Source organism: Exiguobacterium sp. SH3S3, assembly GCF_004337115.1.
GTDB lineage: Bacteria > Bacillota > Bacilli > Exiguobacteriales > Exiguobacteriaceae > Exiguobacterium > Exiguobacterium aurantiacum_A.
In genome coordinates, this window is the sequence record NZ_SJUU01000006.1 from 1 (window position 1) to 56876 (window position 56876).

At 53.8% G+C, this 56876-nt stretch carries 60 protein-coding genes and 1 pseudogene (1 of these 61 running past the window's edge); 48 read left to right on the top strand and 13 right to left on the bottom strand.

What is annotated here, in order from left to right; all coding sequences use genetic code 11:
* Positions 1-234: zinc ribbon domain-containing protein (locus EVJ28_RS06995; RefSeq protein WP_131488489.1), on the top strand; the 234-nt coding region annotated here is incomplete at its 5' end.
* A gap of 246 nt (positions 235-480) precedes the next feature.
* Here EVJ28_RS06995 and hisJ read toward each other — a convergent pair.
* Positions 481-1296, bottom strand: a complete 816-nt coding sequence (gene hisJ / locus EVJ28_RS07000; protein WP_131488491.1) for a histidinol-phosphatase HisJ — start codon at positions 1294-1296, stop codon at positions 481-483.
* A 109-nt stretch (positions 1297-1405) separates the two neighbouring features.
* Here hisJ and EVJ28_RS07005 point away from each other — a divergent pair, with 109 nt between their 5' ends.
* From EVJ28_RS07005 to hisE, 10 genes are read left to right on the top strand one after another with little or no spacing between them, the layout of a single operon-like run.
* A complete protein-coding gene (locus EVJ28_RS07005; RefSeq protein WP_070327390.1) occupies positions 1406-2329 on the top strand; it encodes an ATP phosphoribosyltransferase regulatory subunit in 924 nt (307 codons plus the stop codon).
* Complete coding sequence (hisG, locus tag EVJ28_RS07010) at positions 2326-2934, top strand: ATP phosphoribosyltransferase (protein ID WP_070327389.1); 609 nt, start codon at positions 2326-2328, stop codon at positions 2932-2934. The genes EVJ28_RS07005 and hisG overlap by 4 nt, the downstream gene beginning before the upstream one ends.
* Positions 2931-4148 (top strand): histidinol dehydrogenase, encoded by a 1218-nt coding sequence (hisD, locus tag EVJ28_RS07015; protein ID WP_131488493.1) that lies wholly within the window; start codon positions 2931-2933, stop codon positions 4146-4148. Before hisG ends, hisD begins: the two co-directional genes overlap by 4 nt.
* Positions 4145-5161 (top strand): pyridoxal phosphate-dependent aminotransferase, encoded by a 1017-nt coding sequence (locus EVJ28_RS07020; RefSeq protein WP_131488495.1) that lies wholly within the window; start codon positions 4145-4147, stop codon positions 5159-5161. Before hisD ends, EVJ28_RS07020 begins: the two co-directional genes overlap by 4 nt.
* Complete coding sequence (hisB, locus tag EVJ28_RS07025) at positions 5148-5735, top strand: imidazoleglycerol-phosphate dehydratase HisB (RefSeq protein ID WP_070327386.1); 588 nt, start codon at positions 5148-5150, stop codon at positions 5733-5735. Before EVJ28_RS07020 ends, hisB begins: the two co-directional genes overlap by 14 nt.
* Positions 5732-6319 carry an imidazole glycerol phosphate synthase subunit HisH gene (gene hisH, locus EVJ28_RS07030; protein WP_131488497.1) on the top strand — a complete coding sequence of 196 codons (588 nt, stop codon included), beginning with the start codon at positions 5732-5734 and terminating at the stop codon, positions 6317-6319. Before hisB ends, hisH begins: the two co-directional genes overlap by 4 nt.
* Positions 6297-7016, top strand: a complete 720-nt coding sequence (locus EVJ28_RS07035) for a 1-(5-phosphoribosyl)-5-[(5-phosphoribosylamino)methylideneamino]imidazole-4-carboxamide isomerase (protein ID WP_131488499.1) — start codon at positions 6297-6299, stop codon at positions 7014-7016. Before hisH ends, EVJ28_RS07035 begins: the two co-directional genes overlap by 23 nt.
* Complete coding sequence (gene hisF / locus EVJ28_RS07040; RefSeq protein ID WP_070327383.1) at positions 7003-7770, top strand: imidazole glycerol phosphate synthase subunit HisF; 768 nt, start codon at positions 7003-7005, stop codon at positions 7768-7770. Before EVJ28_RS07035 ends, hisF begins: the two co-directional genes overlap by 14 nt.
* Positions 7719-8051, top strand: coding sequence for a phosphoribosyl-AMP cyclohydrolase (gene hisI / locus EVJ28_RS07045; RefSeq protein WP_131488501.1), 333 nt, complete (start codon positions 7719-7721; stop codon positions 8049-8051). The genes hisF and hisI overlap by 52 nt, the downstream gene beginning before the upstream one ends.
* Positions 8048-8356, top strand: coding sequence for a phosphoribosyl-ATP diphosphatase (gene hisE / locus EVJ28_RS07050; RefSeq protein ID WP_070327382.1), 309 nt, complete (start codon positions 8048-8050; stop codon positions 8354-8356). Before hisI ends, hisE begins: the two co-directional genes overlap by 4 nt.
* Positions 8357-8397: 41 nt before the next feature.
* Here hisE and EVJ28_RS07055 read toward each other — a convergent pair whose 3' ends face one another.
* Positions 8398-9321 carry a DUF7916 family protein gene (locus EVJ28_RS07055; RefSeq protein WP_131458609.1) on the bottom strand — a complete coding sequence of 308 codons (924 nt, stop codon included), beginning with the start codon at positions 9319-9321 and terminating at the stop codon, positions 8398-8400.
* An 88-nt stretch (positions 9322-9409) separates the two neighbouring features.
* Here EVJ28_RS07055 and EVJ28_RS07060 point away from each other — a divergent pair, with 88 nt between their 5' ends.
* A complete protein-coding gene (locus EVJ28_RS07060; RefSeq protein ID WP_131458610.1) occupies positions 9410-9964 on the top strand; it encodes a maltose acetyltransferase domain-containing protein in 555 nt (184 codons plus the stop codon).
* A 43-nt stretch (positions 9965-10007) separates the two neighbouring features.
* Here EVJ28_RS07060 and EVJ28_RS07065 read toward each other — a convergent pair whose 3' ends face one another.
* The 5 genes from EVJ28_RS07065 to EVJ28_RS07090 all read right to left on the bottom strand — a co-directional run bounded on the left by EVJ28_RS07065 (position 10008) and on the right by EVJ28_RS07090 (position 14596).
* On the bottom strand, positions 10008-11366 hold the full coding sequence (locus tag EVJ28_RS07065; RefSeq protein WP_131488503.1) for a glycosyltransferase family 2 protein: 1359 nt from the start codon (positions 11364-11366) through the stop codon (positions 10008-10010).
* Between the two features lie 191 nt (positions 11367-11557).
* Positions 11558-12568 (bottom strand): pyridoxal phosphate-dependent aminotransferase, encoded by a 1011-nt coding sequence (locus EVJ28_RS07070; protein ID WP_131488505.1) that lies wholly within the window; start codon positions 12566-12568, stop codon positions 11558-11560.
* Positions 12565-13323: a transporter substrate-binding domain-containing protein gene (locus EVJ28_RS07075; RefSeq protein WP_131458613.1), complete on the bottom strand. Its 759-nt coding sequence runs from the start codon at positions 13321-13323 to the stop codon at positions 12565-12567. Before EVJ28_RS07075 ends, EVJ28_RS07070 begins: the two co-directional genes overlap by 4 nt.
* 470 nt (positions 13324-13793) lie before the next feature.
* Positions 13794-13979 (bottom strand): P-loop nucleotide/nucleoside kinase family protein, encoded by a 186-nt coding sequence (locus tag EVJ28_RS14280; RefSeq protein WP_236634079.1) that lies wholly within the window; start codon positions 13977-13979, stop codon positions 13794-13796.
* Between the two features lie 110 nt (positions 13980-14089).
* The gene (locus EVJ28_RS07090; protein ID WP_131468039.1) at positions 14090-14596 is read right to left on the bottom strand and encodes a hypothetical protein; all 507 of its coding nucleotides are present in this window, start codon (positions 14594-14596) and stop codon (positions 14090-14092) included.
* Between the two features lie 142 nt (positions 14597-14738).
* On the opposite strand from EVJ28_RS07090, the gene EVJ28_RS07095 reads away from it, so the two are divergent.
* From EVJ28_RS07095 to nhaC, 14 genes are all read left to right on the top strand, one after another.
* Entirely contained in the window at positions 14739-16202 is a 1464-nt protein-coding gene (locus tag EVJ28_RS07095; protein WP_131488507.1) for a phytoene desaturase family protein, read from the top strand.
* Positions 16203-16218: 16 nt separating this feature from the next.
* The gene (locus EVJ28_RS07100; RefSeq protein WP_201738300.1) at positions 16219-16647 is read left to right on the top strand and encodes a GNAT family N-acetyltransferase; all 429 of its coding nucleotides are present in this window, start codon (positions 16219-16221) and stop codon (positions 16645-16647) included.
* A gap of 102 nt (positions 16648-16749) precedes the next feature.
* Positions 16750-17181, top strand: a complete 432-nt coding sequence (locus EVJ28_RS07105) for a YlbF/YmcA family competence regulator (protein ID WP_070327373.1) — start codon at positions 16750-16752, stop codon at positions 17179-17181.
* A gap of 53 nt (positions 17182-17234) precedes the next feature.
* Complete coding sequence (gene mutS / locus EVJ28_RS07110) at positions 17235-19757, top strand: DNA mismatch repair protein MutS (protein ID WP_131488509.1); 2523 nt, start codon at positions 17235-17237, stop codon at positions 19755-19757.
* Between the two features lie 4 nt (positions 19758-19761).
* Complete coding sequence (mutL, locus tag EVJ28_RS07115) at positions 19762-21558, top strand: DNA mismatch repair endonuclease MutL (RefSeq protein WP_131458619.1); 1797 nt, start codon at positions 19762-19764, stop codon at positions 21556-21558.
* Positions 21559-21722: 164 nt separating this feature from the next.
* The gene (locus EVJ28_RS07120) at positions 21723-22370 is read left to right on the top strand and encodes a 50S ribosomal protein L25/general stress protein Ctc (protein WP_131458620.1); all 648 of its coding nucleotides are present in this window, start codon (positions 21723-21725) and stop codon (positions 22368-22370) included.
* A gap of 208 nt (positions 22371-22578) precedes the next feature.
* Positions 22579-23418 carry a formate/nitrite transporter family protein gene (locus EVJ28_RS07125; protein WP_070327936.1) on the top strand — a complete coding sequence of 280 codons (840 nt, stop codon included), beginning with the start codon at positions 22579-22581 and terminating at the stop codon, positions 23416-23418.
* Between the two features lie 191 nt (positions 23419-23609).
* On the top strand, positions 23610-25454 hold the full coding sequence (locus tag EVJ28_RS07130; RefSeq protein WP_131458621.1) for an anaerobic ribonucleoside triphosphate reductase: 1845 nt from the start codon (positions 23610-23612) through the stop codon (positions 25452-25454).
* Complete coding sequence (gene nrdG / locus EVJ28_RS07135; RefSeq protein WP_131458622.1) at positions 25432-25887, top strand: anaerobic ribonucleoside-triphosphate reductase activating protein; 456 nt, start codon at positions 25432-25434, stop codon at positions 25885-25887. Before EVJ28_RS07130 ends, nrdG begins: the two co-directional genes overlap by 23 nt.
* 55 nt (positions 25888-25942) lie before the next feature.
* Positions 25943-26761, top strand: coding sequence for a fumarylacetoacetate hydrolase family protein (locus tag EVJ28_RS07140; protein ID WP_131458623.1), 819 nt, complete (start codon positions 25943-25945; stop codon positions 26759-26761).
* 121 nt (positions 26762-26882) lie between these two features.
* Positions 26883-28136 (top strand): S1C family serine protease, encoded by a 1254-nt coding sequence (locus EVJ28_RS07145; RefSeq protein ID WP_131488511.1) that lies wholly within the window; start codon positions 26883-26885, stop codon positions 28134-28136.
* 54 nt (positions 28137-28190) lie between these two features.
* Entirely contained in the window at positions 28191-28535 is a 345-nt protein-coding gene (locus tag EVJ28_RS07150; RefSeq protein WP_201738407.1) for a DoxX family protein, read from the top strand.
* Positions 28536-28557: 22 nt separating this feature from the next.
* The gene (locus EVJ28_RS07155) at positions 28558-29655 is read left to right on the top strand and encodes an amidohydrolase (RefSeq protein ID WP_131488513.1); all 1098 of its coding nucleotides are present in this window, start codon (positions 28558-28560) and stop codon (positions 29653-29655) included.
* 162 nt (positions 29656-29817) lie between these two features.
* A complete protein-coding gene (gene nhaC, locus EVJ28_RS07160; protein WP_370246370.1) occupies positions 29818-31218 on the top strand; it encodes a Na+/H+ antiporter NhaC in 1401 nt (466 codons plus the stop codon).
* A 15-nt stretch (positions 31219-31233) separates the two neighbouring features.
* Here the strand turns inward: nhaC and EVJ28_RS07165 are convergent, their stop codons facing one another.
* Positions 31234-32430, bottom strand: a complete 1197-nt coding sequence (locus tag EVJ28_RS07165) for an HTH domain-containing protein (protein WP_131458626.1) — start codon at positions 32428-32430, stop codon at positions 31234-31236.
* Between the two features lie 81 nt (positions 32431-32511).
* On the opposite strand from EVJ28_RS07165, the gene EVJ28_RS07170 reads away from it, so the two are divergent.
* Together EVJ28_RS07170 and EVJ28_RS07175 are read left to right on the top strand one after the other, a co-directional pair.
* The gene (locus EVJ28_RS07170) at positions 32512-33642 is read left to right on the top strand and encodes a mandelate racemase/muconate lactonizing enzyme family protein (RefSeq protein WP_131458627.1); all 1131 of its coding nucleotides are present in this window, start codon (positions 32512-32514) and stop codon (positions 33640-33642) included.
* Positions 33629-34300: a hypothetical protein gene (locus tag EVJ28_RS07175; RefSeq protein WP_131488515.1), complete on the top strand. Its 672-nt coding sequence runs from the start codon at positions 33629-33631 to the stop codon at positions 34298-34300. The genes EVJ28_RS07170 and EVJ28_RS07175 overlap by 14 nt, the downstream gene beginning before the upstream one ends.
* Positions 34301-34335: 35 nt before the next feature.
* On the opposite strand, the gene EVJ28_RS07180 is transcribed toward EVJ28_RS07175, so the two are convergent.
* Positions 34336-35085, bottom strand: a complete 750-nt coding sequence (locus EVJ28_RS07180; protein WP_131458629.1) for a GDSL-type esterase/lipase family protein — start codon at positions 35083-35085, stop codon at positions 34336-34338.
* 117 nt (positions 35086-35202) lie between these two features.
* On the opposite strand from EVJ28_RS07180, the gene EVJ28_RS07185 reads away from it, so the two are divergent.
* The 6 genes from EVJ28_RS07185 to hfq all read left to right on the top strand — a co-directional run bounded on the left by EVJ28_RS07185 (position 35203) and on the right by hfq (position 41025).
* Positions 35203-36123 carry an ABC transporter ATP-binding protein gene (locus tag EVJ28_RS07185; protein ID WP_131458630.1) on the top strand — a complete coding sequence of 307 codons (921 nt, stop codon included), beginning with the start codon at positions 35203-35205 and terminating at the stop codon, positions 36121-36123.
* Complete coding sequence (locus EVJ28_RS07190) at positions 36116-37114, top strand: ABC transporter permease (RefSeq protein WP_131458631.1); 999 nt, start codon at positions 36116-36118, stop codon at positions 37112-37114. Before EVJ28_RS07185 ends, EVJ28_RS07190 begins: the two co-directional genes overlap by 8 nt.
* 179 nt (positions 37115-37293) lie before the next feature.
* On the top strand, positions 37294-38823 hold the full coding sequence (locus EVJ28_RS07195; RefSeq protein ID WP_131488517.1) for a M4 family metallopeptidase: 1530 nt from the start codon (positions 37294-37296) through the stop codon (positions 38821-38823).
* A gap of 159 nt (positions 38824-38982) precedes the next feature.
* Positions 38983-39576, top strand: a complete 594-nt coding sequence (locus EVJ28_RS07200) for an AmiS/UreI family transporter (protein WP_131459062.1) — start codon at positions 38983-38985, stop codon at positions 39574-39576.
* Positions 39577-39813: 237 nt separating this feature from the next.
* Positions 39814-40764: a tRNA (adenosine(37)-N6)-dimethylallyltransferase MiaA gene (gene miaA / locus EVJ28_RS07205; protein WP_070327357.1), complete on the top strand. Its 951-nt coding sequence runs from the start codon at positions 39814-39816 to the stop codon at positions 40762-40764.
* Between the two features lie 12 nt (positions 40765-40776).
* Positions 40777-41025 carry an RNA chaperone Hfq gene (hfq, locus tag EVJ28_RS07210; RefSeq protein WP_016509830.1) on the top strand — a complete coding sequence of 83 codons (249 nt, stop codon included), beginning with the start codon at positions 40777-40779 and terminating at the stop codon, positions 41023-41025.
* A 41-nt stretch (positions 41026-41066) separates the two neighbouring features.
* Here hfq and EVJ28_RS07215 read toward each other — a convergent pair whose 3' ends face one another.
* On the bottom strand, positions 41067-41579 hold the full coding sequence (locus EVJ28_RS07215; RefSeq protein ID WP_236633493.1) for a hypothetical protein: 513 nt from the start codon (positions 41577-41579) through the stop codon (positions 41067-41069).
* 157 nt (positions 41580-41736) lie between these two features.
* On the opposite strand from EVJ28_RS07215, the gene EVJ28_RS07220 reads away from it, so the two are divergent.
* From EVJ28_RS07220 to EVJ28_RS07245, 6 genes are all read left to right on the top strand, one after another.
* Complete coding sequence (locus EVJ28_RS07220) at positions 41737-42918, top strand: DNA-binding protein (protein ID WP_236634080.1); 1182 nt, start codon at positions 41737-41739, stop codon at positions 42916-42918.
* Between the two features lie 15 nt (positions 42919-42933).
* On the top strand, positions 42934-43869 hold the full coding sequence (locus EVJ28_RS07225) for a CobW family GTP-binding protein (protein WP_131488521.1): 936 nt from the start codon (positions 42934-42936) through the stop codon (positions 43867-43869).
* Complete coding sequence (locus EVJ28_RS07230) at positions 43866-44648, top strand: 5'-3' exonuclease (RefSeq protein ID WP_131459067.1); 783 nt, start codon at positions 43866-43868, stop codon at positions 44646-44648. The genes EVJ28_RS07225 and EVJ28_RS07230 overlap by 4 nt, the downstream gene beginning before the upstream one ends.
* Complete coding sequence (locus EVJ28_RS07235; protein ID WP_131470756.1) at positions 44629-45018, top strand: reverse transcriptase-like protein; 390 nt, start codon at positions 44629-44631, stop codon at positions 45016-45018. The genes EVJ28_RS07230 and EVJ28_RS07235 overlap by 20 nt, the downstream gene beginning before the upstream one ends.
* Before the next feature lie 110 nt (positions 45019-45128).
* Positions 45129-46529: a class II fumarate hydratase gene (gene fumC / locus EVJ28_RS07240; protein ID WP_131459069.1), complete on the top strand. Its 1401-nt coding sequence runs from the start codon at positions 45129-45131 to the stop codon at positions 46527-46529.
* A gap of 170 nt (positions 46530-46699) precedes the next feature.
* Positions 46700-48190 carry a GGDEF domain-containing protein gene (locus EVJ28_RS07245; protein WP_131470758.1) on the top strand — a complete coding sequence of 497 codons (1491 nt, stop codon included), beginning with the start codon at positions 46700-46702 and terminating at the stop codon, positions 48188-48190.
* A 14-nt stretch (positions 48191-48204) separates the two neighbouring features.
* On the opposite strand, the gene EVJ28_RS07250 is transcribed toward EVJ28_RS07245, so the two are convergent.
* Together EVJ28_RS07250 and EVJ28_RS07255 are read right to left on the bottom strand one after the other, a co-directional pair.
* The gene (locus EVJ28_RS07250) at positions 48205-48690 is read right to left on the bottom strand and encodes a dihydrofolate reductase (protein WP_131459071.1); all 486 of its coding nucleotides are present in this window, start codon (positions 48688-48690) and stop codon (positions 48205-48207) included.
* Positions 48687-49481: a thymidylate synthase gene (locus EVJ28_RS07255; protein WP_131459072.1), complete on the bottom strand. Its 795-nt coding sequence runs from the start codon at positions 49479-49481 to the stop codon at positions 48687-48689. Before EVJ28_RS07255 ends, EVJ28_RS07250 begins: the two co-directional genes overlap by 4 nt.
* Positions 49482-49654: 173 nt before the next feature.
* Here EVJ28_RS07255 and EVJ28_RS07260 point away from each other — a divergent pair, with 173 nt between their 5' ends.
* From EVJ28_RS07260 to EVJ28_RS07270, 3 genes are all read left to right on the top strand, one after another.
* A complete protein-coding gene (locus EVJ28_RS07260; protein ID WP_131459073.1) occupies positions 49655-50179 on the top strand; it encodes a type 1 glutamine amidotransferase domain-containing protein in 525 nt (174 codons plus the stop codon).
* 26 nt (positions 50180-50205) lie between these two features.
* Positions 50206-50940, top strand: coding sequence for a Bax inhibitor-1/YccA family protein (locus EVJ28_RS07265; RefSeq protein ID WP_084812878.1), 735 nt, complete (start codon positions 50206-50208; stop codon positions 50938-50940).
* Between the two features lie 80 nt (positions 50941-51020).
* Positions 51021-52136 carry an NAD(P)/FAD-dependent oxidoreductase gene (locus EVJ28_RS07270; protein ID WP_131488523.1) on the top strand — a complete coding sequence of 372 codons (1116 nt, stop codon included), beginning with the start codon at positions 51021-51023 and terminating at the stop codon, positions 52134-52136.
* 37 nt (positions 52137-52173) lie between these two features.
* On the opposite strand, the gene EVJ28_RS07275 is transcribed toward EVJ28_RS07270, so the two are convergent.
* Positions 52174-52749: a TetR/AcrR family transcriptional regulator gene (locus EVJ28_RS07275; protein WP_236634081.1), complete on the bottom strand. Its 576-nt coding sequence runs from the start codon at positions 52747-52749 to the stop codon at positions 52174-52176.
* A gap of 111 nt (positions 52750-52860) precedes the next feature.
* Between EVJ28_RS07275 and EVJ28_RS07280 the strand changes: the two genes are divergently transcribed.
* The 5 genes and pseudogenes from EVJ28_RS07280 to EVJ28_RS07300 all read left to right on the top strand — a co-directional run.
* A complete protein-coding gene (locus tag EVJ28_RS07280) occupies positions 52861-53733 on the top strand; it encodes an ABC transporter ATP-binding protein (protein WP_236634082.1) in 873 nt (290 codons plus the stop codon).
* Entirely contained in the window at positions 53734-54531 is a 798-nt protein-coding gene (locus EVJ28_RS07285) for an ABC transporter permease subunit (RefSeq protein ID WP_071397415.1), read from the top strand. It begins immediately after the preceding gene.
* 64 nt (positions 54532-54595) lie between these two features.
* Positions 54596-55408, top strand: a complete 813-nt coding sequence (locus EVJ28_RS07290; RefSeq protein ID WP_131470766.1) for an aldo/keto reductase — start codon at positions 54596-54598, stop codon at positions 55406-55408.
* A 213-nt stretch (positions 55409-55621) separates the two neighbouring features.
* Positions 55622-56447 (top strand): annotated as a pseudogene (locus EVJ28_RS07295) (RNA-guided endonuclease TnpB family protein).
* A 242-nt stretch (positions 56448-56689) separates the two neighbouring features.
* Positions 56690-56876: the 5' portion of a TspO/MBR family protein gene (locus EVJ28_RS07300; protein ID WP_070327341.1), read on the top strand. The gene runs 560 nt beyond the window's last position; the window shows 187 of its 747 coding nt (coding positions 1-187); it begins with the start codon at positions 56690-56692; its stop codon lies beyond the right edge, outside the window.

Here is a 56876-nt window from a genome sequence, read left to right on the forward strand (position 1 = left end):
GGGGACGCCGGATGGGGCGAGTTCGTCCGCCAGCTCGCCTACAAATGCAGGTTCCACGGCCGCACACTGATCCAGGCCGACCCGTGGTTCGCCTCGACCCAGGTTTGTTCGGCCTGTGGCGAGAACGATGGCAAGAAGGACCTGCACGTCCGCGAGTGGACATGCGCCGTATGCGGCACGCACCATGACCGCGACGTCAACGCGAGCCTCAACCTGTTGGGTCTCGCCGACTGAAACACTCCAGGGCAGGGACTGCCCGACGAGCTTGGTCCACAACCGTGGCTGGTCAAAGCACGGTCTTCCCAAGAAGCTCCCACTTCAAGTTGCGAAGCAAATAAGTGGTGAGTAGTTCACTTTTGTCTTGTAACTCGTGACGAGTATGGTAATATAGATAGTAGATGAAGAAATGGAACGCCATATCGTTGTCGACAAACCAAACATGGGGATCTAGATAGCTAGATCGCTGTTAAGGAGCCACGTTCATAGGAACGTGGCTTTTTTTTGCATATTTTTAAAGTCGGCACCGACATCTGCCGCGATATGGGCGTCCGAACCGAGTACGAGTGGGATGCCGAGCCGGGTCGCTTCAGCGGCGACGGCCATGGCGTATGGCTGTCCGCAGGCGGCTTTACGGAGACCGGCGGTGTTGAAGTCTAGTCCGAACCCGCGTGAGGCGATTGCACGCAACAGTCGCGACTCGGCATCTTTGACGTTCGCACGGTTCCATGAGTAGTTCGTCTGATATTTAATCGGTAAATCGATATGCCCGATGCGCGCGACGTTCAGTCGCTCCCACGGGAACTGTAACCCGGTCTCGAGCGCTTCGTAATACCGGCGTAGCACTTCTTCGAACGACCCGATTCGGCTGACGAGCGCATCAAACGTCTCCGGTGAGAAGTCGACGGGCAGGAGCTCGCCTTCGACTTGTAGAAAGTGTTGAGACAAGATCGTCTCGTCGAGGTATGAGCGATAGGGCTCGAGCAAGGCGAGCGTCTCATCGACATATCCCGGCAAATAGTCGATCTCGAGACCGACCCGAATCTCGAGTCTTCCGGCGTAATCTCGTTTCAACTGCCCGACCTCTTCTATATAACGGGGCAATAAGTCGAGCGCCATCGCCGAGTCTTGTTCTGGCGTCGGATCAATGAAACGTGCCGGCAGCGGGGCGTGCTCGGTGAACGTCAGCGTCCGAACGCCTTGAGCAAGTGCTTGATCGACGTACGCGTTGAGTGAATCGGTCGATCCGTGCGGACAAAATGGGGTATGGACGTGGCCATCATGGGTATAATCAATCATCAAACATCGTTCCTTTCGAGTTCGCCGGTTGACAGCATTGGCTTGATTTGATAAATTTAACACACTACTTTAGTTTGGTAAAGTGATAATAAGGTAAAGGGTGATACTGATGATTTGGTTCAATAAAAAAGGATCCATCCCAGAAGGATGGCACGAGTTGCAAGGTGAGGACGTGCTGCGTCCGAAGCAATGGATAAAATCATTTTTAGAGCGGGCCGAGGGGGACGGCTATAGTGTGATCGAGCCGCCGCTCGTTGAATACTATTCCCATTATCAAGATCTCGCACTCTTCGATGAGTCGGCGTATTATCGCTTGTTCGGCAACGATGGGGAGTTGCTCGTCATGCGACCGGACTACACGCTCCAGATCGCAAGGAAGCTCGCCGACGGACATGAACCGATGCGCGTCGCTTACGCCGGTGCCGTCTACCGACGCACGCCGAAGCATTCGGGACAACCGCATGAACGTCAGCAACTCGGTCTTGAATGGATCGATGGGGATTCAAAAGATATGGAGTTGATTGAATCGTTCCTTAGTATGACGGAACGGGTCCTGCCGAAAGGAAGCTTACGCATCCAAGTCGGATCTGCTGCATTGATCGCGTTAGTGGCGAACGAGGCCGGTATCCCGGAACGGACGTTGCGTCAATACTTAGCACTCCGTAATTTGGAATCACTTCGCGACCTCGCGGAATCGTATCAATACCCATTGATCGCCAAGCTGCCGTTCTTGATCGGTGACTCGGCGCTAGCAGAGTTACGCGACCTCGCGGAACCGGGCTTAAAACCGGCGATCGACGAAGTGGAGCATGCGGTCGAACATCTACGTGCGATCGGATTGAACGTCTCGTACGACTTCGGACAGACCGGCGACTTTGATTATTATTCAGGTTTGACCGTGACCGGCAGTATCGACGGCAGACGCGTCCTCTCAGGTGGCCGTTACGACTCGTTATACGGGCATTTCGGACAGTCGCGACGTGCCTTCGGACTATCGCTCGATTTAGAACAGTTAGGTGAGGTGATCAAATGAAAGTCGCAATCGCGAAAGGGCGCATCGAAACAGCGGCCCGTGAGTATTTTGAACAAGTCGGTCTCACCGTTTGGCCGGAAAAGCGGGGCCGTGAGTTGACCGTCGAAGTAGACGGTCATGAATTCATCTTCGTCAAAGGCGATGACGTCTATAAATACGTCATGCATGGCGCAGCGGACGTCGGAGTCGTCGGCGGCGACATTTTACGCGAGAAGACACCAGGCGTCCTCGAAGTCGTCGATTTACCATTCGGCCGTTGTCGTATGGCGGTATGTGGTCCGAGAGAACGGAGAAACGGTACGAAGAAGCTGAAAGTTGCCAGCAAGTATCCGAATATCGCCATCTCGCACTTTGCCTCGAAACGTCAAAACGTCGAAGTGATCGCTTTGAACGGTTCGGTCGAACTCGCGCCGTTGACCGGTCTCGCCGACTGCATCGTCGATATCGTCGAGACGGGGGCGACGCTTCGCGCGAACGATTTAGAAGAATATGAGACGATTTTCACGGTTAACGCGAAATTCATCACGAGCGAGACAGCGCTCGCGAACGACCCGGACGAATTGAAAGCGTGGATTCGCCGGTTAAGCAAGGAGGCAGACAGATGAACGGACAAACGAATCGGACGCGCCGAGAACAGTGGGCAGAAGCCGTCAAACCGATTTTAGAATCGGTTGAGGCGAGAGGTGACGCGGCGCTCCTCGAATGGACGAAGCAATTTGACGGGGTCGATGTGATTGAAACGGTCGACCTTGAGACGTTTGAACCGCCGGAGGCGTATCGGGAATTGACCGAGGCGCTAACGCTCGCGGCCGAACGGATCCGTACGTTTCATGCGCGGCAACAGCGTCAAGACGACGTCTTCGAAGATGAGATGTTCCGGCTCGGTCGTCGGTTCATGCCGCTCGATTCGGTCGGCGTCTATGTGCCTGGCGGGACGGCGGTCTACCCGTCGAGTGTGTTGATGAACATCATCCCAGCGAAAGTGGCCGGAGTGAAGCGGGTCGTCATGGTGACGCCACCGAAACAAGGCGGGATCGACTTATCGCTGTTGATTGCCGCGAAGATTGCCGGTGCCGACGAATGTTATCTCGTCGGTGGCGCCCAAGCCGTCGCCGCACTCGCGTTCGGCACCGAGACGATTTCGGCCGTCGATAAGATCGTCGGGCCGGGCAACGCTTATGTGGCGACCGCGAAGTCACTCGTCTCGCATTTCGTCGGGATCGATTCCGTCGCCGGTCCGTCCGAAGTGTTGATCATCGCCGACGAAACGGCCAATCCTAGATGGATCGCAGCCGACCTGCTCGCGCAAGCCGAGCATGACGTCGAAGCGACAGCAGTCGCCCTCGTGACGACAAGTGAACAGGCCGAAGCGATTCGGTCTGAGCTGGACAAGCAACTGCTCGATCTGCCACGTCGCGACATCGCGGTCGAAGCGCTCAAGCGCGGAGGCGTCCTCGTCAAAACGAAAGCAGCAGCAATTCGCTACGCGAACGATATGGCGGCCGAACACGTGCAACTTGCGGTGACAGATCCAGCCGATTATATGGCACAGATTCGCCACGGCGGCTCGTTCTTCCTCGGCCATGAGGCGGCCGAGGCGTTCGGTGATTACATTGCCGGACCGAACCACGTCTTGCCGACGAGCGGGACGGCCCGCTTCTCGAGCGGACTGTCGGTCGATGATTTTTACCGCAGACAGACGTTTCTCGAGATGACAGCGATCGACGAAGCGGTCACACGCGCCGCGATCCGAATCGCGAGACAAGAGCAGCTTGAAGGACACGCCCGAGCGATGGCGGTCCGATTGGAGGACGTATGAGACGTAACTATACAGCGATCCCGCGCTATGTCCCACATGCGGTGAGCGGATACGCGCTAAATCAAAACGAGAGTCAATTCGAGCTGCCGGAGCGCCTGCAACGAGCGATTCAGCTCGTGACGCTCCGCTCACTCAGCCGTTATCCGGTCGATGAGCTGACGGCCCTTAAAACTAGCTATGCGACTTATGCGGGTGTACAACCTGACCAATTGATGGTCGGGAGCGGCAGCGATGAGCTGCTCGCCATACTTTGCCAAGCCATTCTCGACACAGAAGACGTCGTCTTGGCACCGGCACCCGACTTTTCGATGTACGGCATTTATGCGCACATCGCCCGGGGCCAGTTCTTCCAACCTGAGGCAGACGGCCTCACGATCGATTCATTGCTTCGATTGATTGAAGCGAACGAACCGAAACTTGTGCTCGTGTCGAACCCGAACAATCCGACCGGGAAGATGTGGACGCTCGACCAATTAGAGACGATCGCGAAAAAAGTCCCGTACCTCGTCGTCGACGAGGCGTATATCGACTTCACGATGAGTGATTCCTTCAAGTCGCGACTCGCGGATTACCCGAACGTCATCATTTTGCGGACGTTATCGAAAGCGTTCGGACTCGCGAACTTACGGATCGGCTTCATGATCGCCCATCCCGATTTGATCGAGAAGATCGACCGGTTCCGCTCGCCATTCAACGTCAGTGGATTGAGCGCGGCTGTTGCGACCGTCGTCCTTGACGACCCGGATTATATCGCTCAGTCCGTCGCGTTCCATAACGGTCAACGTCAAAAGCTCGAACGACTGCTCGCGCCAATCGGCAACGTCTTGCCGAGCCGGGCCAACTTCCTATACGTCGAGACGCCCAATAGTGAGCTGTGGGCCGAGCGGTTCCTCGCTTACGGTGTCCACGTCCGTGCGTTTCCGACCGGACTGCGCGTCAGTGCGGGGACGGACGAGGCGTATCGATTCATCAAACAAATGTTAGAAGAGGTGACTTCTTTTGAGAACAGCTGAAATTAAACGTGAGACGAAAGAAACGAACATCGAGCTTCGTCTCGATTTAGACGGTACAGGTCAAAGTGACATTAAGACAGGCGTCGGCTTTTTCGACCATATGTTGACGCTGTTCGCCTTCCATAGCCGCATCGACTTAACGGTGCAAGTCGAAGGGGACACGTGGGTCGATGCGCACCACACGGTCGAAGACGTCGGCATCGCCCTCGGGCAGATGATCTTAGAAGCGCTCGGGGACAAAGTCGGGATCCGTCGCTACGGGACGAGCTACTTGCCGATGGACGAGACACTCGCCCGGGCCGTCATCGACGTCTCGGGACGCCCGTTCCTCGTCTACCGAGCTGAAATCAACAATCCGAAGCTTGGTGACTTCGACACGGAACTCGCGGAAGAGTTCTTCCGCGCCGTCGCGATGAACGCGCGGTTGACGCTCCATCTTGACGTGTTATACGGCTCGAACTCGCACCATATGATCGAAGGGCTGTTCAAAGCGTTCGGCCGCGCCCTTGCCGAAGCGATCGGGAAAGACGGGCTCGACCGCCTCCCTTCGACGAAAGGACGGATCGAAGGATGAACGTCGCGGTGATTGACTACGGCATGGGAAACGTCTTCAACGTCGAACGGGCGCTACAAGCGATCGGGTGTTACGTCACGATCACGAACGATCCGGCTGAAATCGAAGCGGCCGACGCCATCCTCTTGCCTGGCGTCGGGGCGTTCCCGCAAGCGATGCAGTCGCTTGAGGACACGGGACTGATTCCGTTGCTCAAGCGAATGGCGACAGAGAAGCCGTTGCTTGGGATTTGTCTCGGGATGCAACTGTTATTCGAGTCGAGCACGGAAGGCATGCCGACGCCAGGACTCGGTTTGATTGAAGGACGGGTCGAACGGATGCGGGCCAAACGGTTGCCTCACGTCGGTTGGAACTCGATTTTACGCGATGAGGACGTCTATTTTGTCCACTCATATCACGTCGTGACCGCTGACGACAATATCGTCGCCTCAGCTGACTATATGGGAGAGCGCGTACCGGCCATCGTCCGATCAGGTCTCGTGACCGGGATGCAATTTCACCCGGAGAAGAGCGGCGCGTTCGGACTCAGCTTATTAAAAGAATGGAAGGAGGCGGTCGAACGTGAAACTGCTACCGGCAATTGACTTAATCGGCGGCAAGATTGTCCGCCTGACTGAAGGAGATTTCAACACGGAAGAGCAATACGGCGACCCGTATGAGAAGTTAAAAGAATGGACCGGGCGCGTCCCGATGCTCCACTTGATCGATTTAGAAGGAGCGAAAGCTGGTGAGCCGAAACATCTCGATGTCGTCCGTTTCGCCAAATCGTGCGGCTTTTTCGTCCAGACGGGCGGAGGGATTCGCTCCGAAGCAGCGCTTGATGCTGTCATGGCAACTGGGGTGGACCGTGTCCTGCTCGGTACGAAAGCGTTCACCGATCCTGATTTCCTGGACCGGGCACTCGCCAAGTACGGGAGTCGTGTCGCGGTCGCCCTTGACGCCTATGACGGCATCGTCGCCATCAACGGCTGGCAAGACGCGACCGAACTAAAAGACATCGATGTGGCCATCGATCTCGCCAGCCGCGGGGTCGAGACGATTCTTTACACGGACATCGGTTCGGACGGGAAACTGAACGGACCGAACTTAGAGCGCATGAAGGCGCTCCGGGAAGCTGTCTCGGTCACGCTCATCGCCTCGGGCGGTGTCACGACCGAATCCGACGTCAAGGCACTGAGTGAGGCCGGAATTGATGAGGCGGTCGTCGGGAAAGCGCTCTTGTCTGGCAAAGTCAGTCTTGACGACTTGATCGAATGGGAGGCGCGACATGCTAAAGCGTAGAATCATCCCATGTTTAGACGTGAAAGACGGACGTGTCGTCAAAGGCATCGAGTTTGTCGAACTGCGTGACATCGGTGACCCTGTCGAGATTGCCAAGTACTATGACGCCTCAGGTGCGGATGAACTTGTCTTTCTAGACATTACGGCAAGCACGGAACGAAGACAGACGATGCTTGACGTCGTCAGTGCCGTCGCCCGGAAAGTGTTCATCCCGCTCACGGTCGGGGGCGGCATCCGTTCCCTTGAAGACATCTCGTCCCTGCTCAAAGCAGGAGCCGACAAAGTGTCGCTCAACACGCTCGCCGTCGAGTCACCTGACTTGATCAAGCGGGCAGCCGAACGTTTCGGTTCCCAGTGTATCGTCGTCGCCATCGACGTCCGTTTCGAAGAAGGTGACTATTACGTATACACGTACGGCGGGAAACACCGGACCGAGCTGACGGCGGTCGATTGGGCTAAGCGCGTCGCTGAACTCGGGGCCGGGGAGTTGCTCGTCACGTCGATGAACCAAGACGGGAAACAGAGTGGCTATGATTTAAAAATTCTCGAATTGCTACGGGCAGCGGTCGATATCCCGATCATCGCCTCAGGCGGGGCCGGGAACGCTGAACACGTCGTCGAGGCACTTGAAACAGTCGACGCCGCCTTACTCGCTTCGATCTTGCACGACCGAAAAACGACAGTAGAAGAGGTGAAGCACGTATGCAGCGCGAACAACTTGCCGATGCGGTTCGTTACGACGCAAACGGACTAATCCCGGCGATTATCGTGTCGACGGATGACGAGACCGTCCTCATGTTAGGATATATGAATCACGAGGCGATCGAAGCGACGCTCCAGACGAACAAAGTCACGTTCTGGTCACGTTCGAAAGGGCGGCTTTGGATGAAAGGTGAATCGAGCGGCAACACGCTCGACCTTGAGAGCATCCATGTCGATTGCGATCAAGACGCGCTGTTAGTCCGCGTCCATGCGAACGGACCGACGTGTCATACTGGAAATCGCAGTTGCTTTTTTACGGAGGTGAACACATGATCCATGAACTCGAAAAACTGATTCAAGAACGAAAGACAGAGCCGAAGGAAGGTTCTTATACGTCGTACTTGTTTGATGAAGGGTTAGACAAAATCGCGAAAAAGTTTGGGGAAGAGTCGTTCGAGGTCGTCATTGCGGCATTGAACGATGAAGACTTGGTCGAAGAGACGGCTGATTTGTTGTACCACTTGCTCGTCTTGCTCGCAGCCAAAGGCGTCTCCTTACACGACGTCGAGACGTTGCTCGCCGAACGGCATGGGACGACGACACCGGCGAAACCGCGCCGCGACGTCACGGAATGGTGACAGACAAAGGGAAGGAAGCCGCGGCTTCCTTCCCTTTGTGGTTAACGATTGACGGAAGCGGCCATACGGATGTACGTATGACGGCGTCCGCGGATGGCGATCGACAACGCCTGAATATTCTCAGGTGTGGCGATTCCGGACAGACCGGCGTCGCCGATATGGAAGATGTCGGTACCGCCGCGTTTTGATGATAAGGCGATGTCGCGGATCGTCCCTTCGTCGGCGCCTTCTTGTGACGTTCCGATGGCGGCCAAGACGAGCTTGTTCAGTGCTTGGATTTCTTGCGTCACGTGATAGAACTCGTCTTCACGGACACCTGGGACGGTTCCTGGCGCGGGAATCAAGATGATGTCGGCACCAGCTTCGGCAAAGCGGACGTACGCATCACGGTCGATCACGTTACCGACACCCGCTTGATGCATCTTCCCGGCAATGATGACGCCGGCAAATTCAGACCGGGCCGTGATGATCGCTTTTTCGATGGCCTCGTTCGTGACACCGGTGTTCGGATTACCGGTCAAACAGACGAAGTCGATTCCGAGTTCGGAAGCGCGGGTGAACGCTTCCTGCGTCGCCAGTCGGCCTTGTTTCACGTCGAACATGTCCGAGGACTTCTCGCTGAAGTCGACAGGCTCGAGATTGACACCGACCGGCAGTCCGATCAGCCGTTTTAATTCCGTGATCGGATTGTCGGACATCGTCTCACCCGGGATGTCGCCGAATAAGGCGTGGCTTTCAAGTCCCTTTATGTACGGATGGAACACGTCAAGCATGTTGAGCAAGATCATGTCGGCGCCGAACGCCCGGGCGAGCTCGGCGTTCGTCACTTCGGGATAGAGCGGCTGCACGGTCGGAATGACCTCGGCGAGCACGGTCCGGCCTTCGGCTTTTCGGATCGACTCAATCAAATCGTTACGGTTGAACGTCAAGAAATCACTCGCTTTGCAATCAAGAATGCGTTTCATAGTCAACTACCTCCTCAGATTCGTCCATTTTCCTATTCCCTATTCGTGCCAATATCCCTCTATAATAAAACAGAATGGAGGCGAAAACATGACAGAAAAAGAAAAGATGATTCAAGGTGAACTTTATCTGGCCGCTGATTCGGAACTCGTCGCTGACCGGCGACAGGCGCGACGTCTGACAGAGCGGTTCAATCAGTCCGGGATCGATGAGCTCGACGTCCGCAAGCAAGTACTCGGTGAACTGTTCGGTTCGACCGGGGCATCGTTCTACCTAGAACCGACGTTCAAGTGTGACTACGGATACAATATTCATCTCGGGGACCGTTTTTTTGCGAACTTCGACTGCGTGTTTTTAGATATCTGTCCGATCCGGTTCGGGGATGACTGTATGCTCGGTCCCGGTGTCCACGTCTACACGGCGACCCATCCGCTCGACCCGACAGAACGAATTTCTGGCCTCGAGTACGGTAAGCCGGTTACGGTCGGCCATCGCGTCTGGATCGGTGGCGGGGCCATCATCAATCCGGGCGTGACGATTGGGGATGACACAGTCATCGCCTCAGGTGCGGTTGTGACGAAAGACGTGCCGGCCCGTGCCGTCGTCGGAGGCAATCCGGCCCGAGTGATCAAGCTGATCCCTTAAAGGCAACAACGCCCCGTCTGGATATGTCTAGACGGGGCGTTGTTCATTTCCAGATTCGTTTTACGTTGAGCGTTTCTTGGGCATAACCCCAAACGGAAATCGGGGACATGAACAATTGATAGCTCAGTACGAAAAAGATGAATCCGAAGAAGTTTTTACGGACCCGCAAGTTCAGGTTTTTGAAAACGTAATCGCGTTGGTAGAAGTAGAGCAGTCCATAGCTAAGGACGGTCAATGGCAGGACGAGGAGCGTCATCGGTCCGACGATCCAATAATGACCGAACAGAGCGAGAACGAGACCTGGGATCCAGAAGAACGTGAAGGCGATATCGAGATACGGCATGATCAAATTGACCCCGGTCAAGTACTTCGTATAAAGCTGGGGCTGACGCCACGGTTTCACTTCTTGCAATCCCTCGATCATCCCACGGGCCCAACGCGACCGTTGACGCGCAAAGTGGCGGAACGATTCAGGTGCGTCCGTGAACGCGACGGCGAGCGGTTCGAAATAGACGCGACGCTTCATTTCAAGGAGTCGCCACGTGAGAACGATGTCTTCCCCGATCGCATCTGGCCAACCACCGACTCGTTTGACGGCATCGGTCTCGTACAAACTGAACGCACCTTGAGCGACGAGTGTCCCTTGGTAAAGCCCTTGAAGCCGCTTGATTGATGCGATGCCGAGAAAATAATCCCACTCTTGAAGCCGTGTCCAAAACGAACTGCGGCTATTGCGAACGAGCATGCTGCCGGCGACGGCACAGACGTCTTTCGGACTCGACACGAGCCGTGCGACCAAATAGCGAATCGCGGACGGATGAATCAACGTATCGGCATCGAGCGTGATGATGTATTGGGTAGTCACTTTCGTTAAACCGTAATTGAGCGCTTGGAACTTCCCGGCTCTCGGTTCATGCAATAGCTCGATTTGTAAGGCGAAATCTTCTTGCGCCCGTATCACTTCGGCCGACGTGGCATCGCTTGAGTTGTTATCAATGACGAATACTTGGAGCGGTCCCGTGTAGTCTTGCAGTGTCACGTAACGAATCGTCTCGTAGATGGATGATTGTTCGTTGTAGGCGGCAATCATGACCGTCACGGCTTCGTCCGGATGTTCGTTTGTGAACGGCGGCTGCCGATCGAGAACGAGACTCGCGAGCAAGAATGCCATCAAATAGCCCGGGACGTAAGCGATACCACCGATGATGAACAAGGCGAGCACCCAATTCGTCACTGCAGCCAAATCGGTCAACCAAGGTAAAGAAATGTAGATAGAAAACAATAACCAGAGCCATGAAAAACCGTGCGCCAACCAAAAGCGAGTCAAAATCGTCCAATACCAACGATTCCCGATGCGATTGCGTCCCCATCTCGATTCGACCGGTTCATTTCGTGAAATCATGTGATGTCCTCAATTCTGTTTCAATGGAAACGAGCTTGTCTAATATTGAAAATTTATCGTTCAAGTTAGATATACAGACAGCAAATTGAATTTTGATGGGGAATGCTTATAAAGTCAACAAATGATGCGTCGTGCATAAAAAATATTGACCCAAATTAAAAACAGGACCTGGGTCCTGTTTTTAATTTTAGCTATGAAATTGTTTCTGATGTGTGCGCCCAAGCCATCAATGTTTGTCGAGCAAGGGCAAGTGCTTGCTCGTTACCGAGCGTGACGCGGATCCCGTCCGGTTGACGCGACGTATGGATGCCGTGTTCGGCTAAGTGAGACCAAACCGCTTCGGGCTGGTCGAGTGTGACGTATAAAAAATTCGCCTCAGCTGGCTGGACTTGACCGATCGTCCCGAGTAACTCCGACCACTTGACCCGCATATCGTGATGCCAAGCGATTGACTCGTTCAAGTAGGTCGCATCAGCCAAAAAGACGTTGGCAATTTTCGCGCTCACACCGCTTATATTGAACGGAGGGACGAATTGCCGGAAATACTGAGCGAGTTCGGTCGTCGTGATCATAAACCCGAGACGGGCGTTGGCTAAGCCGAACGCCTTTGATAGCGTCCGTAAGACGATCACGTTCGTCAGTTCATTCAAGTGCTTGACGATACTCGATGCAGGCGTGAAATCGATATACGCCTCGTCGACGATCAAATAAGGGACGAGGCCTGCCAGTTCGGTCAACTCACCGACCGTCCACAACTTACCGGTCGGATTGTTCGGGTTCGACAACAGTAACAGCTTCGGTGCATGTTGCTGAATCGCCAGGGCGAGCGCCTCATACGATAAATCGTCCGCCTGAACATGCCGACCGTGCGCAATCGTCGTGAAGATCGGGTAGAGCGAGAAGTCAGGACTCGGTGACAAGACGACGTCTTCTGGTGACAAGAGCGCCTGCGTGACGACGTGAATCATTTCGTCACTGCCACAGCCGACGAGCAACTGGTTCGGTTCGACGCCAGCATAGGCCGCGTAGCGGGTGAACAGTTCATCGATCGGTTGGACCGGATATTCGTGCAAGTCATGGAAAGAGATCGTTGCCAGCTGTTCATGCAACCGCTTCGGCGCCGGGAACTGGCTTTCGTTTTGATTCAATCGATATCCTTCCGGGTAAGTGACGGGATAGATTGGGAGGTCGACTTGCCTCATTCCGTCGGCTCCATCGAGAACCATTTTTTAGCGAGCTCATCGATCTCCCCTGAGTCGATCATCTTGTTCAACTCGTCGTTGAACTGATCACGCAAATCGTCTTCCAATTTGAAAGCGGCCGCCGATCCTTTCTCGCCGTCTTCTTTAAGCGCGAACGTATAAAAACCCGCGTCTTGGTCTAAGTATTTTTGAGCGACCGTGTCTTCGATGACCATCGCGTCGATGCGGCCCGTGTTCAACTCTTGAACGATTTCTGGAATCTTGTTCAACGACACGAGTTCAGCGTCTGGCGCTTGGTCTTTAGCGATATTCTCTTGAATTGAAGCGGTCTGGACACCGATCTTCTTACCGGCTAGCGCTTCGATTTCTTTTAACGATTCATCTTTTGTCATAATCAAGTTCGTCGCCGACAAATAGATGTCCGAGAACGACGCGTTTTCTTTCCGCTCTTCGGTCGGCGTCATGCCGGCCATGACGAAGTCGATCCGTCCAGCGTTCAAGGCTCCGAGCAAACTGCCGAAGTCCATGTCCTCAATCTTTAACTCATAGCCGAGACGCTCTGTGACGGTTTCGGCAATCTCGATGTCGAAGCCGACAATCTCATCCCCGTTCGCCGTATCAACGAACTCATACGGGAAGTAATCAGCACTTGTGCCCATGACGAGTGTCTTTTTTTCTTCTCCCGTTGTCTCTTGGCTGCATCCCGCTAATAATGCGCTTGCGACTAGTCCCCCAGTAACGATCCACTTTTTCATGTATAAATTCCTCCTTCAAGATATGAGACTAAGTGTAATTGCATAATTATTAATTGTAAAGCATAAAAATACAATCTTCGCAAAAAAAAATGAATCCACGGTTGTGAGATCGTCGACTCATGGAGCAGTTACTCTTCCATTTTGACGTAATCGACGACGTTCTCTATATAACTATGGAGCGGCTGACTCGTGTCGATGGTCAATGTTTTTATGGAAGGTGGTTTTTTACTGTCGGCGATGCTTCGGTGAAAGTCGTTCGGGGAAACGGATTCGATTTGACTAATCGTTTGTTAGCGCTCGGAAAGTCGGCGATTGATTTCATCGACGTCGTCGACGACACACTCGACGTAGCGATAAGTGGCGCCATAGTTTTCGGCGAGTGGCAATCCGCGTTCAAGCATCACATCATACAGGCAAGGGCTGTCCAGAATGACGTTCCGCCTTAGTGACAAATTGAACGAAATAAGCGCCTAATCGATGTCATAGGCGACTTTTCCGGCCAGTGCCGGGTCGGGCGGATGATCCACCATTGATTCGAGCAACGCTGTCTTCGTCACGTCATGGTCGACGATGATCGCATCGAGCTGAGGCGCGATGGCACGGGCCAGCGTCGATTTGCCGGAACCCGGAAATCCGGACATTTGTAAAAAGAACATTGTTTCACCTCACTTTTCGTTTGATTTACCACGGCTGAAACCGGCGAATAACCTGCCACCGAACGGGAGCAACGCCTCGTCAACGAAGCGGACGAGGTCGTCAATCTCATTCATTTGTTCATGTCTTCTTTTGCGGTGATGTTCCATTTTTTCAACGCCCCGTCTTCTTCGTAAATGACTCGGACTTCCATCTGACTCAGTACGAGCCGTTGCTCCGAGGCAAAAAGGACGAGCGGATAGCCGATCGACAACGGCTCGTCAGCCTCATAAATCGGACTGTGGGCCTGCATCGCGTAATAGCCGTCAGACCGGGTATTAGCCGCACCGGCGTCGATTTGGAGCACCGTTTCGAAACCTTGCAGCCGAAGCACGTAACTGTACGTCGTTCGGGCCCCACGTTCGAGCCGCCATTCCTCAATCACGGCTTCATGATCGTTTTGATTCGCTTCGAATAAAACTTCTTGCGCCGTGTATTCTCGTTCATATGGAATCATCTCTTGAATGTTGACGGCCGTCATCGTCGCGAGTTTTTGCGATTCTTCCGACGGCGGCGTGATGAGAATCCCGATAAAGATCAAGATAGGGATGAGCAAATAAATGATGACCCGACTTTGCATATGGCTTCACCTGTCCTTTATCGAGTTTTTTCGCCATAGTTTGTCAGAACCCTGCCTAACACTTGAAAAATGTCACGAGCAGCACGTTCAATCGTCAAAAATAGGACGACCGGATGTATGATGAAGTCAGGAGGGGATGGAGATGAAAATCGGGGTTATCGGCGGGGGGATCGCCGGGTTGACGGCGGCGGCTCTCGCTAGTCGATCGGGACATGACGTGATTGTTTTTGAGTCATCGCGCGAATGGGGTGGATGTGCCGGCAAGTTCGACCGCGGGGACTACCGCTTCCCGGCCGGGGCGACGCTCGGGATGGGCTTCGAACGAGGCGGTCTCCATCAGCGCGTGCTCGACTATTTGAACGAGTCGGTCGCAGTCGAGAAGCTCGACGAAGTGATGCACGTCCACTTGAACGATCGAACGGTCGTTTATTATCAAGCGCGCCAAGCGTTTCTCGATGAACTGAGCGTAAAGTTTCCGGAACTGCAGTCGGATATCCGGTCATTCTTTCGAGAAGTATGGACGGATTTTGATAGAATCCGACCGCTGTTTGAGCGATTGCCGGCTTTACCGCTCCGGACGATAGACGATGCGCTGACCGCATTACGCGGATTTCAGCCGAATCAAGTAGCGGCACTCGTAAAATTATATCGTCCGCTACATGAAACGTTGCGACGTCATCGGTTGGGTGGGACACCGTTCGAGCAATTCATCGATGGCATTTTACTCGATAGTTTACAGACGGGAGCACGCGAGGCGAGTTACTTGCTCGCGACCGTCGCGCTATCGATTTATCATGAAGGAGCATTTTACGTCGAAGGTGGATTGTACACACTCGCTCACGCCTTGGAACGCTCGATTCGACATAGCGGAGGCACGACGCTGCTCGGTCGTCAAATCATGAAAATCGAGCGCGTCGCCGACGGCTGGTTATTGACCGATCGCCGGGGCCGGCTTGAGATCGTCGACATCGTCGTTGCCGCAATCCCGCTCGAGGCGACACATCGCTTGCTCAACGGTGCTGACGAGCGTCGATTTGCCGGGCAATATCGACGTCAGTTGAAGCAATCGCAATGGGGCACGTTCAGTCTATACGTGACGTTGCCCGAGCGCGTCTGTCTGGACCGGCCCTTATTCCAACAAGTGTATACGGACGACTTGCCGTCCGGCCATGCCTTCATCTCGATGTCGGCTCCGGACGACGTGTTACGGACGTCTCTCCCCGAACGGACCGTGACGGTCTCGACGCATATCGATTTATCAGAGTGGGACGATTGGAAAGACAGGGCCACCTATGAGAAACTAGAAGTAATATGGACCGAGCGTCTCATCTCGGCCGTGAAGCGGGCGTTTCCGGACTGGACGGGCGAATCAGCGGTCCTCCTTCCCGGGGGTCCAGGAGCGTGGGTGAAATATACGAGACGACCGCACGGTGCTGTCGGCGGCTATGCGCAAACATCGCGTCAGGCTCTGTTCCATGCCGCGAGCTATCGGACGACGCTACCGAACTTTTTCGTGTGCGGGGATACGGTGTTCCCGGGAGCGGGGACGATCGGGGCAATGACGAGCGGGTTGCACGTCGGACGTGCGCTCGGTGCAAAGCTATAATGAAGGAGACGGTGTCATGCATAAGAAAACATTTAATGAGCTGACGACGAAAGAACTGTATGATCTGTTGGCGCTGCGGACCGAGGTGTTCGTCGTCGAGCAAGATTGTCCGTATCAGGAAGTCGACGGGAAAGATGTCACGGCGCATCATTACTGGATCGAAGAAAACGGTGTGATTGTCGCCGCACTTCGGGTGCTCGCCGAAGAAACGCCGATCGCGATTGGTCGTGTCGTTACGAGACAAACTCATCGGGGGAAAGGCTATTCTCGCAGGTTGATGGATGCGGCAGTCGCTGATTTTGGAAATGACGAGCTCTACTTACAAGCCCAGACATACGTCGAACCGTTCTATGCGAGTTTCGGCTTTTCGCGAACGAGTGAAGAATACTTAGAAGACGGTATCCCGCATGTCGATATGACGCGGGAAAGAACAAAATCTTCCTAAAGCAGTGCGGTACCGTTCGCCAGAAGTTCATGGTAGAATGTTGAGGAATACATGCGCACATGAAAACGTGCGATAACATTATAGCGTGCAAAGGGGTTTACGATGGTGACTGACCAACAAGTGATTGAAAAAGCGAAAGAATTAGCCGACCTTTTGGCAAAGACTCCAGAAGTGGCCCGCTTCAAAGAAGCGGAAACGAAAGTGAACGAAAGTGAACGCGTCCAAACGTTGATCAAACGGATCAAATATTTACAAAAAGAAGCGGTCAACTGCAAACATTACGGGAAGACCGAAGCGCTTGCCAAAGTCGAACTAAAAATCGACAAGGCAATGGACGAACTCGATTCGATTCCGGTCGTCCAGGCGTTCCAAGAGACACAAGTCGAAGTGAACGACCTCCTTCAATACGTGACGGTGACGCTCGCCAACTCGGTGACGGACCGAATCATCGAAGCGACGGAAGGCGACGTACTCGCAGGTAAAACAGGAAGCGGCATGGCAGCGGAGAAATCACGCGGCGGTTGCGGATACTAAAAAACAACAGCTGGCCTTTGGTCAGCTGTTCTACTTTATAGAGGTGAGACGAAATGGAAGCGATACATCAGACACCGATGATGAAGCAATATTTTTCAATCAAGGCGGATTATCCTGACGCCTTTGTATTTTACCGGCTCGGTGACTTTTACGAGCTCTTTTTTGAAGACGCCCAAATCGTGGCGAAAGAACTCGAATTGACGCTCACCGCGAAAAACGGCAAAAACGCCGAGCATCCGATCCCGATGTGTGGAGTCCCGCATCACTCGGCAGCCGTCTACATCGAGCAGTTGATCGAAAAAGGATTCAACGTCGCAATCTGTGAGCAGATGGAAGATCCGAAAGCGACAAAAGGCCTTGTGAAGCGGGAAGTCATCCAAGTCATCACGCCAGGTACTTACATGGCCGCGCTCGGAGACAAAGACAACCGTTATTTGGTCGCCGTCGCCAAAGTTGGTGAAACCTACGGGGTCGCCCGTGGTGACGTGACGACAGGTGAATCTTGGCTGACGACGTTGCCGACGAAAGAAGCGGTCCTCCGTGAAGTCGAAGGATTGGTCCCGAGTGAGATATTAGTCGATGACGATCAGCTCGCGGACATGTTGCAGCCGCTCGGGATCCCGCTGTCGATTCAAGTCGAACGCCGGTCGAGCGAACTGTCCGCATCGGCGAAAGACGACGCCCAAGTGAGCGCGTTTGATTTGCTGTACGCCTATTTGACACGGACGCAAAAGCGGGCGCTCGACCACTTGCAGCCGGCGATCGCCTATGAGGTCGAAGCCCACATGCAGCTCGACCCGAATACGGCACGCAATTTAGAACTGTTCCGCTCGGCCCGGTCCGGAGAACGGAAAGGCTCACTCTTATCACTGCTCGACGAGACGACGACCGCCATGGGTGGACGTCTTTTAAAGCGTTGGCTCGAACAACCGCTCTATACAGAGCAAGCGATTCATGAGCGTCAAGACGCGGTCGAGAACTTACTTGACGATTTCATGCTGCGCGACCAACTCCGGGACGAATTAAAACACGTCTATGATATTGAGCGGCTCGTCGCGAAAGTCGGCTACGGGACGGCGAACGCGCGCGATCTCGTACAATTGCGCGACACACTAGCACGCATCCCGGCTTTGAGCGTGATGCTCGAAGCGGTCGCATCAAGCCGGTTGCATCATATCCATGAGGACTTGGACACGTTCGAAGACTTGGCGGCGCTCCTTGAAGCGGCGCTCGTCGAATCTCCACCGATCTCGACGAAAGAAGGCGGAATGATTCGTAAAGGCTATTCAGAAGAGCTCGATCAGTTACTTGAAGCGAAAGCGAACGGGAAGTCGTGGATCGCGAACCTGGAGCAACAAGAGCGGATCGCGACCGGAATCAAGTCATTAAAGATCGGCTACAACCGTGTCTTCGGGTATTATCTCGAAGTGACGAAAGCGAACGCCCGTTTACTCGAAGAAGGTCGGTACGAGCGGAAACAGACGCTCGCGAACGCCGAACGCTACGTCACGCCCGAGCTGAAAGAGAAAGAAGCGCTCATCCTCGGTGCGGAAGAGAAGAGCTGCACGCTCGAGTATGACTTGTTCGTCACACTGCGCGACCGAGTCAAACTTGAGACGAAACGGTTGCAACAGCTCGCACGGTCGCTCAGTGAACTTGACGTCCTGCTCGCTTTGGCGATCGTCGCCGAAAAGCGGGACTACGTGCGTCCGACAGCGTCCGCAAACGTTCAAATCGATCGCGGCCGGCACCCGGTCATCGAGACGGTTCTGCCACGCGGTGACTATGTCGCCAACGACTTGACGCTTGACGACTCGCGTCAGATGCTGTTGATCACCGGACCGAACATGTCCGGTAAATCGACGTACATGCGCCAGTTCGCGTTGATCGCGATCATGCACCAAATCGGATCGTTCGTCCCGGCCGAGGCGGCCGAACTGCCGCTGTTTGACCGCATCTTCACTCGCATCGGGGCAGCGGACGACCTCGTGAGCGGTCAGTCCACGTTTATGGTCGAAATGACCGAGACGCGCCAGGCCGTGACCGAGGCGACGGCGAACAGCCTGATCTTGCTAGATGAAATCGGGCGCGGGACGTCGACGTATGATGGGATGGCGCTCGCGCAAGCAATCGTCGAATATATCGCCGCCTCAATCGGCGCGAAGACACTGTTCTCGACGCATTATCATGAGCTGACCGTCCTCGAAACGACGATCCCGACGCTCGAGAACGTCCACGTCCGCGCCATCGAACGCGACGGACGCGTCGTCTTCTTGCATGAAGTTCATCCAGGCAAGGCCGACAAGTCTTACGGCATCCACGTCGCGGAACTGGCCGACTTGCCGCAATCGCTCATCGAACGAGCCCGGACGATCTTAACAGAGCTCGAACAAGAGAAAGAGCCGATCGCTGCCCCGACAACGAAGAAGTCGAGCGATGAAACCGCTCAGCTCTCTTTGTTCGAGACGAAAGATGAGTTAAAACAACAATTGCTCGAGCTCGATCTTTTAGCGATGAACCCGATCGAGGCGATGCAGGCGCTCTATGCGCTCCAACAGTCTGCGAAGAAAGGGTGAGTCGATGGGAATCATTCAAGAGTTGCCAGAACAGTTAGCCAACCGGATTGCGGCCGGGGAAGTTGTCGAACGACCGGCATCGGTCGTGAAAGAACTCGTCGAAAACGCGATTGATGCCGGCGCGACGAAAGTGGAAGTCGAGCTAGAAGAGGCCGGGATCCGGCTCATCAAAGTGCGGGATAACGGCCACGGCTTTTACGAGGATGACGCGGCCCGTGCTTTTTTAAGACATGCGACGAGCAAGATACGAGACGAACATGATTTGTTCCGGATTCGGACGCTCGGATTCCGGGGCGAGGCGCTCGCCTCGATCGCATCGGTCAGTCACGTCACGTTAAAGTCGCGCCGGGCTGATGAGGCCGGCTTTGAGATGACGCTACATGGCGGCGTCGTGATCGAGCAAACACCGACTGCTGCTAACGTCGGGACAGAGATCACGGTCAGTCAATTGTTCTATAATACGCCAGCCCGTTTGAAATACTTGAAAACGTCTGCGACCGAGCTCGCGAGCATCACCGACACGTTGAACCGGATCGCCTTGTCACACCCAGAAGTTCGATTGACGGCTTTCCATGAAGACAAGGAGCTACTCCGAACGAACGGGAACGGGGACATCAAGCAAGTCATGCTCGCGATCTACGGTCGGCAAGTCGCCGCCCAAATCGTGACGGCGTCGAGCAAGACGAATGACTACAGCTTGAGTGCTCACCTCGTGCGGCCCGAAGTGACGCGTTCAAATAAACAGTACGTGACCCTGATCTTGAACGGGCGGAGCATCAAAAATTTCGCGCTCACGCAAAGCGTGCTCGAAGGCTATCATACGCTCCTGCCGATCGGACGTTACCCGATCGCCGTGCTCGAAGTGAACATGGACCCGATGCTGATTGATGTCAACGTCCATCCGACGAAGCGGGAAGTGCGGCTGTCAAAAGAGAAGGAACTCTGTCAACTGATCCGGGAGACGGTTCAACTGACACTTCGGGAGCAACGGTTGATCCCGTCGGTCAAACCAAGACAGCCGTCCGTTCCGACAGAGCAATCGAAGCTTGATTTCACCGTCGAACGCTCAGACACAGCAGTTGAGCCGAACGCATGGAACTATCCGATCCCACGCGAGCCGGTCACATCTCCGAGTCGCTGGTCGCCGACACCACTCGTTCAAGAGACACCGGTCGAAACAGTGCTGCCAGAAGAACCGGGGGTTGAAAAGGCGGAAAGCCGGTTGCCGGCGCTCGACGTCATCGGCCAACTCCATGCGAGTTACATCGTCTGCGGCGCGGACGATGGCATGTACATCATCGACCAACACGCCGCCCAAGAACGCATCAAGTACGAGCTGTTTTATGACCAACTCGGCCAGCCGGAAAAAGAGTATCAGTTGTTGCTGTTGCCGCTCACGCTCGAGTTCACCCAACAAGAGACGCTTGCGATCGAAGAAGTCGCCCCGCTTCTTAAAGAAGCGGGCCTCGATTTAGAGGCGTTCGGAGGCAATACGTTTCTCGTCCGGGAAATCCCGACATGGTACCCGCAGCACGATCTCGAAGGGACAGTCCGTGATTTGATCGAGATGGCGATTCGGGACCGATCAATCGATATCGCTAAATATCGCGAACAGGCGTCGATCCTGATGGCGTGCAAACGATCGATCAAAGCGAACCATCCGTTAAACCTCGAGATGATGCGACAGTTGATCCGCGACCTTGGCGAGACGACGTCTCCGTATACGTGTCCACACGGACGTCCGATTTTAGTGAAGTGGAGTACGTATGAACTCGAGAAGTTGTTCAAACGTGTCATGTGACAAACGTTGTAATCTTAATTTAACCGACTGTAACGTTTATGGATGCTTAGCTATGGGAACAATATACACATGTCGTCAAACGCATCGAGGTTGAGAGGTGGAGTTCACACTGCCTCACCCTCAAGATGTAGACATGATTCATAAACCAGTAGGGGGAAATGATTATGACAGACACGCTTAAAGTAACGACACGAGAATTACGACCACGTTCGGTTCGAACAAACTTACGTAAAGAAGGAAAAGTACTTGGTGTCGTTTACGGCTACAAAGTCGAAAGCACACCAGTCGCGTTTGAAGAAATGGCATTGCGCAAGATTCTCCGGGAACACGGTGACAACGCCTTGATCGAACTCAACATCGACGGCAAGAAAGTAAACACACTCGTTCACGGGACGGAAGTTGACCCGTTCACGAACACATACAAGCACGTCGAGTTCATGGCAGTCAAAATGGATGAGGCAACTGAAGTTGAAGCAGACGTCACACTCGTCGGCGACGCGAAAGGTGTCAAAGAAGGCGGCTTCTTGTCGCAAGCACTCTATAAAGTCACTGTTTCGGCAACACCTGCTAACATCCCAGAGCGGATCGAGCTCGACGTTAGCGAGCTAGGGATCGGTGACTCACTCACAGTTGCTGATATTCCGAAGAATAAAGATTACGAAATCTTATCTGAAGGCGATCTTCAAATCGCATCAGTGAACGAGCCGGTAGCAGTCGAAGAAGAGGAAACTGAAGGTGAAGAAGCTTCAGCTCCAGAAAAATCGACTAAAGCATCGACTGATGAGACGACAGAGTCTTCTGAGAAAGAATAATTGGTTTCATGCGGCCCTTTACGAAGGGTCGCTTTTTTTAGTCACAAATCCGACAAATGTAACCGATTACGATGTGAAAAGTATGTCAACAGTTCGAATGGGCAGTTGCAAAAATGTCGCTCCAGGCTTATATTGTTAATGATTTCACATGTTTGTTCTTATTATATGGTTCATTTAAACAGAAAGAAGGGTTTGTGACATGGCATCAATGGAAATCCATGCACTCGAATCATTACGGAAGAAAGCACAGGCTTCCTCAGCGATGATTCACTATCGGCCGATGGAATATTTTTTACGGGCAATGCTCGCGGGGATTTTTATCGGGTTCGCATCAATCTTCACATTAAAAGTCGTCAACGGCATGTATCTTGTAGATTCACCATTTACGACGCTCATCGGGGGATTCTCGTTCGGGATCGCGCTCGTCATGATCATCTACGGAGGCGCTGAACTATTTACCGGGAATACGATGTATTTTACGACTTCAACGATGCGTGGCTATACGACGCTGAGTGATACGATGCTCGTCTGGTTGCTTTGCTTCGTCGGGAACGCGCTCGGCGGCATTCTTTTCGCCTTGTTGCTCGCGCCGACTGGAGTCATTCAAGAGCTCGGCATGAACAACTGGTTATTTGCCGTCGTCGAGAGCAAGATGCATCATACGACAGTCGAAATCTTTTTTAGAGCCATCTTCTGTAACTGGATGGTCTGTCTCGCTATCTTCTTGCCGAAACAAATGAAAAATGAATTTGCCCAAATCTTCTCGATGATCTTCCTAGTGGCCGTCTTCTTCGCTTCAGGGTTTGATCACGTCATCGCCAACTTCGTCTTGTTCGCACTCACACTCGTTGTTCCGCATCCAGAAGCAATCAGCTTTGCTGGAGCCATCCACAACTTGATTCCGGCTACGTTCGGAAACATTATCGGAGGCGCGTTATTCATGGGAGCAATCTATACATGGTTGAACGCTAAAGGATTGCGTGAAGCACAAGAGTCAGAGCAAGAAGAAGTCGAACTGAAAATCGTCAAGCCAGCCAAAGAAGTATGACATACATCACGAAGCGCACAGTCGAGCCCACATCAGGGATTCGGCTGTTTTTTTACGTTCGGGATCGGTTGCAACTGTCACAATATCGACGTGCCTCAAATCGATAAAACGTGACATAATCTATATATAGAATTTTTATCGGTTATCAGCCGTTAAATAATCAATATATAGCGAGGTGATGCGGAGTGAACATGCTCCAGCTTTATAATGATGTCTGTGTGCTACCAGATCAAGATTTGATCCAAGAGAACGCCAACGTCGACGGGAAGTCGCCACTCGGCAAACTAGCGCGCTTATCTTCAGAAGTGTCAAAACAATTATCGACCACGTACCTATTGTCGGAACGGTCACGTCTAGCGATCCGTGATAACTACTTGTATGTGCATGATGCCGATTACTATGTGACCGGATCGACGACGTGTTGTCAAATCCCGCTCGGAGAGTTACTCGCGAACGGGTTCCACACCGGACACGGGACGATTCGTCCCCCGCAGGACATTCGTTCGGCGCTGGCGCTCGCCTCGATCATTCTTCAAGCGAATCAGAACATGCAGCACGGGGGACAGGCGTTCCCGATGTTTGACGTCGATCTCGCTCCTTACGTCGAGAAGACGTATGAACGTCAACTCGAGCGGTTGAACGGATTACCGATTGAGCTGACGGTGGAGCAAAAACAGCAGATCGCTGAAGCGGAAACCGTCTCGGCGACGTACCAGGCGTGCGAGGCGTTCATCCATAACGCCAACTCGATGCACTCGCGCGGCGGCGGTCAAGTTCCGTTCGTGTCGATCAACTACGGCACCGACACGAGTCGGTGGGGACGAGTATTTATCCGCGAGTTGTTAAAAGCGACAGAGCGAGGGTTAGGCAACGGGGAGACGCCGATTTTCCCGATTCAAATCTTCAAAGTAAAGGAAGGCGTCAATTTCAATGACGGGGACCCGAACGTCGATTTGTTCCGCCACGCATGCCGCGTGACGGGTAAGCGGTTGTTCCCGAACTTCTCGTTCGTTGATGCGCCGTTCAACCTTCAGTACTATGACGGGACACATGCTTCGGAAGTTGCCTACATGGGCTGCCGGACGCGGGTGATGGGAAACCGTCATGGGGCAGAGACGTCGATCGGAAGAGGTAATTTATCGTTCTCGACGTTGAATTTAGTGAAGATGGCACTCGTGTCATCCGATATCGAGTCATTTTATAAGACGTTGGATGGATTCGTTGACATCGCCATCGAGCAATTGCTCGAGCGCTTCGACTATCAATGTAAGCGACATGCGGACGAATTCCGCTTTCTTTATGCGCAGCATGTCTGGCGGGGGAGTGAGACGCTTTTGCCTGAATCGGAATTACGAGACGTGTTAAAACAAGGGACGTTGTCGCTCGGATTCATCGGTCTCGCCGAAGCGCTACGTGTCCTCGTTGGCGGGACGCACGTTGAATCAAGAGAAGCAGAACGTCTCGGGCTTGATATCGTGACCCATCTCGCGAACCGGATGAGGCAGGCGGCGGACGATCATGATTTAAACTTTTCGCTACTGGCGACGCCGGCCGAAGGATTGTCCGGGAAGTTCGTGTTAAACGATCAACACGATTTCGGGATGATTGCCGGTGTGACCGATCGCGCGTTTTACACGAATTCGTTCCACGTCCCGGTTTATCAACACGTCTCAATCCGGGACAAGGTTCGAATCGAGGCGCCATACCACGCCTTATGTGACGCCGGACATATTACGTACGTCGAGGTCGACGGTTCGCTCGCCCATAACCCGGAAGCGGTTGAATCGATCGTGCGGCTCATGCGGGCGCATGACGTCGGCTATGGCTCGATCAATCATCCGGTCGATCGTTGCGGGAGTTGCGGTCTAGAAGGGATCATCGACGAGTCGTGTCCGACGTGCGGGGAACGAGATCAGATCGAGCGGATCCGTCGTATCACCGGTTATTTGGTCGGGACGATGGATCGATGGAACTCGGCAAAACGAGAAGAAGAACGAGCGAGGGTGAAACATCATGCGCGTCCTATCCGTACTTGAAGAATCGGTCGTAGATGGTCCGGGCATTCGAACCGTGATTTTTACAGCGGGCTGTCCGCATCGTTGCCTGGGCTGTCACAACCCTGAATCGTGGAATCCGCGAGGCGGTCGCGACATCTCGGTCGAAGAGTTGTTAGACCGTGTCGAGACGGCCGCATGGGAAGGTGTGACGATATCGGGCGGTGAACCGTTCCTGCAACCGGCTGAGCTGTCGGAGGTCGTGCGCGGTTGCAAGACACTCGGGAAGAACGTCTGGATCTATACTGGCTACACGTTCGAGGCGCTACAACAGCTAGAAAATGAGGACATCGACACCGTCCTTGACCACGCCGACGTCCTCGTCGACGGGCGTTTCGAGCAGCCGCTCATGGACCGCTCGCTCCGTTTCCGGGGGTCGAGCAACCAGCGGATCATTTTTCTGAACAAAGCATGATCGGGGCGACAACGCCCCGATTTTTTGTATACTAACAAAAAAGGGGGAAATCATTATGAAATGGTGTAGCTATGAAGTCGAAGGGGAGACAAGAGTCGGGGTGGTCGAAGGGGACCGAGTATATGACGTCAGTGATCAACTACATACGAACTCATTGTTAGAAGTGATTGCTCGCGAATTCGAGCCAGATATCGATTTAGACGTCGCAAGCGTACGATTGCTCGAAGACGTCAAACTGCTCGCACCTTACCGACCGCTGAAAAATGTCATCTGCATCGGGAAAAACTACGAGGAGCACGTGAAAGAGATGGATACGGCGGGAGCCGGTAAGCTCGTCATCTTCACGAAAGCACCGACCTCGGTCGTCGGTCCTGACGCCATCGTCGAGCGTCATGCAGCGCTTACCGACCAACTTGACTATGAGGGCGAGCTCGCCGTCATCATCGGAAAGTCAGGACGCGACATTCAAGACGTCGAGGACCACATTTTTGGGTATACCATCATTAACGATATTACGGCACGAGACGTGCAAAAACAGCACGTCCAGTTTTTCCGCGGCAAGTCGTTCGACACGTTCTGTCCGTTCGGACCATTTATCGTCACGCCGGAAGAACTCGAGTTTCCACTGTCAATCCGCACAGACGTGAACGGCGAAAACCGTCAGCTCGGATCGACGGATGACATGATCCGGCCGATCGATGAACTGATTCGGACGCTCTCAACAGGGATGACGCTCGAAGCGGGTGACATCATTGCGACCGGGACGCCAGCCGGGGTCGGACATGGGATGAAGCCACCAGTCTACCTCCAGTCCGGAGACCGGGTCGAAGTGACGATTTCCGGGCTCGGCACGTTACGGAACGACATCGTCTGACGAAATTGACGCAAATTGTGAAGAATCTTGTAATCGTTCCGTCAATTCCATGAAACGGTGCCGGCTTCTATTATACTCAGGGTAGAAGTTAGAGGAAACATCATTGAGGAGATGACATGTTATGGAACGAAATGATCGGCCAAATGAACAAAATCGACATGAAGATTGGTTAGATACAGAGCTAGGTTCGTCAAAGCGGGCGCCTGAGCCTCCGCAAGCGGAACAAGTCACTCGGCCCTCTTTCATGAGCCGGATGTTCCCAGGGTTCATCGGCGGCGTCGCCGGGGCGTTGTTGACCGGTGCGATTGCGTTACCGTTTATTGATCAAGCACCTGACGTTACGTCGAATACGAATGTGACGTCAGACGGGACACCTGTCCAAACCTCATCGAACATCAAAGACACATCGGTCACCAATGCGGTCGCGGTGGCACAACCGGCAGTCGTGACCGTGAACAACTTCGCGGCGAGCGGATTCTCGAACGAAGCGGTCGAAGCGGGGGTCGGATCAGGGGTCATCTATAAAAAAGAAAATGGCTCGGCTTACATCGTCACGAACCATCACGTCGTCAATGGCGCCGACCGTCTGACCGTCACGTTCAACGACGGCTCAACTGCTGAGGCGAAGCTCATGGGAAGCGATGCGACGTACGATTTGGCCGTGCTCGAAGTCGATGCGGACAACGTACCATCTGTGATTAAAATCGGAAAATCGAGCGAATTGAAACCAGGGCAGACGGTCATCGCCATCGGTAACCCGCTCGGACAGTTTGAGAACTCGGTCACACGAGGGATTGTCTCTTCGACGTCGCGCCTCGTACCGGTCGATACGGACGAGAACGGACAAGCCGACTTCAATGCCGAAGTCATCCAAACGGATGCGGCCATCAACCCCGGTAACTCTGGTGGGGCGTTGATCAATGAATCCGGTCAGTTGATCGGGATCAACTCGATGAAAATCGCGACCGATTCTGTCGAAGGGGTCGGCTTCTCGATTCCGGTCGACATCGCGTTGCCGCTCATCAATCAAATTGAGCAGACCGGCGAAGTGAACCATCCGTCGCTCGGTGTCTCATTGCGTGACGTTAATGAGTTCCCGCCTGGTTATTTGACTGAACAGATCAACCTACCGGAGTCGGTGACGGCCGGGACGATTATCGTCGACGTGCAGGCGAACAGTTCGGCGGCGGCAGCGGGCCTTGAGGCTCGTGACGTCATCGTCAAAATCAACGATCAACCCGTGTCCTCGTTCATCGATTTGCGGAGCGAATTGATTCGTGACACGGACGGCGTCGTCATGATCGAGTACGTCCGGGACGGCAAGACCGAAACGGTCGATGTCGAGATTCAAAATGCGAACGGAGACGCGTTGTAAAGATGGGCACGATGCCCATCTTTTTTGTTATGCTTAGAAAAAGGAGGGGATAACGTGATTCGTAAGTTATACGGTGTGTTATTTTTAGGGGCCGGCATCATGCATTTCGTTCAAGAGCGCGCCTTCATGTCGATTATTCCGAAATCATGGCCGTTTAAGCGCTTCATGGTACAGGCTAGCGGTGTGATTGAAGTCGTCTATGGCGTGTTGTTGCTCTTGGACAAAGGGACCGGCTTCGTCAAGAAGACGTTGCCAGCTTTTTTGATTGCCGTGTTCCCAGCAAACATCAATATGGCACTCAAACCGTCTCGGATCGGTGGCAAGACGTTACCAAAATGGGTGACATGGGGTCGACTGCCGCTGCAATGGGTGTTGATCAAAGGTGTCAAGAAACTGTGACTACATAACGGGGGAATCAATCATGACTATGAACGTACTGAGCTGGTTCGAGCATTTTCATGCTCATCCGGAAGTGAGTTGGAAAGAAAAAAAGACGACGAAGACGATTGCGGACATCTTGGCGTCATGGAACGTGCGTCACGAGACGTTTGACGACGTGACGGGTGTCATCGCTGAAATCGGCACCGGTGCCGACGTTATCGCCGTCCGAGCCGATATCGATGCCTTATGGCAACAAGTCGACGGAGAGTTCCGGGCCAACCATTCGTGCGGCCACGACGCCAACATAAGCATGGTGCTCGGCGCGCTCGAGCTGTTGAAGGACGAGGCGCTCTCGAAACGGATCCGCATTATCTTCCAACCGGCGGAAGAACAAGGTAACGGCTCGCTCGCGATGATCAATAAAGGGGCACTTGACGATGTCAGCCACTTATACGGCATTCATTTGCGCCCACTCGAAGAGCTGAAGCACGGCCAATACGCCGCTGCGATTCAACACGGCGCCGCTTTGTTCTTGAAAGGACGAATCATCGGAGACGATGCCCACGGTGCGAGGCCACACCAAGGTCAGAATGCGCTCGACGTTGTCTTCACGATCCAACAGATGTTGAAAAGCATCTATCTGTCGCCGTTTGAGCCGCATTCGATCAAGCTGACCGGTGTCCAGGCAGGAAGTGACAACATAAATATCATTCCGGGCAACGCCACGTTCTCGATTGACGTGCGGGCCCAGCAAAATAAAGAACTGCTCGAGCTTCGTGACCGTCTCGAGACGATGTTGCATCAAATTAGCGTGCTGCATGGCGTCGAGATCGAGTTGGAATGGCAAGACTTCACGCCGGGTGCCGAGATCGGGAAACACTCGAGCCGGATCGCAGCGGAAGCGATCATCGCACTCCATGGCGAGGACGCGCTCGTCAATCGCATCGTGACGTCAGGAAGTGACGATTTTCATTTTTACACGGTCGAGAAACCGGGACTCGATGCCACAATGATCGGGATCGGGGCAAATTTGACGCCGGGACTGCATCACCCGCAGATGACGTTCGACCGCGACGTCTTGCCTGAAGGGGCGGCTTTGCTCGCCGAGACGCTACGCCGAGCGGTTGCAATACGATAAAGTGAAACGAAATGGACGGGGCGTGAGCTTGCCGTCCATTTTTTTGTTGCCAACTTCTCATGTAAGCGTTATCATAATTTCATTAGCGACAATATAACGACAATTCTGAATTTTCGCTAACGGGGAGGAATTTACATGGAACTGCAGGGGAACAGGCAAGACATGAAGCTTGGTTGGGCGTTGTTGCCGCTACTTGTCATGATTGGGGTCATGCTCGTCGCCATCGTCAAACTCGAGCAAGGGCCACACATCCCGCTCATCGTCGGGACGGCGACCGCTTCGCTTGTCGCGTGGCGTCACGGCTACAAATGGAAAGACATCGAGGAGATGATGTACAAGGGGATACGGCTCGCCTTGCCGGCGGTCGTCATCATCATCTTGGTCGGTTTGACGATCGGCGCCTGGATCGGGGGAGGCGTCGTCGCCACAATGATTTATTTCGGGTTAAAGATCATCTCGCCGGCCTACTTCCTCGTGACGATCTGTCTCATCTGTGCGGTCGTTGCTTTGTCGATCGGCAGTTCGTGGTCGACGATGGGGACGATCGGTGTCGCCGGGATGGGCATTGGGCTCAGCATGGGGATTCCGGCGCCGATGGTCGCAGGTGCCGTCATCTCGGGCGCCTACTTCGGCGATAAGATGTCGCCGCTGTCGGATACGACGAACCTTGCGGCCGGTTTGACGCATACGAACTTGTTCGTCCACATCCGTCATATGCTTTATACGACGATTCCGGGACTCATCATCGCGCTCGGCGTCTATTGGTGGCTCGGGACGCGTTTCAATGATACGGCGACGAATCCTTCAGATATCGTGCAGACGCTCGGCATTTTGGAGGACAGTTTCGTCATCTCGCCTTGGTTGCTACTGATTCCGCTCGCGGTCATCGTGCTCGTCACGAAAAAAGTACCGGCTATCCCGGCACTCGTCGTCGGGATCGCGCTCGGCTTCCTGGCCCAAGTCGTCATTCAAGGCGGATCGCTCTCGGATAGCGTCGGTGCGCTTCAAAGCGGCTATGTCATCGACACCGGCAATGAGCTCGTCGATAACTTATTCAGTCGGGGTGGGCTCGACGCGATGATGTATACCGTCTCGATGACGATCGTCGCGATGACGTTCGGGGGGATTTTGGAGTATTCGGGGATGCTGCAATCAATCATGAACCAGATCGTCAAACTGGCGAAGACGGCCGGATCGATGATCGCGTCGACGATTCTCGCCGGGATTGCGACGAACGCGACGTGTTCCGAGCAATACATATCGATCGTCGTGCCGGCACGCATGTTTGCCGGGGCCTATGAGAAGATGGGGCTCCACTCGAAGAACTTGTCCCGGGCGCTCGAGGACGGCGGCACGCTGACGTCAGTGTTCATCCCGTGGAACACGTGCGGGGTGTTCATTCTCGGGACGCTCGGTGTCGGGGCGTTCGAGTACGCGCCGTACGCCGTGCTCAACTTCGTCGTCCCGGTCATCTCGATCATCTATGCGTTCACAGGGTTCACGATCGAACGGATCACGGTGTTGCAAGCAGAAACACAAGTCGAAGATCAAGCGGCATTATAAAAATTTCCCGGCCCTCTAGGCCGGGAAATTGAATTTATAGACGGCGCGGGGGCGGCCTTGGGCGTAACTCATTTCTTCACCGATGACACGGACGAGCTGGGCGTCGTGTAATTTTTTGATGAGCCGCTCGGTCGTCCGTCGCGAGACGTTCAAGTAGTCGGTCAGCTCTTTGGCGGTGAACTCGAGTTTACGTTTCGAGAACCGGATGATCTTGCCGGCGTTGGCCGGGCTGATGCCGACTTGTTTGACGATATCGAACGCAACTTCTTCGGTCACACGGTAAGAAATCACGTCGTCGCGTTTCGGGAAAGACAATCGCTTCGAGTCGTCAACGATGCGGACTCGTTCGTCGGTGGCTGCAGACAAGGCGATTTGTGCATGTTCGTAAGCTTGTTGGTATTGGGTGCCGTAGCCGATCCCGATTGAATAGTCAAAAGACGCGGGGGCGAGCGTGTTTTCTTCGAGGGCGTTGATCGTCTCGCCTTTCGTCGTCAGTAGAGCGGTCGAGGGACCGTCCGTCGTTTCGAGATGTCCGCCGATGTAGTGTACCGTTGCCAAATGGTCGCGGAGCGCCTCGGAATCGGTATCGTATAAAATGATTGAAAATTGAGCGTTGTCCGCCAATAGTTGACGAACACGTTGAATCAGTTGCTCGAGGTGGTACCGGATCGTACTCGGCGGCTCGATCATGAGCTGACTCTCATAGCCTTGCTCTTGCAATTGGCGGTGGACACGCTCGATGCTCGTCAAGGCCAAGTTCGTTTGAGCGGGTTGTAAGTCCGCATGAAACGCGAATACGTCTTGAAAGTCGACGTCAGGATGAATCTTCATTAAACGAGGTGGTGTCGTCACTGCGGGGAGGGACGATAAAATCGACGCCAACCGTTTCGGCTCGATCACATCGATCGACACGTGTTCGAGGGAGACGGCACGAGTGAGCGCCGCCGACAGGAGCGTCGTCAACAGCACGGTCTCGTCTTGGACGACGTGGTGCGCCAGGCTCGAACTGAGATAAGGCAGCGCGTAGGAATAAGGGAACGAGCCAGAGAAGAAGACGCCGTCGAACGAACCGAGCTGTTTGGCGATCGTGGCCGCCTCGTGCGGATGTTGATACGTATAGTAGGCGAAGCGAACGTCTTCATAATCGGGGGCCAGCGCCGTGATGGTAGCGACGAAGTCGGTTGAACCGACGATTGCTAAATGAAGCGACATGCGAAAACTCCTCCTTGCAATTTAGCGACTATTTAACGACAATATATACAATGAACTTTTAAATGTAAAGGAGCACTTATCATGAAACTAGAAAAAATAGAACTGTTTGCGATTGAACTACCGCTCAAAGTCCCGTTCATCGTCAGCTACCATCGCTATGACGTCATGCCGTCGGTGATCGTCAAGATGACGACCGAATGCGGTCTCGTCGGGTACGGTGAGGCGGTTGCCGACGAACACGTGACGGGCGAGTCGCTTGAGAGTACGATCAGTGTCATTCGCCACTTGCTCGGTCCACTGTTGATCGGACGGAACCCGATGCATCTAGAACGGATTCACGACGAGATGGAACGGGCCATCCGCGACGTTCCAGCGGCCAAGGCAGCGCTCGATATCGCTTGTCATGACTTGATCGGGAAGAAGCTCGGGCAACCCATCTACGAGTTGCTCGGCGGACGCTATCACGACGCCTTCCCGGTCACACACGTCTTAAGTATCGGTGAGCCTGAAGCGATGGCGGCGGAAGCGTCGGAACAGGTCGGAGAAGGTTACACGGCCGTCAAAATGAAAGTCGGCGTCGATGTCGCCTCGGACGTCCGTCGTGTCGCGGCAGTAAGGCAAGCGGTCGGTCCTGACGTCCCAATCCGTGTTGATGTCAACCAAGGCTGGGTAAACGCGGCGAAGACGCTGCAGGCGATGCGTAAGCTTGAACCGTTCGATATCGATTGGGTCGAGCAACCGGTCAAAGCCGACGATTTTGAAGGAATGCTCGAAGTCAAAGGCAAAATATCGGTCCCGCTTATGATTGACGAAGGGGTACGGGGTGTCGCCGACATGCGCCGCTTGACGATGATGCAAGCGGCGCATAAAGTGAACGTGAAATTGATGAAGTGCGGTGGCATCTATCCGGCGAAAAAACTCGTCCATATGGCCGAGATGTCCGGTATCGAGTGTCAAATCGGCTCGATGGTCGAATCGTCGATCGCCTCGAGCGCGGGCTTCCACGTCGCGTTCTCGAGCAAAATCGTTCAATCGGTCGAACTGACCGGCCCGCTCCGGTTCGCTACGGACGTCGGCAATTTGACGTACGATTTACCGTTCATCCGCTTGAACGACCGCCCGGGTCTAGGTGTCGACGTCGATGAGGACATACTCCGCCGCCTGACGACCGATTACTACGAAGTCGGAGGCGCCGATCATGTGGCACGGTGAATGCAATGGACTTGAACTCGACGTTCGGCATCTGACCGATATGGACTTGACGGCCATCGAAGCGGTGCAACACACCGTGATTGCTGATCTGGCCGAAGGTAGCCATTACCAAGCGCTCACGACAGACGAATTCATGAAGCTGTTGTCGGATCAGACAATCATCGGCGCGTTCCATCAAGGGGTGTTGATCGCGTTTCGGGCGTTGCTCATCCCGCCGCTCGATGACGAACATTTAGGTCGTGACATCGGGCGGCGTGAGGATGAGCTCGATCGCATCATCTATCAGGAGGTGACAAACGTCGATCCGTCTTATCGGGGCTACCGTTTGCAGCAGCATTTAGGGAAGCTGTTGATGGAAGAGTTGAGCCAAGATGAGCGGTTTGACCTCGTCTGTGCGACCGTCGCCCCGTTCAACATCCCGAGCTTGAAGGACAAGTTTGTCCTGGGCCTAAGAATCGGCGCCCTCAAACAAAAGTATGGCGGTAAACTTCGTTATATCTTTATGAAAGAACTGCATACGGGTTGGCGACCGTTAGGTGAGACGGCGTGGCTTGAGATGAGTGATACGGACGGGCAAGTCGAATTGTTGAAGACGGGTTGGTACGGCACGGCGATGAAACGAGTCGACGAGACGTGGCTCATCCAATATGAACGGTAAAAATGGCCTGATCACATGGATCAGGCCAAACGTGTTTAGTCGAGGATGAACAAAATGTCTTCGGCAAACTTTCCATACGTCCGATCGCTCGGGTGGAACTGGTCGCTTGCGAGGTCTCGGGTGACGTCGCTCACGTACGCGAACGGATCGATCACGTCGATGCGGTACGTATTCCCAAGATTAGCCGCCGCAGCGTTCCAGTCGAGAATCAGCTGGTTGAACGCCTGTCCGTTCGTGTTCTCGGGGAACGGGTTGTAGAGGGCGATATAGACGATTTGAGCCGAGTCGTTCAGACCACGGATTTGTGCAAAGATATCATTTAAGTTTGCTTTAGCGTACGTGACGACTTGTTCGATATCGACGGATTCGAAGTTATCGACGTTCTCGCCCCGGTTGAACAGGTCGTTGCCGCCGATCGTGAGCGTGATGTAGCGGGCGTTTTTGATTGTCCGCTGAACTTCCGGCTGAGCGAGCTGAGCGAGCAGGTCCTCGGTGCGTGCCCCCGATATGGCCAAGTTTTGTGTCCGGATATCTTGGTTTTCGAGAGCGGCGCGGACCGGTTGAACGTAACCGGCACCTGACGTCGAGCCGACGCCGCGCGTGATTGAATCGCCGAGGGCGACATAAATCTCGCCGTCCGGTTCAGGTCTTGCTTCTTCACTAATTGATAATGTACGCTCTGGCGGATTGACGATGTCTTGATACCCAATCCACAGCCCAAACAAGGCCGTTGCCGTCAACAAGACAGAGCCGATTAAAAAGGCATACCATTTCCCATTTTTCATCTGATGACCTCGCTTTCTATGTAACCATCATATCAAATATATTTGAACCTGCCCTATGTGAATGTTCGAATAGGACAGAAGCGGACGAGTCCGCTAGAATAGAGTTGAGGTGAGACGATGCAACCAACATTGAAAATAGACCATTTGACAAAAGTAATCGGAAAAAAAACCATTATCGACGATATCTCGTTCGATGTGTTTCCTGGGGAAGTGTTCGGCTTTTTAGGACCGAACGGCGCCGGTAAGACGACGACGATCCGGATGATCGTCGGCTTGATCAAACCGACGAAAGGGTCCGTCTCGATTTGTGGTTTTGGCGTCGAGCGCCAGTTCGTCCAAGCGATGAACCAGATCGGGGCGATTGTCGAGAACCCTGAGCTGTATAAGTTTTTGAGCGGCCGCGAGAACTTGAACGTGTTCGCGCGCATGTTACCGGGTATCACGGAGGCCCGGATTCAGGAAGTGATCGACCTCGTCGATTTGACGGCCCGAATCGATGACAAAGTGAAGACGTACTCGCTCGGGATGCGCCAACGGCTTGGAATCGCGCAGGCGATGCTCAATAACCCGCGTGTCTTGATTTTAGATGAACCGACGAACGGGCTCGATCCGATGGGGATCCGTGATTTGCGACTGTTTATCCGTCGCCTCGTCGAAGAGACCGGACTCAGTGTGCTCGTTTCAAGCCACATCTTGGCGGAAATCGAGTTGCTTGCTGACCGTGTCGCCATCATGTCGCGCGGCAAAATTGTGAAAGTCGGTACCGTTCAAGAACTGATCAACGAATTGGCGTCGACAGTCGACGTTCACGTGGCGGACAGTTTTGCGGTGTTGCCGATTGTTCGTGGTTTTGAATCGATCGAGCAGGCGGACGTCGTCGACGAACGGACGATTCGTGTCTCGATGAACTTAGAAGACACGGCTCGATTAAACCGTTATTTGCTTGATCGTGATGTGGAAGTCTTCGGTCTCGAACGACGTGTTCAGACGCTCGAAGAACTGTTTATCACATTGACCGGGGGTGACCATATTGTCTAATCCATCTTTACTCGGCCTGATTCGTAACGAAGTGTTGAAGATCCATAAGAAACGACGGCTATTGGTCGTCTCGGTCATCCTCGTCGTACTCGTCTCGATGTTCACGTACGCCAACTATCGTCAAATCGAGAAGCAGCGTGAAGAGCAAGGGACGATCGACTGGCGTGTCGACCTGCAGCAAGAAATCGTCGATACGCAAAACCGGCTCGCCTCGGCGAACGTCCAAGACGAGTTTCGGCAAATCCTCGAGTTCCAAGTGCAACAAAATCAATACTACTTAGATAACGACATCAACCCGAGTTATCCTGGGGCGCCGACGTTCATGCGTGTCTTCTTCTCCCAAGGGACGACGCTCGTCCTGCCGCTGTTCATCATCGTTCTGATGGCAGACATCGTCAGCGGCGAGCATAACGACGGGACGATCAAGACGCTGTTGTCACGTCCGGTCCGGCGCTTTAAGATTTTGTTGGCGAAATGGATGACGACGCTGTTGTACACATCGATCCTCATCTTCATCACGGCGTTCGTCAGTTACGCCATTTCCGGGATCGTGCTCGGATGGGACGGTTGGACCGCACCGATCTTGACCGGATTCCAGGCCTCAGCGACCGGGACGTTCTCGACCGACTTCGTCCATACGCTGCCGATGTGGCAATACTTGCTCATGTCGGTCGGTCTATCGTGGTTCGTCGTGGCGGCCGTCGGTACGATCGCACTCATGATTTCGGTCCTCGTCAAAAATACGGCGACCGGGATCGGGATCATGATGGCCATCCTCATTTCAGGACCACTCCTCACGTCGCTCGGGTCGAACTGGGACAGCTCGAAATACTTGGTGAACGTCAACTTCGGTCTTCATACCTATCTCGAGGGACAAGCCCCGCCGATCGATGGGATGACACTGCCGTTCTCGCTCATCGTCATTTTAGTTTGGACGCTCGCGGCGTTGGCGTACGCGTTCTATCACTTCACCCAAAAAGATGTCTATTAAATGAGAAAGTGTCACCATCCCGGTGACGCTTTTTTTATACGGTTGAAAGCACTAAACAGGAAGACTGAATAGGTTAAATGTCTCAATAGTTAGAATTGTCAAAATAATCAATAAGTTGGATTCCTTAACTGTGGGAAACTATGTAAAGTAAGAGACACCACATAAGGAGGGAAACACATATGAAAAAAGTTTTATCGACATCATTGATCGCAGGCGTCTTACTCGTTCCACAATTCGCCGGGGCGGCAGAACTGAAGACAGGCACGTTGACAAAACCATCGACTGAGGCGCCGGCGACGATCGTCAAAGAGTTCGCCAAAGCGAAAGGAGAATTCAAGACGATCGAATCGAAGCGCGACAAAGTCGGACAAGTCGTCAAACTCCAACAGACGGTGGACGGTGTTCCCGTATTCGGCGGTATCGTCGTCGGAGTGGTCGACGACGCCGGGCAATTGAAGACGGTCGTCGATGACACGAAGCAACTGAAAGGACTACATAAATCGATCAAACTGAACGAACGAAAAGCGATCGCCCGCTATAAAGAACTTGTCGGTCATACAGGCGCCTACGAGCTCGAGCCGGCAGCGGAACTCGTCATCTACCCGAACAAAGGTGAAGCGGCTTATGCCTATGAGGTGACCGGGACGATCCTTGATGCTGAGGAACCATCACGTTGGACGTACTTCATCGATGCGGCGAGCGGCGAGGTGTTGAACAAATACAACCAGTTGGCCCACGCCAAACCGGTGAACGGCGTCACAGGAACGACGTTTACCGGAACGGGCATCGACGTGCTCGGACAGAGCCAAACGTTCAAGACGACGAAGAGCGGTTCATATTACTATTTACAAGACTCGACGCGCGGTAAAGGCATCTATACGTACGATGCCGGCAACCGGACACGTCTTCCCGGATCACTTTGGGGCGATGTCGATAACGTCTTGAACACGACGTATGATCGGGCCGCGGTCAGTGCGCACGTGAATGCGACTAAAACGTACGATTTCTTCAAAAACACTTACGGCCGCAATAGTTACGACAACAACGGGGCGGCTCTCAACTCGACGGTCCATTACAGCCGCAGTTACAACAACGCGTTCTGGGACGGCAGCAAGATGGTTTACGGGGACGGGGATGGACAGACGTTCACGTACCTCTCGGGTGCGCTCGATGTCGTCGCCCACGAATTGTCACACGCCGTCACCGAGTACACGGCCGGCTTGATCTACCAGAACGAATCGGGTGCGATCAACGAAGCGGTGTCTGATATCTTTGGTACGGTCGCCGAATACAGTGTCGGATCGAACTTTGACTGGTTGGTCGGGGAGGATATCTACACGCCAGGCGTTGCGGGGGACGCTCTACGTTCGATGTCGAACCCGGCCGCTTACGGTGACCCGGATCACTATTCGGTGCGTTATACAGGAACGCAAGACAATGGCGGTGTCCATATCAACTCAGGAATCGTCAACAAAGCGGCCTACTTGTTAGGGAATGGCGGATCGCATTACGGTGTCTCGGTCCAAGGTGTCGGCGTCATGGAGGTGGGGGACATCTACTACCGCGCCCTCACGGTCTACTTGACACCGACTTCGAACTTCTCGAGTCTTCGCCAAGCGGTCGTCCAATCGGCTAAAGACCTTTACGGTTCGACGAGCACACAAGCCGTTGCTGCCGCGAAATCGTTTGACGCGGTCGGCATCTACTAAGCTGAAAAACATCTCTTCCCACGTGGAAGAGATGTTTTTAGTTTGGAAGGTGAGTCCACCCTGTGAACGAATCATTTCCCTCTTGCGTTGAAAGCGAATCCAATGTACAGTGGACGTATCGAATCAGACGTCAGACATCTATACAAAGGAGCAATCATTGTGGGGAATATTAGTTTGTTGTTCGGCGGCGTGGCACTGTTCATTAACAGCCTCGTCCTGTTTGGGAAAGTCGATATGAAAAGTGCCGGGGTGTTCAGCCTGTTCACCGGTATGTTTCAGACGTTCATTGCGACATGGCTCGTCATCGGGGCGAGCCCGTCAGAACTGTTTGGATACGCAGGTATTTACTTGTTCGCATTCACGTATTTGTACGTCGGTGTGACGTTCATCTTTAACTTGGACGGACGCGGTGTCGGCTGGTTCTCACTGTTCGTCGCGATTTCGGCACTATTTTACGCCGTCGTCGGGTTCGCGAACGGTGACAGCATGGGCGCGGTGTCGTGGCTGTTCTGGTCGTTCCTTTGGGGATTATTCTTCTATGGGATGGCGCTGGAACGAGCGATCGACGGCGTGATAGCACGCGTCGCCTTCGTCCTCGCTTGGTTGACATTGATCGTACCCGCACTGCTCGGCTTGGCCAATTTGATGACGCCACTCTATGACGTCATTTGGTGGGCGGCGAGCGGTACGGCTGTCCTCTACTTTGCCTTCGCGATGTCGCGGTTCAAACGCCAAGTCGAGACGGCAAACTAAAAACGCTCATCCTGAGCGTTTTTAGTTTGCATGTTAAATTGTGTCTAAAGTGTGAAAAGTGGGAAAGGAGTAGGTAAAGGAGGCGGTCACAGATGAGTGATGGCTTGATTTTACTGCTCGGTTTATTAATCTGCGGTTGGATGCTGTTTGCGGTCGTATTTGATGATACAATTAAAAGAAGAATTTGACGGGCCGTTTCCTTTTTAGGAACGGTCTTTCGTTTGAGGAGTGACAGAAATGAAAAAGACACCAGTCATCGTGATCGTTGGGCCGACGGCAGTCGGGAAGACGAAGACGGGCATCGAGCTCGCCAAGGCGTTCGACGGAGAAATCGTATCAGGCGACTCGGTCCAAGTGTACCGCGGAATGGATATTGGTTCCGCCAAAGTGACGGTCGAAGAGGCGGAAGGCGTACCGCATCATTTGATCGACATTTGTGACCCGGATGAAGCGATGAGCGTCGCCAAATTTCAACGTCTCGCCCGCGCGGCGATCGACGATATCTACTCGCGCGGGAAGGTGCCGATTGTAGTCGGTGGAACGGGCCTGTATATTCGGGCGATTTTATACGATTACGAGTTCACGGAGCGACCAGTCGATACGGAACTGCGTGCAGCGCTAGAAGCCGAAGCGGAAGCACACGGCGCCGAGGCGTTACATGATCGCTTGCGTGGCCTCGACCCGAGGCGCGCCGACATCATTCATCCAAATAATGTCCGCCGTGTCATCCGTGCCCTCGAAGTCGCGCTCTCAGGTGACGAGCAGGCAATGGATAGTGCCCCATCTGAGCATTACGATTATAAGTTGTTCGTCCTGCACGCCGATCGCGACGTCTTATATGAGCGGATCAATCATCGCGTCGATTTGATGATCGAAGCGGGTCTCATCGAAGAAGTCGAGCGCTTATTGCGTGCCGGGTACCGGGAGACACAGGCGCTACGGGCCATCGGCTATAAAGAAGTCGTGCCATACTTAGACGGGAAGCTGACGCGAGAGCGGATGACCGAGACGTTAAAACAACATACACGCCAGTTTGCAAAACGGCAATTAACGTGGTTCCGTCATCAATTTGATGGGATTTGGGTAGATATGGGAAAGAAATCATTTGAACTATCGTATAAAAATATCTATGATGAGGTTGAGGAGTTTTTTCGAAAATTCCGATTATTTGAACGAGACATAGACTAGGGGGAATGCAACATGAAGGCAAGCTATAACATCCAAGATCATTTTCTGAACCAATTGCGCAAAGAAATGGTTCCGACGACCGTGTTTTTAGTCAGTGGCTTCCAAATTCGCGGAGTCATCAAATCATTTGACAACTTCACAGTGATCGTCGAGTCGGAAGGGCGCCAACAGTTGATTTATAAACATGCGATTTCGACGTTCTCGCCAGCACGGAACGTCACGTTGTTCGAACCGGAAGCGGTCGAGATGACGGAAGGTTAATTGAAGCATAAGGAAAGAGCGGCCCGGGGACCGCTCTTTCCTTATGCCGTTTTTATGTTGCGATCATCATGGAGCGCCTCGAGGACGCGATGGATGGCGCAGCCACCGAGCAACGAGTCGAGTTGCTCGCACATTTGGGCGGGACTCGACCGATACAAGTGCGTATACGTCCGTTTCCACGAGCGGTCGGCCGACTGAATGCGGACGAGCAGGTCGGCGTGACCGAGCTCTTTCAGCTTATCGATATTCATCCGGTTCGTCCGGGCGAAGGCAGATAAGACGACCGCTTTCGCGAGCGGTGTTTGCACCGGATACCCTGAGACGATTAAAGCGGCCATCGCCCCTTTCATCTCATGCGCGACGACCGAGTCGATGAGGTCGTCGTGCGTATATGGATTTCCGGCGTGACCGGCGACTGCCTGTTCAAGCTCATTGTCTGATACGGGACAGACCGCCCCTTCAAGGATACCGTCAATCGTTGGATGGACATCTGCATAACGTGCCGCTTCCCCTGTCGCGATCAACCGTTCATACGTGTCTAGTAGTGAAATCATCATCGTTCCCCCTTTTTGTAACTACTTATATCGTAACAATATAGGTAAGCGCTTTCAATACATTCCTCGCAAGTTTCTGACCAGTAACGAAAGTATGTTCGCCTCAAACGATAAAACACGATACAATGGGCAAAGAGAAGAAAAAGGGGGTCATATCATGAATTATTATCAACAGATCGACGCGGTCACAGGTGGTGGCACGTTCGACCGGGCCCGGTTCCAAATCCCGAAAGTCGAGAAATCGAAGCTGCGTCTAACGGATTTGTCGGACGGGACACCGATTCAGACGAATGCGCTCGTCAGTTCGGTCGAGGTCCGTGAAGGCAAGTCTGGCGCCAAATGGTTGCAGCTCAATTTGACGACGTCAGGCGGGCTGATCCGGGCCAAACATTGGCTACGGGGCAACGAAGACCAACTGCTACCGATTTACGAATCGGGCGTGATCGCCTTAGAAGGAAAGATCGACGTCTATCCGAAGCCGGACGGTGCCAAATCGATCACGATCGACCGGGCCCAACCGATGTCTCGTGACGAGGCGGTGTCGCTCTTGCCTGGACTTCCAGGCGACGAGACGTTCGATCAGTATGCCGAAGAGCTGTTCTCGATTTTGTCGACGCTGTCTCCGGACTATGAGGCGATCGCGCTGGCGCTCCTCGATCAATATTGGGACGATTTCGTGTTGGCTCCGGCTGCGCTCTACCATCACCACAACTACGTCGGTGGACTGTTAAAACATACAGTCTGCATGTTGCGACTCGGTTACCGCATCCAAGAGCAAGACGATTATTTGGCGACTGCGTTCCGGATCATCAAAGAAGCCGAGCAGTTGCACAAAGTAGACGTATGGAATACGATGAACGGTGTTAAAGTCGAGCAGGCGTTCCGTGGGACGTTTGAGTCGCTCTATACGGCGTGTGAGGCGATGGCAGAACTGAAAGAACCGCTCCGCTGGGACGAACTCGCGCTCGGTATCTTGTTCCATGATATCGGCAAATTGTTCGAATACAGTCATCTGTTGTCGTCACCGAGACGGTTCGAGCAGCTGTTTTACGTCACCGGCACGAGTGAGACGACAGGGATCGCCATCAATCCGATGGGGAGTCTGGTCGGTCACATGCCATACGGAGGGCTGTTGTTCGAGAAGAGTCAACAAGCCGCCGGCATCACGTTGCCGCTTGACGTCCACCACCGGATTTGGCATATGATCTTGTCCCACCACGGAAAACGGGAATGGGGTTCTAGCGTCCTGCCGGCCACGACCGAAGGGTGGCTGCTCCATTTGATCGACTTGTTGGACGCTCGCTACGAGAAGTGGGCACGGGTCCACGAAAATTTATAAAGTGAGGTGCAAGGCATGATTCCCGTGCAATTAGTGACCGGCTTTTTAGGCGCCGGAAAAACGACATATATGAACCGTCTTTTAGAAGCGACGGACGAACGATTGCTCTTGATCGTCAACGAGCTCGGCTCGGTCAACATTGACGAACAATTGATCGTCAACATGGATCAAGAACAGATCGAACTGTCGAACGGTTGTATTTGTTGTTCGATCCAAAATGATTTGAGCAAGACGTTTTATCGACTCGCCTCGCGAGGCGAGTCGTTCGATCGCATCGTCATCGAGACGACAGGTGTTGCCGACCCGGCCCCAATCATCCAGACGATTTATTACGACGATTACTTACGCTCGCGCTTTAAACTGACGGCGATTTTGACCGTCGTCGATGCGAGCCAGATGGACCGCGAACTGTTCATCGAAGGTATCCATCAAATCGCCTATGCCGATGTGATCTTGCTCAACAAAGTCGATCTCGTCAGCGAGGCCGAGCTCGGGCGGGCCCACGGCCGGATTCGTGAATTGAACCCGACCGTACGTGTCATCGAGACCGAGCAGACGGTCGGAGCGTATGAGTTACTCGAGAACACGTTCCAGCTCTCCCGCATCGATGAACGTCTGCTCGGCGAGCTGACAGCCGGACATACGTCCGTCTCGACGCTGCGGGCCATCACGATCACGACCGACGTGCCGTTAAACCGCGAGCGGGTCACGCGTTACGTCAGAGAAGTGCTCATGCACTATGAACAAGACGTCTATCGTCTCAAAGCGATTGTCCGTATTGAAGGCGAGTCTTCAAAATTTGTCGTCCAGGCGACGAACCAGTTGATGGGCGCGACGTTCGCCAATGAACCGAGCGACGATACCCGGTCTGTTTTTGTCTGGATCGGCAAAGAACTTGACCGGGAAGCGCTTGAACGCGGGATGAAAGCTTGTGAGGTGAATGAACGATGAGGTTGATGCTAGTAGATGGATTTAACTTATTATCGCGTTATTATTTTGCGACCGAACGGCGCCGGGCGCTCGACCCCGAAGTGACGTTGAAAGGTTTGCTTCGTAAAGTCGACGGCTGGACGAACGAGTTTACCCATATCGCTTTCTTTTGGGACGGACCAAGAGAGACGACCCATCGGTTCGCCTTGTTCCCCGACTATAAGGCGACCCGGACCGGTCTGCCGGAACCGTTGTTTCATGATTACGTCAAACTGCGGGCCGCCCTCACGGAACGCGGCATCTTTCAGTCCGAGCTGGCCGGGTACGAGGCGGACGATTTGATGGGGGCCGTCGCGACGGCGTTCCCCGGGGAATCGTACATGTACTCGTCCGACCGGGACTTGCATCAACTGTTATCTTCGAACGTGTTTCAAATTGTCCCTAAAAAAGGCGAGGAACTGTTGATGAGCCGGGAATTGTTCGAAGCGACGTACGGGGTGAGACCGTTACAGTTCGTCGATGTGAAGGCGCTCCAAGGCGATGCGTCGGACAACATTCCGGGCGTCAAAGGGATCGGCCCAAAGACGGCGACGATCCTCGTGCAGTCATACGATACCGTCGAGCAGTTATACGAGCTGTTGCGAACGGAACAGTTGCTTGAAGCACACCAAAAGTATGCGAAAAAATTGGACGGGCACGAAGAAGTCGCGTTGCTGTCGAAGCGTCTGTCACAAATCGATATCGACGCTCCGATCGAGACCGACTGGGAGGCGTACCGCTTTGGTTCACGTTTATTTTGACGCGGCCACGAATCAACAGACCGGGGAGAACGGGCTCGGTGTCTGGCTAAAGGCGTCCGATGGGACGGTCGTTACGTTCACAGAGAAGCGGACCGGGCTATCGAGCGTTCAAGCCGAGCTCGCGGCACTCGTCTTCGCGCTCAAACAAGCTGAAGCGCTCGAAGGGGAGTCGACGTTCCTGTTTTATTCAGACGCCGAGACAATCGTGCGTGCGCTCGAGCAACGCTTTATGAAAGACAAATCGGTCAAACCGCTATTTCTTGAGGCGTTGATCACCTACGACGAACTGCCGGTCACGTTCATCAAGTGGATCCCACGGGCAGATAACCGGGCTGACGCGGTCGCAAAGGCAGCGCTGCTTGGTAGATGAAGAAGTCGAGACGTGTCTCGACTTTTTTTCGATTCTCATAGGCGCACGTTTCTTTTTTGCAAAAATTTCGCTAAAATGAAAGCGTAGTCAAAAAAAGAGGGGGAATTTTCATGGATTATCGGATCGAACGGGACACGATGGGGGAAATCAACGTCCCAGCTTCAGCAAAATGGGGAGCACAAACACAACGAAGCTTAGAGAACTTTAAAATCGGGACGGAGAAAATGCCGCTCGAAGTCGTTCATGCGTTCGCGATTCTGAAAAAAGGCGCGGCCTTGGCCAACGCTGAATTAGGGGTCCTCGAGCAAGGCAAGGCGGACATCATCGCCGAGGTCGCAGATGAGATTGTGGCGGGTGACCATGACGCCGAGTTCCCACTCGTCGTCTGGCAGACAGGATCAGGCACACAATCCAATATGAACGTCAACGAAGTGATCGCCCACTTGGCGAACGACAAGTTAAAAGCACGCGGGCAGTCGCTGACGATTCATCCGAACGATGACGTCAACAAGTCACAAAGTTCAAACGACACGTATCCGACTGCGATGCATATCGCCGCCATCCTTGCCGTCGAGGATAAAGTCATTCCGGCGATCGAAGCGCTCCATGCGACGCTCGACAAGAAAGCCGAAACGTATATGGACGTCGTGAAGATCGGGCGCACCCACTTGCAGGACGCGACGCCGGTCACGCTCGGGCAAGAGATCAGCGGCTGGGTCCGCATGCTTGAACTATCGAAACAGATGATTGAACGGACGCTTGAACCGTTAACAGAACTCGCGCTCGGAGGGACAGCGGTCGGGACAGGCATCAACGCGCACCCGGATTTCGGTGAAGTTGTCGCTGCCAAAATTTCGACTGAGACCGGTAAACGTTTCGTGACAGCCGTGAACAAGTTCCACGCGCTCACGAGTCACGATCAACTCGTCTTCACGCACGGGGCGTTGAAGGCGCTCGCGATGGACGCGATGAAGATCGCCAACGACGTCCGCTGGCTCGCTTCTGGTCCTCGTGCCGGGATTGGTGAGATCACGATTCCTGAAAATGAACCGGGTAGCTCAATCATGCCTGGAAAAGTGAACCCGACGCAAAGTGAGGCGTTGACGATGGTCGCGGCCCAAGTGCTCGGCAACGATACGACGATCGGGTTCGGCGCGAGCCAAGGGAACTTCGAATTGAACGTCTTTAAGCCGGTCATCATGTACAACTTTTTACAGACGTGCCGTTTATTGACAGACAGCCTTCATTCGTTCGACGTTCACTGTGCCGTCGGGATCGAGCCGGATTTAGATGTGATCGCCCATAACGTCGAACGCTCCCTTATGCTCGTCACGGCGTTGAATCCGCACATCGGCTACGAAAATGCTGCGAAGATTGCCAAGCATGCCCATAAAAAAGGCATCTCATTGAAAGAGTCAGCGCTCGAGACAGGTCTATTGACCGAAGAGCAGTTCGACCAGTGGATTCGTCCGGAAGAGATGACATCACCTAATCTAAAAGTTGGAAAATAACAGGAAGAGCGGTCTTTGAACCGCTTTTTTTTTGATTTTATAGGACGTTTGAACTAGATTAATGTCAAACAATAGGAATTAAATGAGGAAATAGTTGTATTTTCGTGGGTGAAGTCGCATAATCAGAGACAGAAGCGAATATCGGGGAGAGCGAAACTGGGGGGGCGGGCATGGAGCAACATCAACTCACAGATCAAGTACATAGAATTTTGGCGAAAATCACGGAAGCTAGACAGATTCAAAAAACCGAAATCGAATTTTTATTGGATTGGATGAAAACGGAAGTCAAAAATCGTCGACTCATGCATCTGCTTGAGATTTTTAGCCGGGTCGAGTCTGACGTGCGTGAGCTGCCGCCCGTCTTGACGCAGTCAGAAGCGATTGCGTTGATTGCGCCGGTCAAACGTTATATTCATACGGTTTTGGGAATCGAACAAGAAGATGAAGACTTAGTATTGATTTTATCGGGTAGTTTCTCTACGTTTAGTCGCTACAAACCGAGAGTTGAAAAGTTAGGGGCGAGGCCGGTGTTTCTGCAGACGATCGCAGAAGCGGTCGAGTACGATTATGAAGACGTCCCGAAAGCGATCGTCATGGATGTCGAACTATGGTCTCACTTCCCAGAGCGAGACATTCAGTCGTTCGTCAGCAAAATGAAGAAACTCTATGTGCCGCTCATCGTCATCGGGACGAATGAGCATTATCGCTTGGCCGCTTATTCATACGGCTTTGATGATTACTGGGAATCGTGGATCCCGATGGAAGAACGGCTCGTCCGGCTCGGCTTACATATTGAAAAGGCACGGCTCGTCTCGAACGCGCTTCTCGTCGATGAATTGACGGGCGCTTTTAACCGTAAATACTTAAAAGCGACGTTCAGCCGGTTCGTCTCCCGGTTAGAGCGTTCCGGAGAGAGCTTCACGCTCGCACTTTTAGACATCGATCACTTTAAGCAGTTAAATGACACGTTTGGCCATGCGTATGGCGACGAAGTGTTGCATCGCATCGCCGAAGAGATCCGTCTAGCCATCCGCTCGAGCGATGAGTTGATTCGGTACGGCGGCGAAGAGTTTTTGGTCATCCTTAACGTTTCCGACCGGACCGTCGTCGACGCGGTACTTGAACGGGTCAGGACGCGGATCGAACAGATGGAGTTTCCTTACGAGCACCATGTCACCGTGTCGATCGGTTATACGCGCGTCTGCGAGACCGGGATGACGCTCGGAGAGTGGTGCGCCTATGCCGACGAGGCCTTGTATAAAGCGAAGCGTGACGGGCGTAACCGCATCATCCGTTATTCGTCTGCAGTTCGAGAAGAGAAGCGTCTCGCTTACGTGACGATGAGCCCGCAAAAATACGCCTCACTCGCCGAACAGCTGCCGAAACAGCATCGGCGCTACGAGGTCGTCTATCGGCCGTACGACTTATACGCCTGTAACGATAACGTCGAGATGTTCATCTTAGACGAGTCAGGGTCGACCTCGACGAAAGGAACGCTATCGGCCGTGAAAGAACAACGCGGCAAGTATAGCCATATCCTTGCCGTCACGAAGCGGACGGCGACCGAGCTCGGGACGCTGTACGATGATTTGGCGGAGCAAGACCGTAACGACGTCATCACAGAAAAAATTGAGCAATGGCTTGAAAAATTACCGGATTGAAAAAGACATCGATCTCATTCGATGTCTTTTTTGTCGTATTGGCGGAACGTGAAACTATAATCATGCCGCTCATCTTTCGGATGGAACCGTTCGTCCGTGACGATGAGATTTTGCGGCGTGAGCGGGTAATACGTGTCCGCCTCGAACGTCCCGTCGACCTCGGTAATATAGAAGCGTTCGGTGACTGGCATCGTCTGTTCATAAAGCGTCGCCCCGCCGATGACCAAGAAGTCCTCGGTGTCGCGCGCGGTGAGGATGCGATCGAGGTCGTGCCAGACTTCGACATCGGGTGCTGAAAACTCACGGTTCGATGTGACGACGATGTTGCGCCGGTTTGGGAGCGCCCGGCCGATCGATTCAAACGTCTTTCGTCCCATGACGATTGTCTGACCCGTAGTGACGGCTTTGAAGTATTTCAAGTCGTCAGGCAGGCGCCAGAGCAAGCCGTTGTCTTTCCCGATTTCACGATTCGATCCACAAGCGACGACATGGATGATCATACGCTGACCGCTCCTTTAATGTGCGGGTGCGGGTCGTAACCGACGAGTTCAAAGTCCTCGAACCGGAAGTCCTCGATCGATGATACGTCACGCAAGATGTTCAGTTTCGGAAGCGGGCGCGTGTCACGCGTCAGCTGCAGCTTCACTTGCTCGAGGTGATTATGATAGATGTGCGCGTCACCGAGCGTGTGGACGAAATCGCCGACCTCAAGACCGGTCACGTGGGCGACCATGTGCGTCAACAAAGCGTATGACGCGATATTGAACGGCACGCCGAGGAACGTGTCGGCGCTGCGTTGATACAACTGGCACGACAGTTTGCCGTCGGCGACGTAAAACTGGAACAACAGATGGCACGGCGGGAGCGCCATGTCATCGAGTTGACCAGGGTTCCAAGCAGACACGACGAGTCGACGAGAGTCGGGATTCGTCTTGATCTGTTCGATCACTTGGGCGAGTTGATCGACACTCGAGCCGTCTGGTTTCGGGAACGAGCGCCACTGGGCACCGTATACCGGGCCAAGATTGCCGTCCTCATCCGCCCATTCGTTCCAGATACGGACACCGTTGTCTTGTAGGTAACGGACGTTCGTGTCGCCAGAGATGAACCAAAGCAGTTCATGGATGATCGAGCGCGTATGTAATTTCTTTGTCGTGATGAGCGGGAACCCGTCCTGCAGGTTGAAGCGCATCTGATAGCCGAACACGCTCGTCGTGCCGGTACCGGTCCGGTCTTCTTTGACGACGCCGTGGTCGAGAATATGGTTACATAAGTCGTGGTATTGTTTCATGGTAGGTGTGCCCCCTTTTCAATCATTCATCTCTAACGTTATCACATCTACCACAAGATGTAGATGATTTCTTGACTGTAAAATCGATATACAGCTACGAGACAGTGATTATTCGTTTTCGGGATGTCCGATTTCGGGTATACTAGGGAAAGACAATTAAAGGGAGGGATTCGATGAAGTTACAAGGTATGAATATTTTGCAGATCGTCAGTGACGACTTTGAAGATTTAGAACTCTGGTATCCGGTCCACCGGTTACGTGAAGAAGGGGCGAACGTCATTCTCGCTGGCGAGAAAGCGGATCACGCTTATATTGGGAAGTATGGCGTCCCGGCCAAGTCGGACGTGGCGTTCGACGACGTCGACATCTCGTCGTATGATGCGTTGCTCGTCCCGGGCGGCTGGTCGCCCGACTTGTTGCGCCGTTTCGACTCGGTGAAAGGGTTCGTCCGCTACATGGATGAGCAAAAACGGCCGATCGGTCAAATCTGTCACGCGGGCTGGGTATTGATTTCAGCCAACATTCTTCAAGGCGTCAACGTGACGAGTACACCGGGCATTAAAGACGACATGGAAAACGCGGGCGCGATCTGGCACGATGAGCCGGTCGTCGTCGATGGCCATATCGTCTCGAGCCGTCGTCCGCCAGATCTGCCCGACTATATGCGTGAGTTTATCAAGGTCATGACCAAAAACTGAAAAAAGAATAAAGGAGATTTCTACAGTTGAACTTAAAATCTAACCCAATTCTCCGTAAATCGATGGAGTCGACTGCTTATAGCACAGAGCCGATGACGAAAGCCGGTACGTGGTCGAAAGTGTTCACGTTGCTCTTGCTCGTGACGGCCGCGGCTGGTACGACATGGCTGCTCGTTCCGACGATCGGGGAAGCGCTCTTGTTCCCACTCATGATCGGCTCGCTCATTCTTGGCTTGATCATGGCGCTCATCATCACCTTCAAACCGAACACGGCGCCTGTCGTCGCACCACTCTACGGCATCGTCGAAGGGGTGTTCGTCGGTTCGATTTCGTACTTCTTTGAAGCGATGGCACCGGGCATCGTCGGTCGCGCCGTCTTGACGACGTTTATCGTCGCGTTCGCGATGTGGTTCGTCTATTCGACCGGGCTCGTCAAAGTGACGCAAAAGTTCCGGGCCGGTGTCACGGCCGCGATCTTCACGGTCATGCTATTGTATCTCGTCCAGATCGGCATGAGTTTCTTCGGTTCCGGACTTCCGTTCATGACGGGGTCGTCACCGCTCGCGATCGGTGTCCAGTTCGTCATCGTCATCATCGCCTCACTTGCGCTCGTCCTCGACTTCGACTATATCGCACGTCAAGTCGAAGCCCGGGCACCGAAGCAGTTGGAATGGGTGGCGGCGTTCGGATTGATTGTAACGCTCGTCTGGCTCTATATCGAATTGCTCGACTTATTGTACCGCCTCGCGATGCGAGACTGATCATCGGCCTTGGGCCGATGATTTTTTTAGGAAGACAGGAAAGGATGTGACCGCCCTCGCGATTAAAGGGGGCGAAACTTATGAAAAAAATTATTATCATCGGTTCGGGCATCGTCGGCATCTCGGCTGCCTATCATTTGGCCGGGAAAGCCGACGTCACCGTCATCGATCGAAAAGAAGTGGGCCGGGCGACCGACGCGGCCGCAGGCATCGTCTGTCCGTGGATCGCCCAACGCCGCAATAAAGCCTGGTACGCGCTCGCCAAAGGCGGTGCCCGCTATTATAGAGACGTCGTCGCCGAGTTAATGAATGAGGGTGAGCGTGATACCGGCTATAAACGCGTCGGGACGCTCGCGTTGCATGAAGACAAGAAGTTGAACGAGATGCTTGAGCGGACGACGCTGCGCCGGGAAGAGGCACCAGAGATCGGTGAGTTGACTCGACTGTCGGCTGAAGAGGCGAAAGTTCTTTTCCCACCGCTGTCAGATGAATACGATGCGCTCCTCGTCGAGGGCGGGGCCCGCGTCGATGGCGAGAAGTTGCGCGCGGCCCTCGAACGTGTCGCCGTCAAACGTGGCGTGAAACTTATCGACGGCTCTGCCGTTCTCGTCGAAGAAGACGGCTATCACGTCGAATGTGACGGCGTCCGCTACGACGCGGACGAAATCATTTTGGCGTGTGGGGCCTGGTTGCCTGAACTGCTCGAGCCGATCGGTTATACGGCACGCGTCGCGGGGGAGAAAGCGCAGATCGTCCACGTCCAGTTAACAGACGTCGATGCATCGGACTGGCCGGTCGTCATGCCGCCGCGACGCCGGTATTTGCTCGGGTTCGAAGGGGGTCGGGTCGTCATCGGTTCGACGCATGAACGGGGCAAGGCGTTCGATGCACGCCCGACGGCGGTCGGTGTCCATGAAGTGCTCGCAAAAGGTCTGGAGTCGGCGCCTGGCTTAGCCGAAGCCGAATTGATCGAGACGCGTGTCGGTTTCCGTCCGGTCACACCGAACTCGATCCCGGTTCTCGGTCGTGTGCCGGGGGCGGAGAAATTACTCGTCGCCAACGGTCTCGGTTCATCGGGCTTGACGGTCGGCCCGTTTATCGGCAAAGTGCTTGCTGACTTGGTGCTGACGGGAGACTGCGAACTTGATCTGTCGCTTTATCCGATAGAAGACCATGTCTACCGACAACTGCAGTGAATAAAACAGGCGACAATCCACGGATTGTCGCCTGTTTTTAATCACTTCGTCGCATGATCCCGTGCAAGAAAAAATGAAAATACTCCTGCATCGTCTCGGTCATTTCGTGCGAAGTGAAATCTGGATCTGATAAAACTGCCTGTTGCATCAAGCGAACGTAACGAAGGTAAGCATCGGTCGATACGTCTGGGTCGATCGCCCCGGTCGTCTTGCCGTACTCGATCAAGCTTCGAAACGCGGCATAGCCACGGGCCGCGAGTTGTTGCCACGACGGGTCGGCCGTGAGGATTGATAACACCGCGTCATCGAACAATGCCGCCGATTCAATTTTCCGTCTTAATATCTCAATCAGTAACTCCTCGAACGGGATGTGTTCCCCGATGCGCTCATCGATCCAGCCCATCTCATCTTCGGTCAGACGCGTGAGCACTTGAAGGACGACTTGTTCCTTCGAGCCGAAGTAATTGTAAATTGAGACAGGTGAGACTGAGGCAGAGCGGGCAAGTTCACTGATCGTGAAGCGTGACTGCTTCTCGCCCATCAGCGACTTGGCGGCATCAAGTATGGCCCGTTGTTTTGTCTCTGTCCGTTTCGTAAAACCGTCCACCTTCATCCCTCTTCTCCATTGTTTTGTAATCAATATACCATTTCCATTTCAAAAAATAACGTGATATACTAGTTTTGTAATCATATCATGTTTATATTTCAAAAAGGAGAGGGCGAAATGATTCAAATTGAAAAGTTGACGAAACGGTTTGACCAGACGCACGGCATTTTCGACGTCTCGTTCCGTGTCGAGCCCGGCACCGTTTTCGGCTTCATCGGTCCGAACGGGGCCGGGAAGTCGACGACGATTCGTCATTTGATGGGACTGCTCCACGCCGATTCAGGGAAAGCGACCGTGATGGGGCATGACTGCTGGAAGGAGACCGAGACGGTGAAGGCGCTCGTCGGCTATTTGCCAGGTGAGATCAACTACCCGCAAGACATGAACGGGGAAGAAGTCATTCGTCTTACGAGACGCCTTCACGTGACGAGTGCGGAGCGGGAGCGTCAATTGCTCGACGTGTTCGCTTTCGATACGGGTTTGAAAGTCCGGAAGATGTCGAAAGGGATGAAGCAAAAACTCGCTATCGTCACGTGTTTCATGAAAGACGTTCCTGTATATGTCCTCGACGAGCCGACGAGCGGGCTCGACCCGCTCATGCAAGAGCGTCTCGTCGACTGGGTGCTCGCTGAAAAAGCGGCCGGGAAAGCGATTTTGATGAGCTCGCACCACTTCCCGGAAATGGAGAAGACGTGTGACCGGGCCGCCCTCATCCGCGACGGCCGGATGATCATCGAAGAAGAGATGGCGGAACTGAAACGGCGAAGCAAAAAGACGTATCGCATCGGCATGAAAGACGAGGCGGCGGCGATCAAATTGAGCGAACAGATCGGGACACGTGAACAGACATTCGTCACGGTGTCGTTATCGACGTCAGAAGAGTTGAACGGCTTGATCAAGCTGCTCGCAAGTCACGACATCGCGTCTTTGACGAGCGGCACCGACGAACTCGAGCACATGTTCATGCAATATTACGGGGAGGCGACTTAAATGGTACTCGTATCGTCACTGTTCAAGCAAAATCGGGGTTGGATATTAGGTTACGCGCTCGGGACGAGTGTGTACTTGTTCTTCTTGGCGGCCATCTTCCCATCGATTCAAGAGACCGGCCTGATCGAAGGGAAACTCGATTCACTACCGCCAGAGCTGCTCGACGTGTTCAAGATCGACCCGAATCTCGCGATGGACAACGTCATCAACCTGCTCGCCGGGAACTATTATGGGCTCATCTTCTACGTGCTCGCCATCTTGTTCGCGTTGACGTTCGCGTCAAGGCTCATGGCCAAACCGGTCGACTCGGGCGAGGTCATGCTCTACATGGCGGCCCCGATTTCAAGAAGCGGCTACGTGACGGCGAGTATCGCCTTGCTGGTCATCGCGACCGTCTTGTTCGTCGGGTTGAACGGGCTCAGCCTCATGCTCGCGAACGTGTTGTTCGACTTAAACATCGATAGCGGTCTGTTGTGGACGTTGCAACTCAACGCCGGTCTCATCTTGCTCGTCCTCGGGTCGCTCGCTTACGTGCTCGCGAGCCTGTTCGATGACAGCACCCGGTCGTACATGGTCACAGGCGGCATCTTTTCAATCTTCTTGATTGCCAACATCTTCTCAGGCTTCAGCGATCAACTCGACTGGTTGCGAAACCTGTCGATCTTCTCTCTATTTGACGCAAACGCATTGATTCAAGGCGATTCGGTTTGGTTGTCGTTGTTTTGGCTGACAGCGCTGAACGTGTTGATCATCGTCTCCTGCTATGGCTGGTTCACACGGAAAGACTTGACGATTTAGTTTTTCGGAATAAGATGTCGGGTATGTTACAATCAGCTCGACAGATTAGAAAGGGGAATGATTTATGCAACTCGCAACGTTACGAAACGGCGTTCAAATCCCGATGATCGGATTTGGCGTCTGGCAAGTAGACAATGAGACCGAGGCACCGCAAGCTGTCGCCGAGGCGTTGAAAGTCGGGTACCGCCACATCGATACGGCGGCTATCTATAAAAACGAAGAAGGCGTCGCCAAAGGGATTATGACTTCAGGCGTCAACCGCGCCGACATCTTTTTGACGTCGAAGATTTGGAACGAGGACATTCGTCAAGGACGGACGAAGGATGCGTTCGACGAGTCGCTCGCTCGCCTCGAGACCGACTATTTGGACTTGTGCCTGCTTCACTGGCCGGTCGACGGTTTCGTCGCCGCTTGGAAAGATCTTGTCGACTTGTATGAGGCCGGAAAAATCAAAGCGATCGGCGTCTCGAACTTCAAAGAGCATCATCTTGAAGCGTTGAAAGAAGCGGGTCTGATGACGCCACTCATCAACCAAGTCGAACTTCATCCGCAACTCCCGCAACCGGACCTCGTCGAGTACTGCCAAGATGAAGGTATTCAAATCGAGGCGTGGAGCCCGCTCATGCAAGGAAAATTCCTCGATGTCCCGGTGTTTGCCGAAATCGCTGACAAGCATGGGAAGACACCGGCCCAAGTCGTCCTCCGTTGGCACTTAGAGACAGGGAACGTCGCCTTGCCGAAATCGGTCACACCACACCGGATCGAAGAAAACTTCAACGTCTTCGACTTCACACTCGATGCGGACGATATGGCGAAAATCGATGCGGTCGCGACACATGAACGCATCGGTCCAGACCCTGATACTATCGAATTTTAACATAATTAAGCGAGAATTCTCCCACCTCTAAGCGTCTGGGGCGAGGCCCAGCGTAGGTGGGAGATGAATCGCCCGTACATAAACCTCTTGGCCACCCCTGTGACAGATATGACGAACATAAGTTCGTGATTCCGTCAGATTTCCCTTCCCCCGTCGCGGGTATCGGATGAGGAAGGCGTTCATCACGATCATCGGCCGAGAGGAGGGGGAGACATGCTGAAGGGCTACAAATACCGGCTCCACCCGACGGCGGAACAGGCCGATTTCCTGGTCAGGACGATCGGCTGTGCCCGCCTCGTACAAGCCCCTGTTCCCGTTCCTCGCCGAGGCGGACAGCCTCGCGCTCGCCAACGCGAAGCTTCACCTCGACGCGGCGTTCGCGAAGTTCTTCGCCGGGACGGCCGGCTTCCCGGTGTTCAAGTCGAGACGGAAGGCGCGCGCCTCCTACACGACGAACAACCAGCACGGCACGATCCGCATCGAGGGGGACCGGGTCCGGCTCCCGAAGGTCGGGTTCATCCGCTTCACACAGCACCGAATCTTCGACGGCGAGATCCGGTCGGCGACCGTGTCGATGACGAAGACGGGCAAGTTCTTCGTGTCGCTCTCCCGCAAGAAGCCCGGCAGCCGGAACCGCGAGAAGGCGCGGCTCCCATTGGCCAAAAAGCATGAAAAGGTACGGAACCGCCGACATGACTTCCTCCACAAGCTGTCACGACGCATCGTCGACGAGAACCAAGTCGTCGTCGTCGAGACGCTGAAACCGAGGGAGATGATGCAGGACCGCCGCCTGGCAAAGTCGATCGGGGACGCCGGATGGGGCGAGTTCGTCCGCCAGCTCGCCTACAAATGCAGGTTCCACGGCCGCACACTGATCCAGGCCGACCCGTGGTTCGCCTCGACCCAGGTTTGTTCGGCCTGTGGCGAGAACGGCGGCAAGAAGGACCTGCACGTCCGCGAGTGGACATGCGCCGTATGCGGCACGCACCATGACCGCGACGTCAACGCGAGCCTCAACCTGTTGCGTCTCGCCGACTGAAACACTCCAGGGCAGGGACTGCCCGACGAGCTTGGTCCACAACCGTGGCTGGTCAAAGCACGGTCTTCCCAAGAAGCTCCCACTTCAAGTTGCGAAGCAAATAAGTGGTGAGTAGTTCACACTGATTGAGACTCATTATTTGAGTCTCTTTTTCATTTCGCTTGTGTATGAGCAGAGACACACGGGTATAGAATACTATGTTAATAAAGGAGGTGTCAGGTCTTCTTCGGAAGATCCTATTTATGGACTTGTCAAAATGGCCTTTAGTCAACTGGCTGGCGTTTTTAGCAACAGTCGTCATCAACTACTTCGCGAGCGGTAATAACGCGGCCGTGTCAGACCGGATCGATATTTATTTCAAGCCGGCCGGATACGCTTTCTCGATTTGGGGACTCATTTACGTCGCGCTCGCAGTATGGCTCGTACTCC

Bases quoted from the DNA above. Each gene is read 5' to 3' on its own strand.
- hisE (WP_070327382.1), top strand. From the start codon at position 8,048: ATGATCCATGAACTCGAAAAACTGATTCAAGAACGAAAGACAGAGCCG.
- EVJ28_RS07095 (WP_131488507.1), top strand. From the start codon at position 14,739: ATGAAAATCGGGGTTATCGGCGGGGGGATCGCCGGGTTGACGGCGGCG.
- EVJ28_RS07075 (WP_131458613.1), bottom strand. From the start codon at position 13,323: ATGAAAAAGTGGATCGTTACTGGGGGACTAGTCGCAAGCGCATTATTA.
- mutS (WP_131488509.1), top strand. From the start codon at position 17,235: ATGGAAGCGATACATCAGACACCGATGATGAAGCAATATTTTTCAATC.
- EVJ28_RS07170 (WP_131458627.1), top strand. From the start codon at position 32,512: ATGAAACTAGAAAAAATAGAACTGTTTGCGATTGAACTACCGCTCAAA.
- EVJ28_RS07145 (WP_131488511.1), top strand. From the start codon at position 26,883: ATGGAACGAAATGATCGGCCAAATGAACAAAATCGACATGAAGATTGG.
- EVJ28_RS07155 (WP_131488513.1), top strand. From the start codon at position 28,558: ATGACTATGAACGTACTGAGCTGGTTCGAGCATTTTCATGCTCATCCG.
- EVJ28_RS07180 (WP_131458629.1), bottom strand. From the start codon at position 35,085: ATGAAAAATGGGAAATGGTATGCCTTTTTAATCGGCTCTGTCTTGTTG.
- EVJ28_RS07100 (WP_201738300.1), top strand. From the start codon at position 16,219: ATGCATAAGAAAACATTTAATGAGCTGACGACGAAAGAACTGTATGAT.
- EVJ28_RS07260 (WP_131459073.1), top strand. From the start codon at position 49,655: ATGAAGTTACAAGGTATGAATATTTTGCAGATCGTCAGTGACGACTTT.
- EVJ28_RS07245 (WP_131470758.1), top strand. From the start codon at position 46,700: ATGGAGCAACATCAACTCACAGATCAAGTACATAGAATTTTGGCGAAA.
- EVJ28_RS07290 (WP_131470766.1), top strand. From the start codon at position 54,596: ATGCAACTCGCAACGTTACGAAACGGCGTTCAAATCCCGATGATCGGA.
- EVJ28_RS07065 (WP_131488503.1), bottom strand. From the start codon at position 11,366: ATGATTTCACGAAATGAACCGGTCGAATCGAGATGGGGACGCAATCGC.
- EVJ28_RS07140 (WP_131458623.1), top strand. From the start codon at position 25,943: ATGAAATGGTGTAGCTATGAAGTCGAAGGGGAGACAAGAGTCGGGGTG.
- EVJ28_RS07125 (WP_070327936.1), top strand. From the start codon at position 22,579: ATGGAAATCCATGCACTCGAATCATTACGGAAGAAAGCACAGGCTTCC.
- EVJ28_RS14280 (WP_236634079.1), bottom strand. From the start codon at position 13,979: ATGTTCTTTTTACAAATGTCCGGATTTCCGGGTTCCGGCAAATCGACG.
- hisH (WP_131488497.1), top strand. From the start codon at position 5,732: ATGAACGTCGCGGTGATTGACTACGGCATGGGAAACGTCTTCAACGTC.
- EVJ28_RS07230 (WP_131459067.1), top strand. From the start codon at position 43,866: ATGAGGTTGATGCTAGTAGATGGATTTAACTTATTATCGCGTTATTAT.
- fumC (WP_131459069.1), top strand. From the start codon at position 45,129: ATGGATTATCGGATCGAACGGGACACGATGGGGGAAATCAACGTCCCA.
- EVJ28_RS07225 (WP_131488521.1), top strand. From the start codon at position 42,934: ATGATTCCCGTGCAATTAGTGACCGGCTTTTTAGGCGCCGGAAAAACG.
- EVJ28_RS07060 (WP_131458610.1), top strand. From the start codon at position 9,410: ATGACAGAAAAAGAAAAGATGATTCAAGGTGAACTTTATCTGGCCGCT.
- EVJ28_RS07070 (WP_131488505.1), bottom strand. From the start codon at position 12,568: ATGAGGCAAGTCGACCTCCCAATCTATCCCGTCACTTACCCGGAAGGA.
- EVJ28_RS07250 (WP_131459071.1), bottom strand. From the start codon at position 48,690: ATGATCATCCATGTCGTCGCTTGTGGATCGAATCGTGAAATCGGGAAA.
- mutL (WP_131458619.1), top strand. From the start codon at position 19,762: ATGGGAATCATTCAAGAGTTGCCAGAACAGTTAGCCAACCGGATTGCG.
- EVJ28_RS07090 (WP_131468039.1), bottom strand. From the start codon at position 14,596: ATGCAAAGTCGGGTCATCATTTATTTGCTCATCCCTATCTTGATCTTT.
- EVJ28_RS07285 (WP_071397415.1), top strand. From the start codon at position 53,734: ATGGTACTCGTATCGTCACTGTTCAAGCAAAATCGGGGTTGGATATTA.
- EVJ28_RS07275 (WP_236634081.1), bottom strand. From the start codon at position 52,749: ATGAAGGTGGACGGTTTTACGAAACGGACAGAGACAAAACAACGGGCC.
- nhaC (WP_370246370.1), top strand. From the start codon at position 29,818: ATGAAGCTTGGTTGGGCGTTGTTGCCGCTACTTGTCATGATTGGGGTC.
- EVJ28_RS07215 (WP_236633493.1), bottom strand. From the start codon at position 41,579: ATGATTTCACTACTAGACACGTATGAACGGTTGATCGCGACAGGGGAA.
- EVJ28_RS07055 (WP_131458609.1), bottom strand. From the start codon at position 9,321: ATGAAACGCATTCTTGATTGCAAAGCGAGTGATTTCTTGACGTTCAAC.
- EVJ28_RS07130 (WP_131458621.1), top strand. From the start codon at position 23,610: ATGCTCCAGCTTTATAATGATGTCTGTGTGCTACCAGATCAAGATTTG.
- hisG (WP_070327389.1), top strand. From the start codon at position 2,326: ATGAAAGTCGCAATCGCGAAAGGGCGCATCGAAACAGCGGCCCGTGAG.
- EVJ28_RS07185 (WP_131458630.1), top strand. From the start codon at position 35,203: ATGCAACCAACATTGAAAATAGACCATTTGACAAAAGTAATCGGAAAA.
- EVJ28_RS07120 (WP_131458620.1), top strand. From the start codon at position 21,723: ATGACAGACACGCTTAAAGTAACGACACGAGAATTACGACCACGTTCG.
- nrdG (WP_131458622.1), top strand. From the start codon at position 25,432: ATGCGCGTCCTATCCGTACTTGAAGAATCGGTCGTAGATGGTCCGGGC.
- hisJ (WP_131488491.1), bottom strand. From the start codon at position 1,296: ATGATTGATTATACCCATGATGGCCACGTCCATACCCCATTTTGTCCG.
- hfq (WP_016509830.1), top strand. From the start codon at position 40,777: ATGAAGGCAAGCTATAACATCCAAGATCATTTTCTGAACCAATTGCGC.
- hisI (WP_131488501.1), top strand. From the start codon at position 7,719: ATGCAGCGCGAACAACTTGCCGATGCGGTTCGTTACGACGCAAACGGA.
- hisD (WP_131488493.1), top strand. From the start codon at position 2,931: ATGAACGGACAAACGAATCGGACGCGCCGAGAACAGTGGGCAGAAGCC.
- EVJ28_RS07105 (WP_070327373.1), top strand. From the start codon at position 16,750: ATGGTGACTGACCAACAAGTGATTGAAAAAGCGAAAGAATTAGCCGAC.
- EVJ28_RS07195 (WP_131488517.1), top strand. From the start codon at position 37,294: ATGAAAAAAGTTTTATCGACATCATTGATCGCAGGCGTCTTACTCGTT.
- hisF (WP_070327383.1), top strand. From the start codon at position 7,003: ATGCTAAAGCGTAGAATCATCCCATGTTTAGACGTGAAAGACGGACGT.
- miaA (WP_070327357.1), top strand. From the start codon at position 39,814: ATGAAAAAGACACCAGTCATCGTGATCGTTGGGCCGACGGCAGTCGGG.
- EVJ28_RS07270 (WP_131488523.1), top strand. From the start codon at position 51,021: ATGAAAAAAATTATTATCATCGGTTCGGGCATCGTCGGCATCTCGGCT.
- EVJ28_RS07005 (WP_070327390.1), top strand. From the start codon at position 1,406: ATGATTTGGTTCAATAAAAAAGGATCCATCCCAGAAGGATGGCACGAG.
- EVJ28_RS07165 (WP_131458626.1), bottom strand. From the start codon at position 32,430: ATGTCGCTTCATTTAGCAATCGTCGGTTCAACCGACTTCGTCGCTACC.
- EVJ28_RS07280 (WP_236634082.1), top strand. From the start codon at position 52,861: ATGATTCAAATTGAAAAGTTGACGAAACGGTTTGACCAGACGCACGGC.
- EVJ28_RS07255 (WP_131459072.1), bottom strand. From the start codon at position 49,481: ATGAAACAATACCACGACTTATGTAACCATATTCTCGACCACGGCGTC.
- EVJ28_RS07020 (WP_131488495.1), top strand. From the start codon at position 4,145: ATGAGACGTAACTATACAGCGATCCCGCGCTATGTCCCACATGCGGTG.
- EVJ28_RS07220 (WP_236634080.1), top strand. From the start codon at position 41,737: ATGAATTATTATCAACAGATCGACGCGGTCACAGGTGGTGGCACGTTC.
- EVJ28_RS07175 (WP_131488515.1), top strand. From the start codon at position 33,629: ATGTGGCACGGTGAATGCAATGGACTTGAACTCGACGTTCGGCATCTG.